We start from the raw sequence: 52,308 nt of genomic DNA on the forward strand, positions 1-52,308 counted from the left end.
TGCTACCGGAGTTGTAAGGTAGGGTAAAAAATTAAATAATCTGAAGGTGTTTTTTCCTATCATATTTTTGTTGCTTAACATTGCCGCTATAACCATTCCGAGAAAAATCTGCACCGGAATTATCATAACCATGAATAGAAGAGTATTTCCTAAAGCGCTGTAAAATCGTTCATCCTTTATTAAGTGTACATAATTTTGTAATCCTACAAAAATCTTTTTATCAAAACCATTCCAATCTGTAAGACTTATATAAAAAGTAAACAGTATTGGGAATATGGTAAAAGCAATCCAAATTAAAAAATATGGAGATATAAAAATGTAGGGTGCTATCTTTGTACCTAAATTTATTTTATTTGATGAAATGCCTTTACTTGATTGTCCGGTTTTATAAGTTAAATTCTTAACCAATCATCTCACCTTCACTTTTAAAAGTATTGTTAATATATTGAATGTACGAATGGTAGGACATTGACGGAAGTACCAACTTCAATAAATGGAACTTTCCATTTATTGAAGTTGTACTTTCACACTTATCAGTAATTCACGTATTGCGATCATCTCATTTTGAGACAGCTTTACATGCTATTACTGCTGCAATTCAGGGAATTTTTTAATTATGTCGGCTTTCAGCTTGGGTAATGCCTGGTCTGCTGAAAGTCCTGTGTCCATTGCTCTGAGCACTACAACTATTGAATCATATATTCCTGCATCATACTCTGTCATCGGTCTGGTCTGTGTATTTGGATTCTTTGCGATTTCCATGTATTTCTGCATTATGTTCTGTCCGCCGAAGTATGGGTCTTTGTTTGCATCATTTGTATAAAGGCCGGTATCATAAACTTTCGAATAAAGCGTCGGGGTTCCCTGTGTTCTGAAGAAACCTTCCGATCCCTCCCTGGACATTGTGAACCATTTGATATATGTCCAGGCCAGTTCCTTGTTCTTGCTTTCCTTTGGAATACCGTAAGCCGTACCACCCCAGCTGTAGCCGCCGTTTGGAGGTGTTATGAGACCGTATTTGCCGTTTGCATCCTTATCGTTGGCTTTCATTACAAATGGAACAAACCAGGTAGGTGCAGCATAGAATACAACTGTGTTGGAAGCAAAGGAGGAATTCCATGCAGGAGTCCACATTACATATTTGCCTAATGCTTTATCCTTGATCATCTGTTCAATATATTTCATTGTGGGGAGTACCGTTGTATCAAGATTCAGCTTTTTGTCCTGCACCCATGGCTCTTTGGTGTATAAGCCTATCAATGCATAGTAGGCATCATCTGAACCGGCAAAGAGGAAGTTCTTTCCACCGCTCTTTTCAGAGATCTCCTTACCCTTCTGTACGAAAACATCCCAATTTGTAAGTACTTTTTCCAATTCGGCAGGATCATCGGTGCCAAAATACTTTTTGGCCAGTTCGCGGTTATAGGCATATCCCCCTACACAGTTGTCGATCTGTACACAAACTATGTCACCTTTTTTATTTTGTGAAATTGGAATTGCAAATGGAACTAAATCATCCTTATTCAAATTATATGGAGCCGCGTCCAGCTTTTCCCAGATGTCCAGGTTGGCAAGACTTCCTCTGGCAGTCATTTCAAGATTTGCTACATCAGGCATATCACCGTTTGATGCTGCTGTGGTCTGTAATTTTTTAACATAGTCATTCTGCGGAACCATTACATAGTTAACTTTTATATCCGGATATGTCTTAGTAAAGTCTACAGCACCTTTCTTTTCATAGTCACCCCAAACCCATTGGGTGATTTCGCCTTTAAGGGCACCTGTCTGTGATGTACTTTCTGCGGCTGTACTTTCGGCAGCTGTGCTTGTTGTAGTCTGAGCCTGCCCCGAACTTTGCGCAGCCTGTTCATTATTGCTTCCGCAGCCTGCCAGCATCGTCACCGTCATTGCTATTGCAGCGGTCAAGCTGACTACTTTTCTGAAATTCAAATTTTTGTTCATGATTTTTCCTCCCAATTTTCTAAATATAGAAATTATAATGCTACCAAATGACTAAATTATTGAACCTCCCTTCAATTAAATATAACGCTGCACCAAAATAAATCCGGTATTAACGTTGTGCAAAAAATAATAGTACTATATTTAATAAGCAAATTAATGCTTATCCAGGCTATTTTTATATTGCCCAAAATTTCATTTCTATTTTTTGTAATATAGTAAATATTTAATTAACTCTTATTGTTCTATTGTCATTACATTCAGCAGTATAAAAATACAATACTGAAATAACTTTAATGAATTTAAATAGTTGTTTTATCTGTACAGCTCGACGGTAAATTGGTTTCTGTCTCCCCTATACCTTGCTATGGAATACTCCGAGGGAATATCATCTTCGGTATAAGCTGTTGTTTTAACCAGACACAGAGCCTGATTTTTCTTGATATGCAGAAGCCTTGCAACCTGATCGTCGGCATTAACAGCTTCTATTTTTCTGACAACCTTGAATATTTTTATATTATATTTTTCTTCGAGAATGGAATATAGTGAATTATTGACAAAGTCTTCTTCAATGATTCCCCTGCAATATTTGTACGGCAGGTAGGTCTCCAGATATACAACCGGCTCCTCATCTGCGTATCTGACCCTTCGCAGATACACCAGTTCATCCTCAACTTCAATATTCAGTTTCTCACATATGCCGGCTATACCCTTTATAACCTTGAGATCCAGTATCTGTGTTGTAGGTGTCAGACCCTTTTGCAGCATTTCATTGTTAAAGCTCTGAAGGTGCTGAAAAAATCTCTCATCTATCTTTGGTCTGGAAACGAAGGTGCCTTTGCCTTTCAGCCTTTGCAGGTAACCCTCCGACACCAATTCGCTTAAAGCCTGCCTGATGGTCGGCCTGCTGATATTCAAATGCTCACAGAACTCAGCCTCGGTAGGTATACTGTCTCCCACTTTCAGTCTCTTATTGTTTATTTCGTCAATAAGCAGCTTCTTTAATTGATAGTACAGAGGTACCGGTATATTTTTATCTAATTTGTATGACCCGCTTTTCAAATCCATTACTGAATCCCTTGCTTTCTGTTTATTTTATTACCTCAATGCGTTTCAACGAGGCCAATGTGTCCATGGCCACCAAAGGTGACCTTTGACCATGTCCCAGATATCCGCTGCCTCGTTATATAACTTTGTTACATGTTCAATATATAATAATGTAATAACATTATATACTAAAATATTTACTATTTCTATAACTACCTTATATAATTTTGCAAAAAAGGGGTTTTCAAGCATTTATAAGCCTTTGTCCCATACCGGTAACTTTTCAAATATCGGCTCAAGGGCTTTATAAGTGTCATTGAATATTTCAAACAGACGGGAATATATACCGGAGTACTCGGTTCTTGGCAGTATGGTATTCTTTGCCTTATTCAGTTTGTTTATAATCTTGAAATCGCTGAAGGCACCTATTCCTATGCCTCCGCATACGGCAGCTCCCATTGAGGTGGCTTCCTCCATATATTCTGGTATCACCACGGGCTTCTGCCATATGTCTGCCAATATCTGGAGCCAGACTTTGCCTTTAGCTCCTCCTCCGATAACTGTAACTTCATTTACCTCAGCATAGTTATTTAATATATCAAGAATAACCTTTAAATTATAACCCACACCCTCCAGTACCGAGCGCAGGATATCTTCCTTTGAGCTTGTCATGGTCAGCCCCACAAAAGCACCTTTTGCATCAGGGTTCCAGCGGGGGCTGCGCTCTCCCAGCAAATAGGGCAAAAACAGCAGAGAGTTGGCGCCGGGCGGTGAATTGAGAACTTTGTTGTCGATTATACTATACGGGTTTACACCTTTTTGCCCTGCATCCATTACTTCCATGTCACAAAGTGTATTCTTGAGCCAATTGTACGAATAGCCTGCGCTCTGCATGGTTCCGCAGGGAGAATACATCTTGGGGTCAAGATGCACCCAGTTGAAGGTTCTCATTTTGTCATCATAGATCGGTTTGTCCGTAGCAAGAGCGATCCAGGAGGATGAACCTACCACATTGTATGCTTTTCCTTCTTCAACAACACCTGCTCCAACAGCGGCACAGCTTCCGTCCCCACCTCCGATAACCACCGGGATTCCGGCTGTGAGTTCTATCTCGGAAGCCGCCTTTGGTGAAACCACGCCGGCAATATCGGTAGAAGGATGTGCATCGGGAAGAATTCCCCTCTCAATTCCAAGGGCATTTATTATCTCCTCCGACCAGTCCTTTGTGTTTATATCAAACAGGTTCATGCCCGATGCATCACTATAGTCGGTGACCATATTGCCTGTGAGCTTGAATATGATATAATCCTTGGCATGCAATACCTTATAGGCTCTGCCGTACAATCCCGGCAGATTGTCCTTGATCCACAGCATTTTCGCAGCCGAGTAGGAGGCACTGATCCTGTGGCCGGTTATTTTATATGTCTCATGCATGTCCAGAACCGAATGCATGAATTTCTCCTGTTTTACAGCACGTGTATCGGCCCATATGATGGAATTTCTCAATGGCTTCCCTTCCCTGTCCACCAGCAGGCAGCCCATCATTTGCGCGCTGAAGGTGATGCAGGCGATGTCATTTTTGTTTATTCCGGCCTTTTCAATCAGCTGCCTGGTTGAAATGCAAACCGCCTTCCACCAGTCCTCCGGGTCCTGTTCAACACAGCCGGGTCCGGGATAAAAGGTGTCGTATGCATACACTATGCTTGACTGCAGTTTACCTTCAAAGTCATACAACGTAGCTTTATTTCCGCTTGTTCCAAGATCATGAGCCAATATATAGTTTCCCATTAATCACTGCACCTCTTATACGCAAATATTGTGCCGACTTACCATGCATAAGCCGTTGGTGTCACTCCGCCTGGTCCCGGGAATATTTCATCCAGCCTCTTTAAAACCGTCTCATCCAGTACAATATCAACTGATCTCAGGGATTGTTCAAATTGTTCAAGCGTTCTGGGCCCTGTGACCGGACCTGTTACGGCAGGATTAGCCATGAGCCAGGCCAGAGCTACATTGTCCTCACGTTCTCCCAATTCCCTGCAAAGTGCACTGTATTCCTCCAATTGCTTTCTTTGTTGCTCAATTCTGTCCTGGTGCTGTCTGCTGCGCTTCCCTGATGCATTCAGAGCATTGCTGCCAAGCAAACCGCTGTCAAGCGGGCTCCAGGGGATTATACCAATGCCGTGAGCTTTTGCAGACGGCAACACTTCCAGTTCGGGGAGCCTGCAGTTCAGATTGTACTTGTGCTGTTCACACACCAGCCCCATGAAATGCCTGGCTTTCGCCTCTGCCTGTGCCACTGCAATGTCCCAGCCGGCAAAGTTGCTGGAACCCACATAACAGATCCTGCCCTGCTCCACCAGCACTTCAAATGCCTGCCACAGCTCATCCCAGGTAACATTTCTGTCTATGTGGTGCATATAGTACAGTTCTACATAATCTGTCTGCAGTCTTTTTAAAGATCCCTCAAGATGTCTTTTTATCTTATATGCCGACAGTCCTGCCGCCGAGTTCGGTCCGTCATTGGGATCGCAGATATCCTCATGCACCTTTGTGGCCAGGACTACGCGTTCTCTTCTGCTGCCTCCCTGTGCAAACCAGCGTCCGATTATGCTTTCGGTAGTTCCCGCATTTTTGCCCCAGCCGTAAATATTTGCCGTGTCAAAGAAGTTTATGCCTGCATCAAGGGCAGCATCCATTATTTTAAAGGCTTCCTTTTCATCGGTATCAACACCAAAATTCATGGTTCCCAGGCAAAGTCTGCTTACCTTTAAGCCTGTACGTCCTAGAGCTGTATATTTCAAGAAAATCACTCCTTAAGAAATTATATATCCAATTCGGCCAGGGTGGCTGGAAGTTCATGTTTTGTATTTACTTTATCAGGACCGGTAACCAGATCAAAGCAGGAAAGAATCAGTTTTCCATTCCATATGATTGGTTCTCCCGGCTGATCAAGTTCACCATTAAAACCGTCCGAGTCGGGGCTTTGTGCTATTCTTTCCACCCTTCCGTCAGGATAGATCTTGCCTACAGCATTAGCCGAAAAATCTGCTATATAAAGGTTTCCATCGTCATCCATGATCATTCCGTCGGTGGTCTGCAATTGTGACGGATCCTGAGCCCAGATTTTGTTTTCCCTTACCGAACCGTCTCCGTTGAATTTGATCCTGTAAACCGCTCCGTCTCCGAAATTTCCTATCAGCAGATCGCCGTTCCTGTCAAACTCAATGCCGTCAACGCCGTACTGGCAGTCTTTATTATAGGTCAGGAATGTGGTTAATATATTTTTATCTTCAAGAGTATTGGTGATCTGAATATTTTCATCCTCCAGATGGAATCTGTATACGCAGCTTACCAGCAGGCCCGAGGGATCTTTAACCTTTGACAGCATACTTTGTGTAACGTATATATGATTTCCTCTTATCCTTATTCCGTTGGGATGTTCCATCCCATCAGCCACAACGGTGGTTTTCACAACTTTGCCGTTTTCAATTTTCAGCCTCAGTATTCTGCCTTTGGACTGCAGTTCTTCTGCTCCCGACCAGCCCTGATTATCACAGATATAGAGGTCCCCGTCAGGTCCGAATTCAATCCCCATCGGACAGGCAAGTCCTGTATCCTCACGGGTTGGAACATCAACCCACTTTGTAATGTTTTTATTTTTATCTATTTTTAAAATACAGCCGGGCATTCTTGGATCGGCATAATTGGGGCAGGCAAGTATGAGGCTGCCGTCCTTATCAATTGACATTCCGTCCGGAGTACATACATATTCGGGCAGTAAAGCAAATAGTTTTGAAGTCTTCATTTAAAAATCCGCCTTTCGCTAATTGTTAATTAAATTAAAATTTAATAACTATCTTTTTCTTTGCTTTCCTGTTCTCCACCATTTCGAAGGCATCCAGAATTCTATCGAATTCTATGACATCTGAAATAAAGTCATCAGGATTTAACACACCCATCTGTATCCAATTGACTATCTGTCTGTGAGCTTCGGCTTCCTCAAACTTCGAGGGCCATTGTACAAATTGAAGAGTCCAGTTGTATGGCGCCTTGCTCCAGTCCAATTCCATTCCCAGCTTGGGTGATATGCCATAACAGCAGATTTTACCGTTATATTTTATAAGTTCCATTGCCTGGTTGATGAGCTGGTTAATACCAACTGCATCAACGACAAAATCCGCACCCTCGGGAAGTATCCTGTGGACCTCCTCTGAAACATTGACCTTTGTGCTGTTAAATACATAGTCTGCACCCATCTTTTTTGCTTCGGTCAATTTTTCATCTATAACATCAAACAAAACGATAGGACCTATACCCAAAAGTTTTGCAATTCTGGTAAAGCACAAACCCACCGGTCCCGCTCCGAATATTACAAGTGTCTTGTTGGCTTCCATCCCAAAACGTTTGATTGCGCTTAATACTTCACGGAAGGTTACTATCATGGAGGCACTGACAGGATTTATTTCCTTCGGAACTATCTGTTGTGCATAATAGCCTTCTGAGAATTCCGGCGTACCGGGACCTTTTCCGTCCTCTGTCATGGCCTTCCAGTCACTTGTAACCGCATATTCGGAGAAAGCACCCCAGCCGGAATAGTATTGATCGGTTTTTCCTTCAAGAAATGGCAGCAGGACGATATCACCTTTTTTAAAGTATTTTACTTTACTCCCCAGCTCAATTACCTCACCCACACCCTCATGTCCCAGTACGGCAGGATATGTATCAAATCCCTTGAAGGTGCCATGGATCAATTTTGTATCTGTACCGTTGCAAACGCCGCAGCTCAGCACCCTGACCAGCATTTGATATTCGTTGTAACCAGGTTTCGAAACCTCTACTACAGATAATTGTCCCTTATCATCTACAACCAAACTTTTCATTTTTGTCCTCCCGATTAAAAAAATTGACTCTATAGCGATTAAATTACAGTTATTTAGTATGCCTCTATTTAGAAATTGACATTCTGTCGAATTAAGAAATAATCAAGCTAAGTAATTTTGACATAAAGTATTTTTGTTATAATGTAATTACATTATAACCTGAATTTTACCTTAGCGCAAGACTTTTTTTATAACAGGAAAAAGTGATGTGGGCATAAAATTAACTAGTTCCGCCAGAAATACTCTTCCAGGAATCTGATATCCTGATGAAAACCAAAAACCCGCTGAATCAAAGGGTTAACCTTCATAGGGATATGATGTGAACCCCTATGGCAAACAGGTACGGAAAGAGCGAGGGTGAAAACCATGCATTGGTTTCCACCCTCGCTCTATGCGGAATCCATCAGGCAGACAGGTATAGGGAGCATCGCCGTGCTAAAAAACTTCTGAATTCACGAAACTTCCAATAGCTTTCAGCGGGCTCTTGTGGTATCCTGTGTCACTGATAGGAGGTGACCAAGATGCAAAACCCATTGGACGAGCTGTACGACCGGTACAATCGCTTTGTCCCTGACGCAGAGATTCAGAAGAAAATTGAAGCATGCCACCAGCAGCTCATCCGCAGTTTGGAAAAGCCGGAACGCAAGCTGATCCTGCAAATCATTGACGGCAAAGATATGATTTCAGGGTTCTATGCTAAAGAAAGCTTTGCCTGTGGCTTCTGGCTGGCATGGAGACTGCTCTCACAGCTTCATCATTACCAAAGCGACCGTCCGCCTGAGGAATCCCTCAAGGAGAACGGTCGTTTTATTATGCGGGAGGGAGATGCGGCAGATGAAGCGTAGAACAAGAATCGCAATTGGTGCGGCAGGGATGGCGACGGTTTTTCTTCTGCTGGGTACCGGTACCGTTCAGCACCTGCCAGAGGAGGCCCCCGCCGCGCCCCACGTCCGCGCCGTGTGCGAAGTAACGCAAGAGGTAGGAGAAATACCCCTGCCCGAGCCGCAAATCGACTGTACGGCGAATTTACCCACAATTGTTGAAGAAATATCCAGCGTGTCTGATACAGCTGCCGATACTCCATGCGCCCAAAGTGCACCGGAACCGAAACCCGAATCCGCCGAGGACACAGCCCCCCAAGCGGTAAATCCGACTGCCCCGGCACGGCAGAAACCACAGCCAAAGGAGTCCGCACCTGCCCCCAAAGAGGCCTCTCCTCAAATGGGAGATACCCGCGTGGTAGACGGAAGGAAGCAGGTATACTTCCTTGGCTTCGGATGGATAGACGATAACGGCGGTGGCGGCGAGGGCACTGTCGTGGATGGCGACGGCGACATCAACAAGATGGTGGGCGATATGTAATAGAAAGGACTGAATATGTCAATGGATGAACTTTTATTACCGAATAACCTGCCCAATCCCAGTGAAGCGGAGGAGCGACCGATGGAGAAAGATGATCTGGAAGCAGACCTTCCGTCCAGTATTCAGAAGGCAATTGCCGAATTGCTTCAGGGAGAGAAAGAACAGGTACTTCATTTGGACTGCCTCAGTGACGAACTGTACGGAGCAATCAACGCAAACCTTTGGGGCGGCTGCATCACAGAGGAACAGGCGGATTATCTGCGGAAAAAATATTTATAAGGCAAGCCGAACACAGAAAAAACAAGGGTGGAGGCCGAACCATACCGGCCTCCACCCTTGCTCTATCTGCTTGGGTTTTATTACTTCGTCTTTCTTACGCCGTTTTTGTCCACCTCATAGCCATCCACTTTCGTGTCTTTGGCAAGGGAGCCATCGGAGTTGAAGTAATACCACTTGCCATCAATCTGGAGCCACTTGCCGGACACCATGAGGCCGTTCTTGGTGAAATAATAGCGTTTGTCGCTGATGTCCAGCCAGCCCACAGCGGCCTTGTTCCCGGAATAGTACCGCCAGTTGCCGCCGTCCTTCACCCAGCCGGTTTTTAGTACACCGGTGGTTTCAAAGAAATACTTCACGCCGTCGATGGTCTGTGTGCCGGTGAGGGCTTTGCCGTCCTTGTAGTACATATACTGTCCATCGTCATCCAGCGCCCAGCCCTGTGCGGTTGCCGGGTCAATGGTCAGTTTGATGTAGCGGTGGAGCATGGCGCTGACTTCGGCGCGGGTGGCATTGGATTTGGGATTAAACTTGTTGTTTGTTTCTCCCATCATAATCCCTGCCTGCTGCATAGCTGTTACCGCTGTTTTATAGGTGCTGCCGATGCTGGAATCGTCCGCATAGGTGCTTGCTTCACGGATTACAGGCAGCTTATAGCCGGTAGCCTTGGCGAAGTTTGCGAAGATGACCGCAATTTCCTCACGGGTGATTGCCCGGTCGGGTGCAAACTGCTGGTTGCCGATGCCCTGCACAATGCCTTTTTTATACGCCCATTCGATGTAGGGGCCGAACGCGCTGTCTGCCTTTACATCAGTGAAGCTGCTCTGGGTGTATGCCTTCACCTCCACGCCTGCCAGTCTGCCGAGGGCTGTCACCAGCATTCCCCGTGTCATGGCAGTGTTCGGCGCGAAGGTTGTTTTTGATGTGCCGGAGAGTAAACCTCTGCCAACCACATAATCAATGGATTCCTTGCTCCAATGGGTGCTGATGTCGGTAAACTTGGCGCTTGGAGCCGTATATCCCACGCCGTATACCGAGAAGTGGGTTGTGGTGAAGATGATACTTCTGCTGTTTGCGTCGTAGGCGGAGCCTGCAATGCGGGTTGCGTTGCCCTTGGCATCCACATACACGGCATATAAACCGCCGATGGCTTCCCCTTTTGCGGGGGTGTAGGGGACGGATATGGTGGCAGTGCCGCCTCCGAAGTTGGAAACGGTTTTGCCGGAGCCGTAGCCCACCGTGAGGTCATACACCGGTCTTGTTCCGATTATGGCTTTGGCCGCTGTGGAAAGCTTCGCCTGCGGCGCAATGGAGACGTTGATGACTCCATTGCTCTGTTTCTGGATTTCCTGCAAAGCTTTCAGATCAAAGGTCACCTTCACAGGAGAGCCGTTGATGGTCAGGCTGGTCACGCCTGCGCTCACAAGGCTGTTCAGGGCGCTTTGGGACAGCGTGGTGGTCAAGGAGGTCGCACCCTGTGGCATTGTGACATTCAACTCCACAGAAATGCCGTTTGAGGCATTGCCCTGTGCTTTTGCATCGGCTTGTGCCTTGGAAATGGCGTCGGTGATGGCTTTGTCAGGGATGGACGCGCTGGCGGTACCGTTTGTACCCGCCACAGCGGTCACGGGAGCCGTTCCTGCCGTCGGCTGATTGGGCTTTGTTTGGGGTGTGGCAGGGGGTGTGAATCCACCGCCGGAGGGTGAACCGCCTCCGGAACTGTTTTGACGATAGTTTGCGGTAACGGTTACTGCTTTTGCGGGCATCGTGAAGGTTGTTGTCTTTGCGGCTGTATCCGCAAAGGTTACATCCGCACCGCTCCAGCCTGTGAACGTATAGCCGCTTCTGTCATTTGCCGTAATCGTAACGGTTGCCCCCTCGGCATAGCTTCCGCCGCCTGTACCGTTTGTTACCGTGGCAGTGAATAGCCGATCCGCCACAGTTAAGGTGCCCTTTATGTAGGTAATGTCATAGCTTGCGGCGTTTGTTACCACTCCGCCTGAGATGGTAATCTCAAAGGTACCGACAGCCATGCCATCGGTGGCAGTAGACATGGTTGGCGCGGTTGTCACAGTATCGCCGTTTATCAAGCCTGCGGTTGTATAAGTGAAGATTGGTAACCCGGCACCTTTGGTCATACTCTTGTCATCCGCTTTCAGGGTAAGTGCTTTTTTTGTAACCGATACGGTGTAGCTTGCCTCAGCCTTTGTGTGGGTGCTTGTTTCGGCAGCAGTGGCAGTAATGACGGCACTTCCCGCGCCGACAATGCTTACCTCGCCGGTGGCGGGGTTGACTGTCGCCACGGTGAGGTCATCACTTGCATAGGTGACCAAACCGTTGACGGTTGTTTGTGTTAAGGGGTTTACGAACCTGGCATCCCCGTAGGTCTTGGCGATGGCGGTGCTTGCGTAGGAGATCGCCTGCGGCGTCTTTTCCGTGGAGGTAACCGTTACAGTGATGTCATAATCGTTGTAGTTGGTCGCGCCCCTCACAGGAATTTTAATGTGGCTAACATTCCCTGACACGCTCGGATGCGCAACATACGTTAATGTGACGCCATCAATGCTCGGCGGGTCTGTCACCAAAGAGCCGAATGGAACGGGGACTCCGTAGCTTGCGCCTGCCGGCAGTGCGGGAAGCGTCACGGTCGCGCCTGTCTGCCCGCTTGTCGGTACGCTTACCGACAAGGTTTTTGTACCCGTATAGGCAATTTTATTGACAGTATAGTTGCCGAGGGATAGCCCGATAACTGTGTTGTATTCCGCGTTTCCGGCAATATCCACGGTAACGGCATAGGCGCCCGCATTGGTGGGTGCGGTGGTGCTGCCGTCATATTTGACGGTAATTGCACCCAAATTCTTGCCGGATGCTGCCGTCACGGACAGGGGTTTGGCATTGCCGTCGTAGTTCACGGCGGTCAGGGAATAGGTCAAATCCGATGCGGCGGGTGTGCTCTTTACAAACGCCGCAATGGTCAGCTCCTGATTGTCGCTGGCCAGCACCGTGCCGGTGGCCTTGATCCGAACATGATAGGTTCCGGCTGCAAGACCGGTGACAGTGCTGCCGGAAATGGCGGTATAGCCAGTCGCCGTGCTCAGCTTGTATTCCATCAGGCTTGACACACCTGTGAGGGTGCCGTCATTTCCCACAAAGGTTTCATTCGTTTTGCCAATGCCTGTTGGTGCTGCCGCCTTGGTGATGGCGATGGTCTGAACCGCACCCTCCAAATGTGTGGCGGTTCCCTTAACCCGCACCTTGATGCCGCTTGTCGTGATGCTTGCGGCGGTCAGCTCCATATCCGCAGCGCAGTCCGCCCAGCTTGTGCCGCCGTTTAGACTGTACTCCATCAAAGCGGTTGCGCCCATGAGTCTGTTGGCATTTGCACCGTCGAAGGAGAAGGTGACGGACGGCGCCAAGGGTCCGGATTCTTTTTCAACGGCCGCGGTTGGCGCGGAGGTGACAGAGCCGTCGCAGTTTGCCGCGCTGACGGTTACGGAGATGGTTTTCCCGATGTCCTCCGCTGTCAGCGTGTAGCTGTTGCCGCTCACGCCGCTGATGGTAATGTCATTTCGCAGCCATTCGTAGGTGAGGCTGCCCATATCAGCCCCCGCAGGGGTTGTGGAAAGTGCGCTCACATTTGCAAAGATCGTGCTGCCGTATTTGGCGATCCCTGCGGTGGTCAAGGTGCCCGAAAGCGCCGCCTTGTTGGTTGTCACGGTCAGCGGCGGGCTTGAAAGAGATGCCTCATGGGTCGCCGTTGCCGCCAGCCGCATTGTGAAGGTGTATGCCGTATTGGGGGTAAGCCCGGTAAAGCTATTGCTGCTCTGCCATGTGGTTCCGTTCTTGGAATATTCCATGGCTGCCCAGGAAACCAGCGTGACAGAAACCGGGGTTTTATTGGAGAGTACCGGTGCACTGGGTGCGTCCTGGGGCAGCTTGGCCACCGGAGCGGTGGCGTCTGAGGTAACGGAGCCATCGCAATTGGCCGCCGTCACGGTGACGGTGATGGACTTGCCGATATCATCCACTGTGAGGGTGTAGACTTTGTTGGTGCTTCCGCTGATATTCACATCGTCCCGTTTCCACTGGTAGGAAAGAGCCCCCAGCGCCACATTCGGCGTGGCGGTAAGGCTTGCATCCGCCGTCAGTGTTTCTCCGAATTTCGCTGTGCCGGAAATCGTCACCGTGCCGGACAGCGCCGCCATATCGGTGGTGACCGCCAGCCCGTCGCTGACCAGTGAGGCGGCGTGAGTACCTGTTTCGGGATAGTAAGCATAGAAATTGTAAACCGTGTTGGGCAGCAGTCCTGCGAATACGGGGCTATCCTGCCATGCGCCGCTATCCATGCGGTACTGTGCGCCCGTGATGGTTTTGAGCGTAACACCCGTTGCGCTTTTCTCCTGAAGCTCCGGCTTGCCCGGAGCCGCCTGAAGGTATTTCACCGTGATCGGCTGGCTGGCCGTTTTGCCGTTGGAGGTGGTGATGGTAACGGCGGTGATTCCCCCGGCGAGCACAGCGCCGTTTGCCGGAGTCGCGGTGATGCCCTTTGCGCTGAAATTCGCAAGGGCCACGTCCTCCGGGTCACCGACGCTTTTGGTCAGCGTCACCACAAGACCGGTGAGGTCGAGGACTTCACCTGCTTTATAGCTCGTTTTGGTTGGTGGTGTCTTGATCGTCACTGAGGTCACCGGCGAGGGATTGACCGTCAGGGTAAAGCTGAGCGTGCCTTTTTTCCCGGAGGGATGGGCGGCTTCCAGCGTGACGGGATAGCTGCCCGGTGCAAGGCCCGCGGCAATGTCCAGCCGCTTTTCTGCATCGTTCCATGTGATCTTGGCATCGCCCGATTTTTGGGTTACAGTGGTCGGATGGGTGCCCGTTATAGCATATGTTCCGGTTGAAGTAGCGGAGTACCCTTCCTCCACCGCCATAGTGGTCGGCCCGGTAATCGTCGGTGTTGCCGCTTCCGCAAGAACCGTTACCTTTACCTTGTCAGAATAGGCCCAAATCCTTCCCCCGTCGATGCTGGCTTTGCAGTAATAGTAATAGTCCCCTGTGGTCAGCGTTGTCGGTAATGCATATCCGGGGTTTGTCGCACCGCTAATCTGATCGACGCTTGGCACCGCATAGACGTCAATAGTTCTGACATACCATTGATAGCTGACGGACGCACTCGGTTCTGCGGTGGCCGCTGCAGAAAGGGCGGCGCTGACAAATCCCTGCACCACGGTTATTCCCGATGGCTGAGTAGAAAAGACGATGCCATTTTTGAGAACAGGCTGGTACGCAGCCCTATTTCCGGATTCATCCTGAACCACGATATTGAAATAGTAAGTTGTATCCACTTCTGGGTTTGAGAGATTATGAGTGGCAATGTCCGCAGTGCCGCCCGAATTCAGCAAGATTCCGTTGTTCTCGCATTCCGATGCCGTCCCGATATTGTTGGACGTGGAGCGATAAACAAAATATTTCAGCTTGTTTTGTGCCGAAAGATTATCTGTGGCTTTCGTCCATGTGAGCTTGACGATTGGAGTGGCGGAAGCTGCTGATTCAAGCTGAATTGCCCCTGCGCCCCCCGGCGTTGGCGCTGTCTTATCAGCTACAGCGGACACATTCACCCTTGCCGCGTTGGAGCGGACGGAGGTTGATCCCGCGCTTACCTCGCAGAAATAGTAGTAAGTTCCCGCCGTTAATGCGGTGGGAATCGCAAAGCTCTCACCGTTTGCGCCCGATACCGCTGTGCCGCCAGTATTGGAGTCTGTGGTGTTTTGATACCATTGATAGCTGAGCGGCCCAGCTGGGGTTACACTTGCAGCTACCGACAATGAGCCGGAAATGCTGCCCACAAGGACATTGGTAATCGACTCCGGTTGCTGCGTGATTTCGATGATGGATGCGGGCGGTGCCGCACCGAAAATTTTCAGCGAGGGCAGGCTTCCGTTCGCGATATCCCATACATCGGTATCCCAATTTAAGCCGGAGCTTCCCCATGTGGCGGCCGCGAGCCAATCGGCAGCATTTTTAGGTACGCCGTTTACATCATCAGCCGCACCGCCTGAAACAACAGAGCCATTTACCAATATATTGGAAGAAGCATAGTTGTTGCTTATGACTGGAGCGGGTGTAACTGTGGTGATGTTACGTCCAATCACTCTGCCCGCTTGGTTAGCAGTAACCGAGCTGTTCATGGCGGCACAGCCAGTGGTTCGAGAATTTTTACTTGCCACTCCCACAATGCCACCTGCACCTTTTGCAATCGCGTCTGTGCCTGCGGTCATCGTTCCTGTAGTATAACAATTTTCGATTACGCCGAATGAAGTTCCGGCAATTCCACCGGCTTTTTGGTCACAGGATACAGTCGCCGTGCTAATGCAATTGCGAACGGTACTTGTGGCACCACTGCTGTTAAAGCTCCCTACAATTCCGCCGGCACCCCCTGAACCATTAGGTAACGCAATGATGCCGCTGACAATACAGCTTTCGATTGTGGCATTATTTGAAATCGATCCGGCAATCCCGCCTGTAGCAGATGCATTTGATGAGATATTGATATTCACGTTATCAAGCTTGAGGTTTTGTACAGATCCGCCATCCACTGTGCCAAATAAGCCGATGTAATCTGAGCAGTATGAGATGCTCAACCCAGTAATGGTACTTCCATCGCCATTAAAAGTTCCCTTAAAGGGATAAGAGGATGTTCCTATAGGTATCCAGCCGTCACCACTTTGATAAGCAGACAGATCAACATCATTAGTCAAAGTAATTGTTTTCCCTGCAAAACCCTCCGCTACAGTTGCATTTGATAAAAGCAGCGACACTCCTGCAAGCTGGTCAGCAGTGTTGATCGTGTATGATGCAGCTCCCGGAGTATACCAGCTTGTGTTCGGCGTTCCCGCCGACAAAGTCCCCCGCGCCAGCATAAGCGTTTCTACCGGCAGCGTCTGTACCTCGGAAAGCAAGCCTTCCGCATTCTCCGCCACCAGATAGGCGGTATACTGCTTCTCCGTGCTCAACTCGGCAATGAGGGAAACAGCGATTGCCGAACCGGAGGTAACTGTGCCGCTTGCCTTTGCCACCCCTGCGCTCTGCGCTTTCAAGGCTGCCGCATCGGGGGCGGCTGTCTCCGTCTCATCAACCATGCAGTAGTAAGACCCATCCTGATCGGCCTCAAAGGTCAGGTCCGCGCCCTCCGCCGTAAGCTGTGCCGTAAGAAAAGAAACGGTTGGCGCGACTTGGACGCTCCTGGTCGTAAAGCCTGCTGATGCAATGGAGGAAACCGATTCACCCCCGGCTGTGCGGTCAGGGCTTTCCGCATCTGAGTCCGTGGCAACAGAATCCCCCGGCAGAGCGTTTTCCGTTACCACAATTCCGTATGCCATATAGGCTGTGCCGCTCAAAAGATCTTTCGCATCCACTGTGACCGGCGTAGCTGCGGATATTGCTGCCGATTCGGCATTTTTTATGGCTTCCGCATCCGGCTCGTTCTTTGATGCTTCCTGTATCAGATAGTAGACCGTGCCGTCCTGATCTGCGGTAAGTTCCAGAGCGGCGCCGTTGTCCGTGACGCCGCTTATCTCAATGGTCAGAGCAGGCTTTGATGTACCACTGTCCTGTATTTTGGATTCCCCTTCCGCCGCAAAAGCAGCGGAGGGGAGCAGCCCAAACGATAATGCAAATGTCAGGACAAGGGATATGGTTTTATTAAATACTTGTTTCATCGCTTTGATCCCTCCTGTCATCTTCCTGCTCTGCAAGAAGAAGTGTTTGTACCTATGGGCGAGGCGGATAAAGCCCATTAAGGCAAATGATGTAGTTCAGCGCCAGATACGGCTGGACATTTGGGTGCGCAGCATTTTGTCCTGCTATACCTGTTGGTGCTATAGAAGAATTTGCTGCAGCGGTCGTGTAAAGCTTGCAGACTTCCCCCGTATCCTCAGTCACTGCTTGCGATAAAACGGCGGTTGCACTGGGGGTACTTATCCCTGCCGGATTCGTGTTGGCAGGAATAGAGTGGTTGTGAGCCGGCAACTGGTTTGCGGAAAGTGCTACCGTTTCTACACCTCCGGCTTGACCCAACTGATAGTTGGAGGTTCCGGCACCCTGACCAACTCCAATAATGACTCTTCCTGCAAGGTTGGGGAGCGCAAATGTCGTTGTGCCGTTACCGCCGTAGGTGGTTCCGAGAAGTGAGAAAAGCGCCTGATGCTGTGAGATGTTTAGCGTTTGTCCCTGGCAAAGTGCCCATCCTTCCGGTGCCCATGCTATTGGCCATGCCATGATTGTTCCGATAAATGCTTCCATTGTTCATCTCTCCTTATAAAATAAAATTTTGATCCTCTTGCCAACCACCATTCTCCCGAATGATCCGATGATGTTTAGTTGGTTGTGTTACGCGTCAGTTCGTGTTAGAATAGTTATAATGACCGAGGTTAGTATCTGCTTATATTATACTGCGAACGGTTTGAAAATGCAATAAAAAGGAGCTCATGATTAGCTGCAACTTTTCCATGAACTTCCTTGATAATGCGTGAAAATATAATGAGGAGAAACCCATGATAGAGAAAAAGCCCAACCTCAAAAAACTGCAGGGTCTGCAAACTAAGAAAAACCTGTACGAAAGCGCCCGAAAGCTACTTACAACGAGAGAAATTTCCGATGTCAGCGTGGAGGATATCACTCGTAGTGCCGGGGTGAGCAAGGGGACATTTTTTGTGCATTATCCGTCCAAGGATGCGCTGATCGTCGCACTTCTCGCTGATGAGACAGCTAGAGTAGATTTGGACTATAAAGGCTTTCTGGAGTCCTTATCTGCGGATATGTCCGCTTCCGGCATTATGTTAGCTTTTACCGAAAAAATCGCTACTGTGATTACAGATACCATCGGTTATGATACGATGAAAGTGGTCTATCAGATACAACTTACAAAAACCGTCCCGATGGAAACGGTTATGGGCTATAGCCGCAAACTGTACGCGATGTTCAGTGAATTGTTGGAACAGGGTATCCGGCAAGGCGAGTTCCAAACTGCACTGCCGCTGGATACCCTGTCCAGACATTTTGTAATGGCGATTCGGGGAATCTGCTACGAGTGGTGCATCCGCTATCCTGACTTTGATTTAAAGGAGCAGGCGGTGGCGCATATGAAGCTATTGCTGAAGGGGATTATGTCGTAGAGAGAGAAAACGCGGTAGGGATATTCCTACCGCGCCTCTGTGTTGCTATTCATCATCCTCCGGCTTTTTCGGTTCCAACACCCGAATATCTGGCTCCGGCGAAGCCATATACATCTCCTCGGTGTCCTGCTGTGCCTTTTGCAAAATGGCGATGGCATCAGTCGCTGAGTTAAACAATCGCCTATACATTGCAGCATAGTCAGCCAAAATAATTCCCTCCCCTCACAAGTTTGCTTGATGTTAGCGTCCTTCGGAAAGGATTGCAAGAGGGTGAAATCACATTGTTTCAAATTGTTTTCAGCCGAGCTTTATGCAGTTATGCTAATCTATCTTTATCCGCTCCAGCAACTCCTCGCCGCTGATTTCACCGGCCTTGTATTCCCTGCGGGCTTTGGCGGCAATCTCAGCCCACGCCTTGAATTGTTCCTCGGTCAGTTTGTTGGTCTGGCGGCCGCTGTCCAAGGCATCCATGCGGTAATACCGGGAGTACATACGGTTGTAAATCGTCTGGAATTCCTGCAGGCAGGGTTGATCCTCGATATCTTTATTGAACTTCTGTTTTGCTCCAATCTGCTTGCAGGTGCGCTTACCCTTGTAAATTCTATCGCAGTAATCCCGCTTACGCTTGTCCGCAAGAACGAAGTACCGGTCGCACAAGGCGCAGCGCTTGATGCGGATACCCCGTTTGATCATCTCCATAAACTCAAGGTAAAGCATTTCCTCCAGGCTCTGAATGGCGAAATACTGCCACATGCTGACGGCATGCCCGCTGTCCCGATGAATATTTTGAAGGACTTTTTTTGTGTCGGCCGCCGCGGGATCATCAAACCGGATCAGCTTGCTTGTGTCGAACTTCCCGTTTGCAATCGGCGCAATCCCATACATGGAACGCAAAATGTGCTGGGCAAAATTCGGCTGCAGATTGCAGTACATCACATACCGTTCGGAAAGCGTCTGCTTTGTCAGCACCTGTGTGCTCAGGCAGAACTCCAGTGCCTCATTGTATCCCTTCTGCAAGTCAAAATAGTAATGAAAAACGAAAAGCAAGTAATCAATCTGTTCTTCCTTGGATTTTTCGGACGCCCGGAGTGTCCGTACCACTTCACTGTTTATGAAAAAGTGCGCATAGCTGTGCTTCTCTTTCAGCAAGTCAACCGCTTCATAAAATCCCGCCTGAATATCTTTAAAGTGGGCATTGGAAATCACCATGGTTTCCAGTGCCTGTATTTTATTCTGCACCTCGGAAAAATCAAGCTCGCAGAAATCCACAATGCCGGTTCCGATATCGCCAATCTGTTGAAAGGTGGAATGCTCGGCGTCGTGCAGGAAAAACACGTTGAGCTTATTTGTGCTGTCGGTAAAAACCCTGGCAAAAGGATAGGTAATCTCCATGTCACACCTCTAAGCAAAGAATGGATTTATAAAAAATAAAATTCTTTCCATTCACGATATAAGGATACCACAATCTTTTCTACAATGAAAGCAGCAAAAAGAAAAGAGGTGATATGGCATGAAAAATAAGTTAGAAACCATGGATGCGGAAACCCTGATGACCACACCCATGGATCCGCTCAGGTTTATTGTAGGCGGACTCATCCCGCAGGGTCTGCATATCCTTGCAGGCGCTCCGAAAATCGGAAAGAGCTGGCTGGCTCTCTGGATTTGTCTCCAAGCGGCAAAGGGAGAACCGGTGTGGGGCTTTGAAACCCGAAAATGCGAGGTACTCTATCTCTGCTTGGAGGACAGCTTTGCCAGAATCCAAAGCAGGCTGTTTGAAATTACCGATGAGGCCCCGGCCAATTTACACTTTGCAATTATGAGCGATGCCATCGGAAATGGTCTTGAGGTTCAGATTGAAAATTTTCTGAAGGAGCATACCGGCACGGGACTCATCGTCATCGACACTCTGCAAAAGGTTCGCAAAACAGTTTCCTCAAATGCCAATCCCTATGCTACTGACTACGACGACATCAATGCCCTCAAGCAGATTGCGGATAAGCATAAGCTTGCCATGGTTCTGGTTCATCACCTGAGAAAAAGTGCTGACAGCGATCCGCTGAATATGATCTCCGGCACCACAGGAATCGCGGGAGGCGCAGACAGCAGCTTTATCTTGCAGAAGGACAAGCGGACCGAAAACACCGCAGCCCTTCTCTGCACCGGCAGGGATATCGAAAGCCGGGAATTGTTTTTGGGGTTCAACAAAGATACTTTCCTCTGGGAACTGCTTCAACCGATTGAAACGGCAGAGCAAAAAGTGGACGAGGTGATTTTTCTTCTCTCTGACTTTATGAAATCGGTGGTTGTGTTCACCGGTACCGCTACCGAGCTTGCGGAGCGGCTCAAGCTGTTTGGCGCAGCGGAATATCTCCCGGCGGTGCTGAAGAAGAAAATTATGAAGCATATGGATTTTCTGCAAAAGAACAAAATTGCCTATTCCGATCAGCGCAGCTTTGAACGGCGGGAGTTTACCCTCCGTTATGACGGCAATGACGGCATGACGGCAGAACACGCCCCCACAGATTTGCCGTCTTTGCCGTCACAGCCGTCAGCGGAGGAAATATTGCCCCACGTTGCCCCCTGTCCGCCCCTGTGCGAGCCTTTGCGGAGCGGGGCGGGATAACTGCACCAATGCGGAGAAATCCGGCGATTTGGGCGGGTGTGGGGAGCGGTTTCAAATTTATCTGACGGGCTGGATGAAATGAAGGGACTGCGGTACGAAAACCCTCCCGTTGGGAGGGGCAAGCATAGCGTTCGGCTGTACGCCGACCGCATAAGAAGCGGGGCGCTGCCCCACACCCCGTGAGACGAAGGGAGCGAATAAGCATATGAAAAGTGAACGATTCAACATCCGGATGACGGCGCAGGAAAAGGCTGCGATCATGAATAGGGCAAAACGGGCAGGACGGACAACCTCGGAATTTATGATCGATACGGCGCTGAACCGGAGGATCATTGTAATCGACAGCCTGCCGGAAATGGTGCGGGAGCTGAAAGCCCTCGGCAGAAACCTCAACCGGCTGACTATTCTCTGCAACATGGGAAAGGTGCAGGCTGTCAAGCTGGACGAGTTTGAGGAAACTCTTGCGAACGTCCACAGCCAGCTTCGCAAGCTGACGGAGGTGCTGTGATGGCTACCTTTACCCCAATCAAGAATCAGAAACAGACCAAAGGGGCGCTGCTGGGGACCATGCTCTATGCCGTCAATGCGAAGAAAACCACCTATGAAGGGCAAAGCTTGGTATCCGGTTTTAACTGCAGCGCCTACACCGCTTATCTCGAAATGATGACCACCAAGCAGCAATACCGGAAAACGGATAAGCAGCAATTCTTCCAGTTCGTCCAGTCCTTCCCCGAGGACACCGGCCTGACGCCCCAGGAGGTTCACCAAATCGGCATGGAGCTTGCCGCCCGTCAGTTCCCCGACTACGAGGTTTTGGTGGCCACCCACTGCGACACAGACAATCTCCACAACCACCTTCTGGTCAACTCGGTCAGCTTTAAAACCGGCAAAAAGCTGCACCAGAATCACGATGACCTGGTACAGCACCGCCGGGTCAACGATGAAATCTGCATGGCCCACGGCCAGCCCGTGCTGGAGAGTTATCATAAAGGTCAGAAGAAAAAGCGGGCGCTGGCCGGAGAATACCGTGCCGCTGAGCGGGGCGAGAGCTGGAAGTTTACCCTCATCAGAGCCATCGAGGACGCCCTGCTGTACAGCCCCGACCGGGAGAGCTTCATTCAGAACATGGAGTATGAGGGCTACAAGGTGCAGTGGAGCGACACCCGGAAATACATTACCTACATCTGCCCGAACGGCATGAAATGCCGGGACAACAAGCTCCACGATGACACCTACCTCAAGGGAAATCTGGAGAAACTGTTTGCCTATCGCGCCGAGCATGGCTTTACTCCGCTGACCCCGGAGCCGCCCGAAGGCTGGCTGGGGCAAGTGGAAAAGGCTGATCCCCTTGCTGAAGATTTGATTTCCCTCGGCAAAAATGTAGAGAAGATGGGTGATGTACCGTCTCCGCTTACGCCGCATTCATGGACGGACAGCAAGCAGAAGCAGCGGGAGGCCCGCAAAAAGCTGGCCCAGGGACACAAGCTCCAAAGCGAGCAGGAACAGGAAATGGATCTGACGATGTAGTCCCCTGCGGGGAGAAAGGAAAACCATGGACAGAGAACAAAAAATTGGACAGCATTATCTGCAGACCGGCATACTCGGCGCCTATGAAACCGCCGAGGTTGTACACGAAGAAACAGAAAACGGAAAGACCGCACCCTGCTTTGAGGACGCACTGGTATGCTTCGATACCGACCAAACCACCGCTCAGAGAAGCATGGTTATTGAGGGCCGCCGCTTTCGGATTTGCTCCGTATTCCCGCCGCAGGCTGACAGTACCCCTACCGACAGGCTGTTGAAAGTCATCGATGCTGAGCTGAAAAAGGAAGCACACACCGCTTGAATTCAGTAGACTTGCGGAAACGGTTGCGGTATGATGTGTAATACCGTACCGGTTTGCCGCAAGAAAGGAGATTTTGATGATGGCAAACCAAGAAAAATATACGATTTTATACGGCAGACTCAGTCAGGAGGATGACTTAAAGGGAGACTCCAACAGCATTCAGAACCAGCGGCTGCTCCTTGAAAAATACGCAAAGGAAAACGGCTTCGCCAATGTGAAATTCCTGTATGACGATGGGTACTCGGGAACCAACTTCAACCGGCCCTCATGGAACGAACTGCTGGGGCTGATTGAACAGGATCAGGTGGAAACCCTGATCGTAAAGGACTTATCAAGGCTTGGCAGAGAATATTTACAGGTGGGGTATTACACGGAAATCTTCTTTCCCCAGAAGGGCATCCGCTTTATCGCGGTCAATGATGGCGTGGATTCCCTGTACGAGAGCAGCAATGACTTCACTCCTATGAGGAATTGGTTCAACGAGCTCCATGCGAAGGACTCCAGCAAGAAGGTTCGTGCGGTCAAGCGGATGCAGGCGGAGCGGGGGGAAATCCTCGGCGGCAGACCGCCCTACGGTTACCGCAGGGATGAAAGCGTCCGCAAGGGCATCGTTCCTGATGAAGAAACCGCACCCATTGTACAGCGCATATTCAGCCTGTGCGTGGGAGGGAAAGGCCCCAACCAGATCGCCCGGATTCTCACGCAGGAGCAGGTGCTCAATCCCACTAATTACTACTACCGCATGACAGGAAAGGAACACAAGAGTCTGGATACTTCAAGCCCCTACCGCTGGACTTCCAGTTCGGTAACAGGCATCTTGGATAATAGAACCTATCTCGGACACATGCCGGGATTGAGGACAACCACCCTGTCCTACAAGAACAAGAAAGCCGTTTACCACGATGAGTCCGAGCAGATTCTGGTAAAGGACACCCATGAAGCGCTGATCACGCAGGAGCAGTGGGATATGGTACAGGAGCTTCGCCAGCGGAAAAAGCGTGTTCCCAAGCAGATGGAGGAACCGAATTTATTCTCCGGATTGGTGTTCTGCACCGACTGCGGAAAGCCCCTCGTCCTGCATCGGGCACACACGATGGATGCGGTCAAAAACAACTTCATGTGCTACACCTACAAGAAAAGAGGCAAGGAGGTCTGCTCCTCCCACTACATCAGAGAGTGCGATCTGGTTCAGATTATCCTTGACGATCTGCGCAGGGTGACCCATTTCGCAAGGCAAAAAGAAGCCCTCTTCGCGGAGTACATCAACCGCAAAAACTCGGTGGAGCTTCGCAAGGAGATGAACAGTCTGCAACGGGAGCTGGATGCGGCAAAGCGCAGAGATTCAGAACTCACATCGCTGTTTAAACGCCTTTATGAAGATAATGTGCTGGGCCGGGTAACCAATGAGCAGTTTCGTATGCTGTCCGCTGATTACAATGACGAGCAGAAGGTACTCCGGGATGCAATCCCTGCCAAGGAAACACGGCTGCAGAAGCTGATGGACTCCGCCTCCAATGTGGATGCTTTTATTGAAAAAGCGAAGCGGTACACGGAAATCCGCGAACTAACTCCCGAAATTCTGAGGCTCTTCATCGCAAGGATTGAGGTGGGCGAAAAGAGTACCAGATACTCCCGCACCGCTGAACAGGCAATCCGCATCGTCTACCGGGACGTGGGCATCATGGACAGCGTGGAGCAGGTTGCCGAAGAAAAGGCAGAGGATACACAGACACAGCAGGAAAATATCGCTTAAACAGCACAAGGCGGACAGCTTGCGCCGTTCGCCTTGTACATAACAACCCCGGTTCACAATCTGTCCCTTTGAACGAGAACAGAAATGATCCGGCGGGTTTTCTATTGATAATTATATTTTCTCTGTTAAGCCGTTGTTCCGGCCTTTATAATTCTTACTCCGCAGTGTACGGAAGCAAAGCAATATGTCTTGCTCTCTTCACGGCAACTGTCAGCTGACGCTGGTGCTTGGCACAGTTTCCTGATATTCTTCTGGGAAGAATCTTACCTCTTTCAGAAACATACTTTCTGATCTTGGCAACATCTTTGTAATCTATATCAGTAGCCTTATCAACACAGAATGAGCAAACTTTTTTCTTTGCTCTTCTCATTCTCATGCCGCCCTTACCTTCGCCCTTATCATAAGAATCTCTATCGTTTCTTCTGTTATCTCTCTTTGGTCCTGGCATTTGAAAATCCTCCTTTCATGTACCGCCGTACGGTACTGATTATCATTTATAATTCGTTCAATTGATTCACTGTTTATGGATCCTGCCTTCCATTTAGAACGGAAGTTCATCATCCTCATCCATTGGATAGAAGCCATCCCCCGATGACGCAGGATTTTCGGAATAGGTTCTGGGTGCCGGAGCACCCGCTCCGCCTTCTCCGCTCCTCTTGCTGTCGGCAAAGTAGGTTTCGTCGGCTACTACTTCAGTAACATAATGACGTTTACCTTCGTTGTCATCCCAGGTTCTGGTCTGAAGCCTTCCAACGATGGCTACCTGCATTCCCTTTGTAAAATACTTCCCACAAAATTCAGCAGTTTTGTTCCATGCTACAATATTTATGAAATCAGCCTGGGGCTGACCTTCCTTTGCAGTAACACGTCTGTTTACAGCAATGGAAAAACTTGCGACAGCAGTATTGTTTCCACTGGTGTATCTCAGATCAGGATCTTTAGTAAGTCTACCCATCAATACAACTTTGTTCATACTAACCTTCCCTTTACTCGCGGCGTGCTAAAGCACGGATCACGCAGTCAATAGTAATAAAAACACTTGTTAACGAAACGTGAAAGATACTTTTAATAAAGCAAGCCTCACCTTACAATCAACAATTAATCCTTAGCTATTACGATATATTTAAGGATTCCTTCAGTGATTTTATACATTCTCTCTAATTCAGCAGGAAAACTTGGCTCTGATGAAAAATTAGCAAGCACGTAATAACCCTCGTTCTTGTCATCAATCTCATATGCCAACTTTCTCTTACCCCACTCATCAATGCTTTCGAGCTGGGCTGAAGTTTCGAGCATAGTCTTAAATTTTTCAACCAGGGCTTTTGTGGATTCCTCTCCAACCTCTGAATTGATAATAAAGATAGTTTCATACTTCTTTAACATTACCGGTCACCTCCCCTCGGACTTTACGGCTCTGTAACAGGAGTACAGAGCAAGGATGTTCATATTTTATTTATGTGAAAAAGTTTTCTCACATACGATTTTATATTTTAACACAAATCACAAAAACAGGCAAGCTAATTTTATTTTGCACCCCCACAATCACCCTTTAAGCCAGGGGCTCACAGCAAATAATATTTTCCATCGCTTCATTCAGAAGACGTTCGGCATCTTTCAGTTTCTCAATACATTGCTTCAACAAACTCTGATCCCTTTCAAGAGCTTCCCCTCTGTTTGTCAGCATCCTTTCGGTCTCTTCGGGTGCCGGTCCCCCTGTAACCGATCTGACATTGATAAAATTAACCGGATCCAATGCCTTTTCAATCTCGGCAGGTTCAAGATCTATTGATCTCCCCAGTATCTCCCTTGATATGTCTGAAATTATCTGAGGCGTTATATCCTGCGCTTTCTGTCCATTCTTTACCATATGTTTTACTATTGTACTGGTTATCTTATGGCTGTGACGGAAGGACAGGCCCTTATCCCTTACCAGCACGTCGGCTAATTCGGTGGCAGTAATAAATCCTTCATGAGCCCTCTGCAAAAGTATGTCCTTATTGACCTTCAAGGTAGCAAAAACAGAGCTCAGCATTTTTAACGCTCTGATTGTATATTTTATTGAATCATACAGATGCGGCTGCAATTGTTCTTCGGTATCGACTATATCTCCAAAAGGTGTGTTGTGCAGAATGTCAAATATACTTTTTGCTTCGGCTATAGCTTTGCTGATAGCCGGTCTGGTCTGCTCCAGGGAAGAAGGATTCCTTTTCTGAGGCATGATGCTGCTGGTTTGTACATATGGATCAGACAAATAAAAAACATTAAATTCCTTTGTACAAAAATCCAATGTATCTTTCATAAACCTTGACAAGCTGGTATTCATAATTGCAAGAACCGCTGCGCATTCGGTCAGATAATCGCAGCCTGCAATACTATCGTATGAATTTTCAACAAGACCGTCAAATCCCAATAATTCACCGGTTCTCTGCCGGTTTATGGGGAATCCTGTGGTTGTGATGGCTGCGGCACCCAGAGGGCTGTGGTTTATGGTTTTCACCACCTGGACAAATCTGGTGAAATCCCGTTCCAAGGAGTCCTGAAATGCTAATATATAGTGGGCCAGGGTACTTGGCTGGGCCGGTTGTGTATGCGTATATGCAGGCATGACTGTATTTATGTTTTCTCCGGCCAGGGAAAGTAATACCTGCCGGAATATGTTCAATGCTTCCATTACTTCAAGAACCTTCTGCCTCAGCACCATACGAAATTCGCATATGTCTATATCATTCCGGCTTCTTGCAATGTGCAGTCTTCCTGCGGTATCCCTGCCCACCAGGCTTTCCAGCTCATGCTCTATCATAAAGAACATATCCTCATAGGAAGGATCATATGTCCTGTCATTCATATCAATTGCTTCGATCTGCCTGAGTCCCGCCAGAATATCCCTTGCTTCCTGCAATGTAATTATTTTCTGTTCATACAGCATAACTGCGTGAGCCTTGCTTATTTCAATAAATGGCCCGGCATAATAATTCTTTTGGGTGTCAAAAATCGGAGCCAGGACACAATCCTGAAAAGTTTTGCCTGGAAAGTGCGTGCCATCCATCTGCTCAACATATTCTTTTGTATACATATAGAATTCCCCCTCAATAAAAACTGATTCCATATTTTTCTGCCAGCACGGTGGCTACACACCCCATAACGCCGGCATCATCTTCCAGCTCTGACAAAACTATTTCCGCTTCAACCGGAGTAAGTCTTGCCACTTCTTTCCTTATTGTCAGCAGCAAACCAAGTCCTGCCTTTGATACTCCGCCGCCCAGAATAACTGCCTGGGGACTTAGTATACTCACTATATTTGAAATTCCCATACTCAGATATTCAGTCATCTCATTAACTGCTTCAATGGAAGCCTTATCATTGTGAAGAGCCTTTTCAAAGACCTCTTTGCAGCTGATGTTCATTTTCCTCTCGATAGCACTTCCTGAAGCTACACTTTCAAAATAGCCATAGGCATCCGGTGTATAGATTTCTGTTTTTAAAGCATCTTTTGAAAGTACAAGATATCCTATTTCTCCTCCGGTATAATTGTTGCCTCTGTATATTTTATTATCTATAATAATTCCGCTCCCAATACCATCTCCAATGGATATAAACACGAAATTGCTGTATTCTTTTCCAACTCCAAGCCACTTTTCTCCGAAGACTGCCATATTTACGTCATTATCAATAAATACGTCCAGATTTAATTCTTTTGCAAGTACATCCCTGATGGGGAAATCCACCCAATTAAGCTTTGGTACAAACCTTGCAATCCCGTTTTCAATATCGGCAGTTCCGGGAATGCCTACCCCGACACCGATTAACCTGTCATTAATCCCCAGTCTGGTAACCATTTCCTTAATAATCTGCACAATGCTGTTTAAATATTTGTCCTCTTTGGAGTTTATTCTCTGTATTACTTCTTTTAATAATATTTTTCCAGACAGGTCGGATATTACACAGATGCTTTTGGACGCACCTATGTCAATACCTATTATATACCCTGCAGATGGGTTAAACACCAGTTCTATAGGCTTTCTGCCGCCTAGTTTCGTAGAAATTCCTTCTCCCTTTTCCCTTATAATATTTTCGCCCAGTAATTCTTCGACGATGGAGGAAACAGTAGACTTGCTCAAATTGGTAAGGGTAGAAATCATTGCTCTAGATATAGACTTTTCCTTTACAATTAATGAAAGAACTGTTTTTTTGTTCATTAATTTAATGTATTCTGGCGTACCCTTTATCATTCTCAAATACTCCTTATGTTTTTACTATAACACCAATCATTTTATAACAAATATTGTATATCTTCTACTTTTTTTGCGAGTGAAGGATATTTAACATGATATTATCAACTTCCTTCATTCCATAATTATTTATATAGCCGAGATTCCGTATATTTTCATCTATGTCATGGGTAATTATGCCGCTGCCCGGCTGTATTCCGGCTTTATCAACCGCCATAATCCCGCTCATTACCGCACACTCTGCAGCAAAGCTTACTTTAAATGCACAGCTTTCCTTTGCACCATCACAGAGCATACCGGCTATACTTCCGATTACAGTGTTCACTGCGTCTTCCGCTTCCTTACAGCCGCCTCCCATCAAATAAGCCGTCGCGGCCGCAGCTCCGGCGGCTCCGGCAACCGCTGTTCCGCACATTACTGTGAGGCGGTTCATCTGGCTTTTAATGTATGCCGCAATTAAAACAGATAAATATATGGCCCGCTCTCTTTCTGCCCGGGGTTTCCTGATTGCATCACAGACGGCAGATACCGCAAGCATGCTTGTTATCCCAAGGTTCCCGCTGCCGGCCAGACTGACTATGGGAGCCCTTTCCCCCGACATCCTCATCCTTCCGGCATTCAATACATAAATCCGGGCCATGTTTGCCATATCATTTGCCGGAACATCAGCCAGGCTGAGAATCCTTTGCAGATATTTCCCGGCATCCTCAGGCAAATCAGACATTGCAGCCCTTTTGTTGATTTCCTCATATTTCAGAATGGAGCCCTCTTGCATATCCTCCTCCAGAGCCGCCGAATACAGGCTTCTGAAATCCCATCCATCAAAACTGTTTTCTTTACATACTTTTTGGGGCTCATTATGATATATTATCCGGTCATCTTTTTCTATATGGCATATCTGGTCATAATCTTCCCTGATTACAACCGTAACACCGGAAACATCACTGATGCACGTGACGCTGATATAAAGCGTTTCATCGGTATCAGAACAGGCTACCGTTACAGGTATCTCATTTATATAGTTGTCCACGTTGTTCTGCATCTCAGCGCTGATTTCCCCTAAAACCGACAACTTCAGCTCGGGCCTTTTAATCATGGCCCCCAAAAGCGCGGCATATTCAATACCATATTTCTTTATTACAGGAATCCCCACATACGCAGCATTTTTATATATATTTTTACTGAGAACAATATTGATTTTCCTTAAGCTTCCTTCAAGGATTGAAGCAGCTTTTGATGCAGCATATGCTATTGCACCGGGGTCGGTACACCCCATAGTCATTTTTATTTCTCTGTCCAAAATACTGCGTATTCCTTCATTCATTATGTTTCCTCCTGCTTGAGCAATCTGGCGATATTATTTCTAAATATCATTTTTACTTCATCCTGTTTCATCCCCAGCTCAATGCAGTCCTTGCGCTGTTCATCATAATACTGCCTGACAAACCCGCGGGGGAACCACTCTGAATCAGTTCCGAATATTATTCTTTCCGGCCCTATTGTTTCATAGTATTTTTTGAATAAATCCTTTATTGTGAGTGTATACGGCATCCATCTTGTCCATTGATTGCTGCCGGATGTGTCCACATGGATATTGGGGCAGACCCATGCAAGCTGCAGGAGCTCCTGGGGGTATCCGCAGCCGAAGTGGGGGATGATAAAAGGTATGTCAGGATATGCCCTTGCAACCTCATGCAATATCATGGGATTGATGTTTTCATGTGTTGCCAGGCCTCCGGCAGCCCCCAGGATACCGAAATGAATCAGCACAGGGATCTGGTGTTTTTCGGCTGCGGCCCATACAGGGTTAAGCACCGGATCGTCAATCCTTCCGGGCAGGTCGGGTGCAATAATTTTATACCCCTTTAACCCCTGGCTTGCTATGGCGTACTCAAGCTTTTGGGAAGCATCGGCCTCAAAAGGACTGTGATGCGCATATCCTATAAAATGTTCCGGATGTTCCTGCACAATCCTGCTTAAGACATCGTTTCCTCCTCCGGTTACAAATACAAGTTTGTCTATATTGTACCTTTCCATTTCAGAAAGCCATCTGTCGGAGGTCTGCTTCACATCGGCATCCGTGGGCTGACGCTGAGGAAAGCCCCATGCCTGCGCCCATTTTTTACTCTGATAACGGTTTTTATTCTGAAGCTTGTTCCACTTCTCTTCACCATACATTTCAATATATCTTTTTTGAATTCCTACAATTTCATACCCCTTAACGTCAAAATGAACATGCGAGTCAATCAATCCAAAATCCAAATCCTCCACCCCCTATGCTTTCAATCCTGTCATATGAATTCCTTCTATAATCTGTTTCTGGAAGAAGAAGAAAACAATCAGCACCGGTATGGTTGCCAGACTTGCTGCCGCCATAACGAGATCCCACTGATTATAGGATTCTCCCGAAAACAATGCCAGTCCGACGGGCAGTGTGTATATATCCGGCTTGTCAACCGCAATTACCGGCCACAAAAATGCGTTCCAGTTTCCCAGGAAGGTAAATATGCCCAGAGCCGACATGGCAGGCTTCACCATGGGCATTGCTGTTCTTAAAAATATTCCGAATTCGGAAAGTCCATCTATTCTCCCGGCTTCAAGTATGTCGTCAGGTACACCCATAAAGAACTGTCTCATCATAAATATACCGAAGGCTGAAGTGAGTCCCGGAAAGAGCAGTGACCAGTAGGTATTTATCCAGCCCAGGGTGTTGCTCATCATATACCAGGGTATAATCAGCATTTCCGTGGGTATCATCAGCGTGGATAGAACTATGATAAACAGAAAATTTTTACCCCTGAAGGGAAGTTTTGCAAATGTATAGCCCACTAACGTATCAAAGCAAAGTACCGATACGGTTGTAATGCCCGCAACCACAAAACTGTTTTTAAACCACACCAGGAAATTTGAGTCTTCTATGACTCTGGCATAGTTATTGAGGGTCACACTTTTGGGAATTATGGATGGACTATAGATATCCACTCCTGTTTTCAGGGATGTTGATATCATCCACAAAAACGGGAATACCATTATGATACCAATGATAGTAAGGGCCACATATGCAAACACCTTATTATATTTACTCATTTTCCTCCTCCTTTGGCTTCTTTTTGTATGCAATATCAATTATCATATTTTTTATCCAGCACTTTCATCTGGAACAGTGATATTGTGAGTATTATAATGAACAAAATAACTGTTGCCGCACTTGCATAACCCATTTTGTAATTAACAAATGCCAATTGGTAAATATATAGAACAACACTGACAGTCGAATTTAATGGCCCGCCGGCAATTCCCTGCCCGCCGGAAGTAATGTTGAACACCTGTGTAAACACCTGCAGAGTCTGTATTGTAGCCATTACGGAAAGATATACGATTGTAGGATTCAATAAAGGTATTGTTATATTTTTAAACTTTTGCCAGGGTGAAGCGCCATCAATCATTGCAGCTTCATAGTAGGTTTTGGGTACCTGTTTCAAGCCGGCCAAAAATATTATTGTATAAAATCCCAAGGCCTGCCATATTATATTTGAAATAACAACATATATGGCTTGAGATGTACTGTCAAGGAAGGGTTGTCTTGAAATTCCGAAAAGTCCTATTACATTGTTGATCAAACCGCCCTGTTTCATAAACATCCATCTCCATACCCACGATACGGCGACTATTGATGTTACATATGGTATAAAAACCACCATTCTATAGACCGATGCGCCTTTGGTGATGCTGTTGAGCAGCATGGCTATACCAAGGCTGAGCGCCAAGCCTATAGGTACTGCAAATAATATATATTTTCCGGTATTTATCAAGGAAGCCTTGAATACCTGGTCATGGAACAGATCCATAAAATTATCAAGGAATACAAAGGGTTTGTTTTTTGAGAGCAGATCCCACTTGTGCAAACTGACATTGAATGCATACAAGGCCGGGTAAATTCTGATACACAGGAAAAACAGCATAGGTGCCGATATGAATATATATGCCCACATGGATTGTCTTCCTTTAATTGATAGTTTCATCTGAGACCTCCTTTTGAGAGTCAAGTCTTTATTAAGACATATTTTTATTAAGACATATCTTTAATAAGACATATTACTTTTTACAGACTGCCTCCATAAGTGCCCGGTATGTCCGTTAAGACATACCGGGTATTGAAAAGTACATTTTCAACTCTTTTATGGAGGTCAATTTATTACCTATATTACCTCGTCATAATCCAACCACCGGGCAAGCCTACTTGCCCCAATATTCATCCAGCAGCTTCTGAACCTGTGCCGTTGCTTCATCAAGAGCTTGCTTGGGATCTACATTGTTCAACAGAACTTTGTCTATGGCATCCATCAAAGCTTTTCTGTCTGCATCTTCATCAACGTAGAAGTATGAATCTGCTATAGGCAATTGCTGGATAAACGGTGCAAGTTTGTCATCCTTAAGCAGTTCCGGATCGTTTGCAATCTCTGTACGGGCACCGATTTCACCAATTTTCTGTGTCCAGGTCTTCATAACTTCGGTTGAAGTGAGATACTCCAGGAATTTAACCGATGCATCCAATTTGTCTCCGGTTGCATTTGTAGTAATACCGTTGGTCCAGAAGGAACCAAAGGATGTATCGACACCATTGTAGGACGGCAGAACGGTTACACCATAATTCAGATCTTTGGCCTGTGATTTCAATGAGCCCAAACGATATGAGCCGTCAATATGCAAAGCTGCCTTACCGCTTATAAAAGCTGTGGAATCATCAGTAAAGAAGTCTTTTTCACCTACTTTATCAACCTTTGCCAGATTGACAAGAAACTCAAATGCTTTGTATCCGTTCTCCGATGCATTCCACTGAACTGTCTTCTGATCGGCGCTTATGGGCTCCTGTCCAAACTGTTTGAGAAGAACAGGGCGGAACCATGAGTGCAATTGTCCGGAGGGCTGGAATGTAAGTCCTTCAATCTCAAGCTTTCCATTTTCTATCTTTGTACATTTCTTAGCCATTTCAACCAATTCTTCAAGAGTTTTGGGCGGCTTTTCAGGATCCAGTCCATTGGCCTTAAAAATATCCTTATTCCAGAAAAGACCCAGAGTACGGACTGCTGTAGGTACAGTATAATACTTTCCGTCAATTTTATTTACTTTAACCATTGGAGCAAAAGTGCTCTCTATCTTTTCAGCCGAAAAGGATGCTTCGGGGAGCTGCTGCAAGGTTCCCGACTTAACGTACTTTGGCACCCACCCATAATAGAGGTTTATTATATCAGGACCGGAACCTGCCGAAACTGCTGCAGCTACCTTTTGCTGATAGGAGTCATAAGGAAAATGCTTTTGAACTACTGTTATATTACTATTGGCACCTTGAAATTCCTTTATCAGTTCATCCATCAGATTTACTTTTGTCTCATAGAAGTATTGCCAATATTCAATACTTACAGGTTTGGCTGCTGCAGTTGTGGATGTTTCAGTACTTGTCTGCGGGGTCGAATCGGGTGCCTCATTTTTATTACCGCACCCGGCTAAAAGAACAGAAAACGTCATGCAACCCGCCAAAATAAGAGATATAACTTTTCTACCCATAAAATCCTCCTTTTAATTACAAACAAAATGTTTTTTAGCCATACTTATTCCCCTCAGCTAATTTCCGAAAAAGACAGTAAATACAAAAGCAAACTTACCCATCCTCCCTTCCTTAACATATTGAATTATGTGCAATTTTCTTCATGTCTATCAGCTTCCCGGGGAGTCGCTCAAACTGTTTAGCACTTTATATTAATTGTTATTTGAACAAAGTCTTATAACAATTATAGTCTGATATTTGATAAAATCAGGTTGGTTTGTTCGGTTTCCTTACTATTGGTGGCATAAAAAACACTTAAAGCACTCCCAACAGCTCCTCCATATGCACCGGTTTTTGAAAGGCCAAGCTTCACTTTCAACGGTATCAACCGGGTTACATTCCTCGTCACTTCGTCAAGGAACTCCTGTCCTTCTTCCGCCATTCCTCCGCCTATCACAACAATCTCGGGATTAAGAATGCAAAAGAGTGAGCTTATTCCCAGCCCCAGGTATTTATATACATCCGTTACAACCTTTTGGGCCTCACTATTTCCCTGTTTTGCCTGTAAAAATATCTCCTTGCAGTCCAGAGGCTTATCGGTAATGGCCTGGTAAATACGTCCGGCGGCCGATGCGGAAGCTTTATTTTCAAAATAGCCGAATTCATTTTTACGGTAGGACTCCTGATATGCCTCAATGCTTAAAGGCAAGTATCCTATTTCTCCAGCTTCATAGCTATGACCTCTGTATATTTTCCCATCGAGATATAATCCGCATCCAATGCCGGTACCAATGGTAACCATTGCAAAATCATTGGACTGTTTGGCAGCTCCCAGATATTTTTCGGCTATGGTCCAGGCATTGACATCATTATCAACAAACGCTCTTATTCCAAACTTTCTTTCTATATGCTCCTTCAGAAATACATCTTTCCAGTCAAAGGCCGGGCATACCACAACTTTGCCGGTATCATAATCAACGGTGCCCGGAACTCCCACTCCAATCCCGCGAATATCAGTCTTGCTCTGCTTTATCAAGGTTCCAATCATATCATCAATATTTTTTATATATTGGTCTCCCAGGTAATCACTTTTTCTTTTGCAAGAGTAAATGATATTACCGCGTTCATCACATATTGCTGCTGAAATATTTGTTCCCCCGATATCTAAACCAATACTTGTCGGCATATGTCATCTCCTCTATTTGTTAGTTTTATGTACGAACTAACTTTATCAAAAAAAATGACGTTTTGTTCACATTCGACAAATTTCATCATTAATTTAATTTTATTTTAGTGTATAATTTTTGTTTTGTCAATATATTATATGTGTAAAAAAAAAGAATAGTCCACAACCCGGGACTATTCTTTTTTTTGTAGTTTAACTTGGTTATTTAGTCATTGCAGGTCTTTTTTAATAGTGCTATTGTTTCTTTCATTTTAGGAACATCATTATGGAGCTTAAGTACCGTGCTTCCTACAAAAACCCCGTCGGCTCGGGCATCTTTTGCCATTTGTATATCTTCAGGAGCATATATTCCCACTCCGCAGTATATCTCTCTTTTTATTCCCAGCTTCTTCAAATGCTCGATGCAGTGCTTAAGTGTGGGAAATTCAGGATTGATATTGTTTGTAGTAGGTTTGGCCTGCATATAAACAAAACCGTTGGACAAAAGCGCCGATTGAATTTCCTTCTCATCCATGTGGAATTGTACATAGCAGGATATCTTGATGCCGTTTTCGATAAGCCTGCTCTTTACTTCTTCGTTGTGGCTTCCCACATAGATAAGGTCCATTAAATCATTATCCACACAGAATTTTATAAACCTATCAACTCCTATTTCCAAAATAGTATTCTCATATGAAAGAAGTATGAACTTTGTGTCAGGATGATTGCTTTTAATTTTTATGATCCCATCCATATATTTACTGTAATCGTTACATGCTTCAAGAGCTTCCTTCATACGGTTGGCTATATATTCACCCTCAAGATAGGGGTCCGGGGATGGAAAATCCACCTCTATAATATCGCAGCCTGCCTGAATATAGTTTTCAGCCATTGCAATGCTTGATTCAATTGTGGGATATCCATTGGATAAATAACATATCAGTTTCACAGTAACCTCCAAAAGCTGTAATTATTTTGACTGAGCTTTATATATTTTTATGAATAATGCTTCTATCTGTTCTCTGGTGGGAATAACCGGATTTGTTTTGGTGCATCCGTCATTCAGCGCCATTTCAGACATGGCCCCAAGCTTTTCCATATATGCGTTTTCATCGGGTATCAGTTCTGAAATAAACGGCGGAATACCTATGGTTTTATTCAAATTTTCAACAACACTTATCAGATCGTCGGCTCCCAGTTCCTTTGCCAGCTTTGAATAAGCAGCTTTTGCAGTTTCATCCTCCAGATTGAATTTCATAACAAAGGGAAGTATTATTGCATCGGCCAACCCGTGGGAGACGCCGAAATAGCTTCCCAGTGTATGGGCCATGGAATGGACTATACCTAAAGAGACATTGGTAAAGGCCAGTCCGGCAACCATGGACGCATTTATCATTGTTTCACGGTACTCAATTGTATTTCCGTCGGCACAGGCCCTGGGGAGATTTACGATTATGTCCTTTGCCGCATTTCCGGCCAATATATTGCTCAAATAATTAGCTCTCCTGGATACCAGTGCCTCCAGGGCATGTGTCAATGCATCCATGCCGGTTTCGGCAGTAATTTTTGCAGGCATGGTGACAGTTACCTCAGGGTCGCAGATGGCAATGTCAGGCATCATTTCCATGTTGCCTATGCCGTATTTCACATGGGTCTCATCATCGGTGATGACCACAGAACGGCTGACCTCACTGGCAGTACCGCTGGTTGAGGGTATGCAGACCAGAATGGCCTTGTTTCTCAGCCCGGGTATGGGATTGGGGGGTACAATGTCCTTTAATGCGGTCAATTCAGGATGCTCATAATAAACCCACATGGCTTTCGCCGCATCCATTGCCGAACCCCCTCCCAGTCCTATTATTATATCGGGCCGTTCCTGCTTCATTGCTTCAGCGCCTCTATATACGGTGCTGAACAGCGGATCGGGTTCCACCCCCTCAAAGACAGAGCTGTCTATTCCCGCTTCTTTCAAATAATCTATGGTTTTCTGTAAAATTCCGCTTTTTTTCATGCTTGAGCCGCCGGTTACAATAAATGCTTTTTTCCCCTGCAGTGTCTTAAGGTGCTCAAGCGATCCCTGTCCGAACATCAACTGGCTTCCGGCAAGTTTCATCGGTCTCATCATAAATATCAGTCCTTTATTCTGTAATATTTTAACTCTACCCATTAAAAGCTTTAACAAGCTCTGTGCAAAGCTCCGGAGAAACAGGATTTTCTATAATGCCGCCTTCCTTCAGGCTGGAGCCCACTATGGCACCGTTGGCAATTTTCAGCTGTTCCTTTATATTAGAGGCTTTAACACCGCTTCCGGCAATGACCGGCAGCTTGGTAACCTGTTTGACTCTTTTTATAATGTCTATGGGAGTTTCAACACCTATATGCGTACCCGTCACAATAACAGCATCGGCTCCGCAGGCCTCTGCCGCTTTTGCAGAATCCTCTATTGTTACGTGGGGGAGCAGCATATGAGTGTGTTTTACCTGAATGTCGGCAAGTATCTTCACATTTTCAGCTCCGAGATTTTTTCTGAATTTCATTGCTTCACGGGCGCAGGGTGTGATGATCCCGCCAAAGAACTCCACCGTGTCCACAAATACCGGTATTCTCACAAAATCTGCGTCAATGGCTTTTGCAATGGAAAGCGCCGTCGCATAATCATTCATAGCCGCATCTATGCCGATGGGTATGCTCACATTTTGTGCTACAATGGCGCTGATAGCCGCCAGTGCACAGGACTGTTCAATATCAAGATTTATGCCGAAGGCTCCGTCGCCCATATTTTCTATTATTATGGCATCCATTCCTGACTTTTCAAGCGTAATGGCATCCTTCACGGCCTGGTCGGTCACTTTCTTCATATCCCCGCAGAAACCCGGTGTCCCCGGCAGCGCAAGACAATGCACCATTCCTATTACAAGACTTTTATCATTAAAGTTTAAACCCTTCATCTTCCAGCCACCTCTCTGTCATATATTACAAGCCCGTCAAGAGCTATTTTGCACAGATCTTCCTCGGACTTTGTGCGCGCATCCCCCTTAAGGAAGTCCTTCAGGTTTTCAAGAACTGTCGTCATTGTTACGATACAGCCCTTTATGCCCATGAGGTTCGCCAATACCAGCATACAGCTGGATTCCATATCCACTGCCGAAATATTGTATTTTTTCAGAGCGGTAAAAGTCTCGCTCATGTCTTTATTCATTTTGGCCGACAGGCGTGAATCCCTCATCTGGCTGTAGAAACCATCCATGGTACAGGTAATTCCGTTAACATATTCTCTTCCGTTTTCCAATGTGCTTTTATTCATGCAGTTTATGAGTTCAATATCTGCCACCGCCGGGAAAGACGTGGGCACGTATGTTTTACTTGTAGCTTCCTCTCTCATTGCCCCGGTCGGAATAATAAGTTTTCCCAGCAGGTCATCCTTGAGCCCCATGGTGGTGCCCATACGGACGGCAACCTCCATACCGCACTGGTACATCTCCTCCATGGCAATGGCGGCGGATGGAGCTCCTATACCTGTTGAAGTGACCGTTATCCTGACACCCTTATATAAGCCTGTATAGGTGTTGAATTCTCTGGCAAAAGCTATATGCCGTACATCTTCCAGCTGCTTCGCAACTGTCTCCACCCTCCAGGGATCTCCTGAAAAGAGCACGTATTTTGCTATATCTTTTTCCTCTGTTTTTGAATATAAAGTTTGCATTTATCCTCACTCTTCTCCCTTGATAAATTCGTTGAAACGCTTAAGAAATGCTTCTTCGTCAGGTGCATTGGTGGTGCAGCCAACCTTTTCGATTATAAACGAAGAAAGAACACTGCCAAGGCTGCAGCAATCCTTTACGCTTTTGCCTTTCAGATAGCCGTACAGGAAACCCGACATGAACGCATCTCCCGAGCCGGTGGTATCCACCACTTTGCCAAACTCAGCTGCGGTTATATGACCGGATAGGATACCGTCTTTTGTCTTGTGATAGTATACGCTCCCCTTCTTTCCAAGGGTAGTAACAATTATTTCGGCATTTCCCTTTTCAAAAAGCTCTGTGATATCCTCAAGCCCGAAGATCCTCTGTATTTCTCCCCGCTCGCATTCATTGCAGAATATAATTTTGCTGTACAGCAGTACTTCCTTGAAAAACTCCTCCGGGAAGGCGTCATAATCACATTTCATTCCAAAAACCAAAGGTACGCTCCAGGCCTTGCACTGCCTGTAGAATTCCAGGTTGTCTTCATAGGAACCCACAGTCATAATGCCTGTGCGGGCCTCTTTAAAGAACCTGGGGTCCATCCCTTTGGCATACTTTTTGTCCATCGCTCCGGGATAAAATATGGTAACATGGTTATTCTCGGAATCGGCAATGAGATAACAATTTGAAGTTGTCTCATCAGGAACGATCTCAACCGCATCCATGCACACTCCCGCATTTTTCAGATGATCATAAAAACCCGTCTCAATATAGTCGTCTCCCCCTACTCTGATAAGAGGAAGTGCTTTCATATTCAATTTTGCCATCAGATATGCAATATTGGTCGAACAGCCTCCGTATTGGATACGTGCATTGTCGCTGTTTTCAACAAGGGATGTATATCCGTATCTCAGCGGTGTGGAGGTCCTGATTATTCTGTCCAGACTGACATATCCATTTACCAGAACATCATATTTCATCAGATTATCCCTCCTTTATCCAGATTGTCGAAAAGCTCCTGTGAAGTCACAACTTTACCTAAATATTTTTTAATATCGGATAAATGAACCTGATTTACAGTTTCATCGTTGGTGGCTACACAGTCGGACACCACTATGGGAATATAGTCCAGATTATAGGCGTCGGTGACGGTAGCACGTATGCAGCAGTTTGTCTTAGTGCCTGTTATAATCAGATTCTTTATGCCGTTCTCCCTTAAAACCATGTCCAGATCAGTTCCTACAAAGCCGCTGTAACGTCTTTTTTTGATCACATAATCCCTGACAGGGTCCACCTCAAGCATTGGATCGATAGCATCTCCGCCCGTACCTTCAATGCAGTTGGGACGCATATTTGCAAGATTTTTGTCATACTTGCCGCTTCTATAACTGTGCTGCAGGAAAATCACAAGAATACCGTGCTTCCTGCATTCCTCAAGCACACGTTTTATCCTTGGCAGGATCTCACGGTTCTGAGGGTAAAATACCAGCCCTTCCGGGTCTGTAAAATCCTTTACCATGTCAATAATAACCAGTGCTGTATTATTCAAGTTTAAACCCCCTTATCTTTGTACGGCGGGACTCAACTGCCGAAACTGCAAACAGTACGATTACAATCATAAGGTAAGGTACTATTTCAAACAGTCCTGAGACAGGTCCGGCAAACAGAGCCAAATTGATAGCCAGGGATTTTGCCAATCCGAATATGATAGCGTAAATACTGGACTTTACAGGTTTGGCGCCGCCGCAGTATATGGCTGCTATGGCAATGAATCCTCTGCCAGCCGTCATATTATTTGTAAACAGAGCCATTCTTTCCACTGCCAGGTTTGCACCGGCCAGGGCGCATAGAGCCGCACCTATGAGCACTGCCGCATATTTAATGGCAGTACTGTTGATACCAACTGATTTTGCCGCTTCTTCGTTTTCTCCTACAACCCTCACATATACTCCAAACTTTGTTTTATACATTACAATTGATACAACAAGTATGAGTATGAAGCTGATATAGGTAATTAATGTATGCCCGCTTAAAAGACTGCCCACAATGGGTATATCCTTTATAAACGGAATATTGATCTTGAGATTTGTTACATTGACGATGGAGCTTACATTGATGTTGGCCATCTGCAAATACTTAAGCATAAAGGAGCTTAAAGCCAGAACGAATATATTTATTCCAAAACCTGTAATGATGAAGTTGCTCTTCATGGTTATCCCGAAAAATGAGAATATCAGTCCAAGTATCAAGGTGCAGAGGACGCTTAATAAAACCCCGATCCACAAATTTCCCGTCAACATGACAAATAGTGTGCTGCTGAAGGCTCCCATGAGCATCATTCCCTCCAGCCCGATGTTCAGCACATTTGCCTTGTGTGCGAACAGTCCGCCCAGCACAGCCAGGATAAGCGGGGCGCTGTGATAAATCATGTCGTATAAAATGTTACTCAATAAGTTCATAATTGTTTACCTCGGTTTATTAAAGTTATGAAGCCTTCTGCTCTCCGCTTTTGGACCTTTTCCACATGTTTTTTAATTTACCGGTCAAGTCAAATTGGCCGTTAATAAATTTCACAGAGAGTAAAAGTATCAGAATACCCTGGATAACACCTACAATATCTTTTGGAACATTTGTAAAAACGCTTATATAGTCGCTTCCGGTTTTCAATGCCGCATAGAATATGGCTGCAATAAGAATACCAACCGGATTGTGGCTTCCCAGAAGTGCAATCAGCATACCGTCCCAGCCCAATCCCGGACTTCCTGAGAAATCAAGGGTAAATCTGAATTTTTCGCTCATAAGGAAGCCAGCACCGGCAAGACCGCTTATTGCTCCGCTTATAAGCATGATGACCATAATTTTTTTGCTTACCTTCATACCCGTTGCTTCTGAGAACTCGGGATTTTTCCCTATTGCGTTAACTTCATATCCTAGCTTTGAATGTTTGAAGACAATATACATGATTCCGAATACAACAAGTGCTATGAAGAAGAATATCGTCAGATCGGAATTGAATATCTTTTTAAACATGGCACTTTCCATAATAGGATAGGTCGATACATATCCTGAACTGGGATCTTTAAATACTCCCTGTGACAGAAACTTGACAATTTCCACCACCACATAGTTGAGCATAAGCGTTACAACCATTTCATTTACATTGAAGTAAGCCTTGAGAATGGCCGGAATCAGGGCAAAAAGCATCCCCACCACCATACCTGTCAAAACGCACAGGGTAATATGGAGTACGGGCGGCAGCCCTTTTACACTAAAACCAACCACTCCTGCGAAAAAGGCACCCAGCACTGCCTGTCCTTCAACGCCCATATTGAAAATATTTGCTTTGAAGGTAATGGCGATGGCAAGCCCCGTCAATATCAGGGGGGCCGCAAAGTGTAAGGTTTTGAGCAGGCCGTTTACACTGAAAAGGGACTTCTGGATCATTATGGAATAGGTTAGAAAAGGGTTCTCGCCTATTGCGGCAATTACTATTCCCCCCAGAAAAAGGGCGCTGAGCACCGGAAATAAAACATTATATATACTTTTTAAAATTGTGTTGTTTTTTTTCACATTAACCTCCTAAGCCGTAGTATGGCTTTGAGCCGCTTTCACGCCGGCCTCTTATTCTGCCGATACTCCGGCCATCATCAGCCCTATTTTCTCACTGTCGGCGTTCCTGCCCTGAACCTCCCCTACAATCTTTCCTTTATACATAACTATAATTCTGTCACTGAGATTCATTATTTCACTGAGTTCACTGGAGACAAGCAAAATTGCCTTGTTCTCATCTCTTAATTCCAGAATCTTGTTATGGATAAATTCTATGGAACCTATATCCACACCACGGGTGGGCTGACTTACAATAAGCATCCTGGGATTTGAGTCAAATTCTCTTGCCACAATTATCTTCTGGGCATTTCCTCCCGACAGCTGCGAAACGTTGCCGTTTCTTTCAGCTATTCTGATATCATACTTTTCAATGAGACTGTCGCTTACATCTTCAATCTCCTTTTTTAATAAAAGGCCGTGTCTGCAAAGTTTTTCATTATTGTGATAACCTGCTATCAAATTATCCGAAATGGTCATATCCTTGCAAAGGCCCTGGGCGTATCTGTCTTCGGGTACTATTCCTATACCTGACGAGCGGAGCTCGGCAGGCCACTTGTTGGTTATGTCCCTGTTGTAAAGGTGAACCGAACCGCCGGTAGCTTCCATAAGACCTGAAAGCACTCTGACCAGCTCACTTTGTCCGTTGCCTTCAACACCCGCAACTCCAAGGATTTCCCCTTCTTTTATTTCAAAAGATATATTATCAAGAACTTTCTTGCCAAAATTATTCTCGGTACATAGATTTTTAACACAATATACAACCTTGTTTTGGCAGGCATCCTTTTCTTTCTTATTCACATTGAGGATAACTTCACGCCCAACCATCATTTTAGCTATTTCGGCGGCGCTGGTTTCCTTTGTCGCCCTGCTCCCCACAACTCTGCCGCGCTTTATAACCACTACCTTGTCGCTGACTTCCAATACTTCCCTGAGCTTGTGAGTAATTAAAATAATTGTCTTGCCCTGTTTTTTCAGTTCCTTGAAACTTACCAGCAGTTCGTCCACTTCCTGTGGAGTCAGGACTGCCGTGGGTTCGTCAAATATGAGAATATCAACATTACGGTACAGCATCTTCAGTATTTCCACTCTTTGCTTGGCTCCAATTGAGATATTCTCCACAATGTCGTCAGCATTGAGTTCAAACTTATAATCATCAATCAGCTTTTGTACAGTCTTTTTCTCCTGCTTGCGGTCGATTATCGGGCTTTTGAAGCTTAGTTTGCCTGATATTTTTATATCCTTTTTTATTTCGGTACCCAGAAGGATATTTTCAAAAACGGTGAGGCTGGGCACCAGCTTAAAATGCTGGTGCACCATTCCCAATCCGCAGTTTATTGCATCCAGGGAAGAGTTGAAAGAAACCGCTTTGCCCTGTACTCTAAGTTCCCCTCCGGATGGCTTCTGAAGCCCGAAAAACATATTCATGAGAGTTGTCTTTCCGGCTCCGTTCTCTCCGACAATTGCAGTAATCTCACCTTTTACGATGGAAATATTTATATCTTCATTAGCAACAAAATCACCATATTTTTTTGTTAAATTAACAGCTTCTATTGCGTACATATTTACCGCCTTCATTCTGTTTGATTTTTAATTATCAGTCATTTGGCATGTTAAGGTTTGTGAGTGCCGATTTATCAAAGCTCTCGCCTGCCTGGGCATTTGTAACCTTGATTTCACCGCTTGCTATTTTGTCGGCCACAGTTTTGAGCTGGGTCTTGATCTCATCCCACTTTGCTTTTCCCTCAGGTTTGATTTTGCCTTCAATTACACTTAAGTCGGTAATTCCGGTTGCTCCTGATGCAAGGTTGTAGCTTAAGACCTGTCCGTTAACCTTATCCATGGTTTGTTCCTTAAAGTGCTTTGAAATTTCAAAAACAGGAACTTCGGTATTCTTCAGAACACTTGTCAATATATAACCCGGCTGATTGCTGTCCTTGTTTGCATCGACCTCTATTGCAAGTTTCTTAACTTCCTTTGCCTTGGCGGTAACTCCGTCGCCAACAGCTCCGGCTACTGCGTAAACAATATTCGCACCGTCGGAATAATATGTGTTGGCTTTTGTGGCACCAGCTGCAGAATCGCTGAAACCGGCATTGTAATCACTGTAGAAGGTGTATTTCACGCCCAGCTCTTTTGCAATATAGTTGATTCCCTCTGCATAACCATAGCCAAACACTGTGATACCGTTTGACTTTGTTCCTCCAAGGAAGCCAACCTTTCTTCCCGCATCACCTGCGGTGAAGGCATAGTCTGAAGTATTGAACAGCTCGGAAGCATTTTCATTTACAAGTGCACTCAAAGCACCTGCGATAAATGATGCTTCATGAACATCAAACAGCACTGAAACAACATTTTTATGCTTTACACTGCCATCCTCATTTACATTTGGATTGTCATTGAATATAACGAAGGTTGTATCGGGGTACTGTTCAGCAATCGGCTTGTTTCCGCCCACCCCATTAATGAGAGCATCGAAATTGTACTCAAGACTGAAAATCAGCTTATATCCGGCGCCGGCCAACTGCGAAAGGCTTCCGGGAATATCTGAAGTTTCAACTACCTTATAATTTATACCTAATTCAGTTTTAACCTTTTCCAGCCCTGCAACTGCAGATTGGTTATAACCCTTGTCATTTGGACCCGCCGCAGAAGTGATAAGAGCAATTCCTAAATCATTCGTTTTGGTAGAACATCCTGTGAAAAGCATAGAAGCCAACATAACAATTACAAGTATAAACGACATTTTTCTTGCAAATTTCATTTTTTCCATGTCAACCACTCCTCTGATACTGTTTTGATGATTTGATGAATTTAATATTTGTTTAATGGAGAAGTCTTAGCCGCGACATTAAGACTTCTTATAAAAAACCACTTCTCAAGCTTTTTTAGGGTGCAAAAAACCAAGCCGTGGCAAATTATACTTTTTTACCTGGCATATGTGACGGTTCAATATCCGGATGTGACTAAATCTCCGGTATTGTCAAAATACTATTGATGGATCTGATTAATATAAAATTTGAACTTATCGGATCTATAGAAGCTTTTAAAAGTTTCTATAGGTACTTCCCTTCCATTAACCATTCCAAAAGTTACAGCCCTGAAAAGCAGTATGGGATCTCCTTCTTTTATCTCCAGTTCCTTGGCAACTTCATCGACAGCCAGAACGGCTTCAATGGTTCTTGTCGCCTTTGTAATCCTGGTATTGTATTTGCTTTCAAGAACGTCATAAATAGAGTGCACACCGAAATCATATGTCTCTATTAAAGGAAATGTCTTGCAGGGCAAATATGTTGTTGTAAGGTTTATGGGTTCATTGTTTGCATAATATACCCTTTTAACCTTAAGTACCTTTTCCCCATTGCTGAGCTGCAATTTTTTTATTCTCGCCTTGTCTGCCTCAAGGACCTCTGCCGTGAGAAGACGCTTTGACGGTGTCATACCCAGCTTTACTATATCCTGGGTACAGCTGGTGATTGATATCAAGTCCTGATCAAGCGTATCTTTTTTAACAAATGTTCCTTTTCCCTGAATCCTATAGAGATATCCTTCATTAACAAGGTCATCGATAGCCTTTTTGGCAGTGATCCTGCTTATTCCAAAGCTGCCCATAAGCTCTCTCTCACTTGGAATCATGCCGTCGGGTCCTATCTCTTCGTTGTTGATCATCTCTACAATTTTCTGTTTAACCAGATAGTATTTTGGTATCATTCCTATCATCACTATCCCCCTAAATAGAACATCATAGCATATCTACATGTTATTATATTGTTATGTTGATATGTCCAGTTACATAATATAATATTTATACATAAAAGTCAACGTGATTTACATAATTTTTTTGTGGGTTTTATATAGTTTCAGGGTATTTGGAAAACTTTTCAAACTCTGTTCATACAAATTATATTGACTTGCTTTGTAATACTTGGTAGACTATTATTAATTGATAATGATTATCATTATCATAAACTACAAATTAAACCATATGGTCCCGATACACAAGGAATAATCCGCAGCTTGCCCGGCTCACGGCAGGTGTGTGGATTTACTGAAAATCATGTGAGCCGGAAAGGTTAATGGTATTTAAATGAGTATTGTTTTAGTCGGCGGTCACGACAGAATGCAGGATGAATACAGGGAGATCTGTTCAAGCCGGGGACACCGGGTGAAGGTATACACCCAGATGCCCGCAAGATTTGATAAGGCCATCGGAAACCCTGACAGGATAGTTCTTTTTACTTCCACGGTTTCTCACAAGATGATGCTGACAGCCATAAAGGAAGCCAAAAAGAAGAACATAAGCGTGGTAAGAAGCCAGAGCAGCAGCGCCTCCTCTCTTCTAGAACTGCTAAAAAAACTGGAAAGCGAAAAAGATACCGCCTGTCCCTCATAATGGGAACAATAAAATTTTTGGAGGTATTCTATGAAAAATATAGCGGTAATTTATTGGAGCGGCACCGGAAATACTCAGCAAATGGCGCTGGCAGTTGCTGAAGGCGCCAGGAGTTCAGAGATTGAAGTTGCAGTCAAAGATGTTGGAAGTGCAACTTTACAGGACATCCAGAACTCCGATGCAGTGGCTCTGGGCTGTCCGTCAATGGGCAGCGAGGTGCTGGAGGAATCCGAAATGGAACCTTTTGTACAGTCCCTGGAGGATCTGGATTTAAAGGGTAAGCCCATGGTACTCTTTGGTTCCTATGACTGGGGAGACGGACAATGGATGTTCGATTGGGAGGAAAGAATGACCGGTCTGGGAGTCAAACTTGCCGGCGAGGGATTAAAAGTACATACCACCCCTGATGAGGAAGGGCTGAAGCTTTGCAGAGAGCTTGGCCAAAAGCTTGCATCATCAATATAAATTAAACGCATTGAGCCGGTTAATTCACTATGTTTTTCATTTAATGAATTTATTGAACAGCTTCAGACCAATATGCAAAATCAATAATGTTTCCGGCGCAATGAGTTAAATTTATATCGATATATATATCAATTACACGGGAAGTGATATTAATGGCAATAAATCAAATTCAAGCACTGAACTTCATAACTCTATTGAGCAAGCTTCCTGATGAGGATTATCTGTTGTCATTGATTGCTTACGGAACGGCACCTACAATAAGGGAGGAGAAACCCTCCTCCCTTATGACTTTTACCCGGGCAGGTAGAAACCTGTATGACCTTTGGGAGAATTTTGGCCCCCAGGTCTGCAAAAAGCTCAATCTGGAATTTACCCGGTTAAGAGACACAAAGGACAGTGTAAGAGTTCTCTTCTATAAAACCGGGCTGTTGGAGCAATGCCTGAATAAAAGCAGCAACAGGGAATTTTTAAATGAAATGGGCTATGCCTCGACAATAACTCTGGAGGACTGCATAGAAAAATTAAGAGAAAGATTTGAATGTGTATGCCCTCATGAAATCGGTATATTCCTTGGAATACCTCTGGAGGATGTGGTGGGCTTTATCAGTCATAAAGGTGAAAACAGCCTGCTTTGCAGATACTGGAAGGTATATCATGCTCCTGAAAGAGCATTAAAGCTGTTTCGAAGCTTCGACAAGGCCAGACAGGATATCAGAGACTCCATCGCAAATAACAACTTTGATTTCACCATATCTGCATAAACAGCAGCTCCAGGAATAACAAAGCCTTTGATTTTATGGAAGATAAATTAGAGGATAAGTACATTATGTATATAATAAAACGCTTTTTTGAAAAAAGCAGACTCCACGATGTCATAGAATGTCTGACAACAGCGATGGATGCTAAGGATTCATATACAAGCGGGCATTCCAACCGGGTTGCGGATATGTCCTTCCAGATCGCAAAGGCTATGGGTATAAAAGGCTCCAGGCTTGAAACCATTCATCTTGCCGCCCACCTTCATGATATAGGTAAAATTGGAATACCGGAAGAAATACTGAACAAAAGAGAAAAACTGCTGCCTGAAGAATGGGCCGAAATAAAAAGGCATCCGGAGATAGGCTATAATATTTTAAAAAAATCAAGGTATATGAGGGAAATATCGGAAATAGTTCTGCACCACCATGAACGTTGGGACGGAAATGGTTATCCCAGCGGCCTGAAGGTAACCCAAATCCCCCTTGGCTCACGTATTATTGCCGTTGCCGACTCGATAGATGCCATGACCTATGACAGGCCGTACAGACCGGCTCTAAGCTGGGAAGAATGTAGAAAGGAAATAATTAATAATTGCGGTATCCAGTTTGATCCCCATATTGTTACAACAGTGAACGACCTATATGGCAAAGTCCCCCCAAACCTGAAAGTATGATTTGATGAACTAAAGGGAGTATCGCATAATTACTAAAAAAGTAGTTAGTAATGCTCCTGCTGCGGTGATTCCCTTTTTCAGCATGTTTGCCGCCGGTTACTCCTGTATCGAATTATGCCTTGTGCTGCCGGTACTCGTTTTCTTTTCCTGACATAAATAAAAGGCAGCTACCCTTTTAGGATAACCGCCCACAATAAGTTTTACTTTACAATAATTTATCTATTCCAATATCATTCACCAATAAATCATGTAGTGAAAATATGTTTTTATAATTTAAACAGACATGATTCTTGCAACCTACAGCACCTTTACGAAATTTACACTTGGAAGTTCTATTTCTACCCTGGGCTATGAGCAAAAAAACCGGCCTTAACAGAGTCTATCCCCATTAAGACCCAATATATAATCTTATGATCTACTATATACGTTTAAATTTTTACTTTATTTGTGATAACTCCATTAAGAAATTCAAAAAATGAGGTTGAAACATTTTTTGCCTCTTCAAATTCAGGCTCATATCCATATACTACAGTTCCAAAATCACTCCCAACATTTAAAGCATAATAAGAATACCCATCTCTAACAGATAAAATAATTGGTATATGTTCATCCCAAAACCCAGTAATTTCCTCTTGCCAATCATTGTCACCTTTCGCTGCACATAATGACATCTTTTCAATCTCATCCCAGCTATAAACTGAGTTTGAACGTCCCTCATAATCATTTAAACATATGAACCATAGTTTATCATCCGGAGCTACACATGAGTCTATTTGTTTCAAAAATTCTATGTACTCAGGGGGAATATTGGGGTATCTATCATTTAAATCGTCTGGTAAACTGAAACTCGAATTGCTGCTAAGCTGAATATCCCACCCACGTTCTTTAGCCCATTTTACAAATTTTTCAGTCATCTCATCTGTCCCCTTTCTTTGGTTTTTATTTTTTGAGAATACCCATTTTCTTTTTTATTTCTCTAATTACCCTTCTTTGCAAACCTGTAACTTCATTGTGAGTTGGATTCTTTTCTGTTCTAGTTTCACCAGTCTTAGTCAAATCTTGTCCCATTGGTCCACCTAGCGCTAATCCATGTGGATGATGACCTCCGCTTTCACCTTTAAGTGCTCTTATTTCCTCTACCTGGCTAGTTGTCCTATAAAACACCAACGTATTATCGGGATCTATCCCCCACCATTCTGGTTTTCCTTTATACCATCTTCTTGTCTCTTCAATCAAGTCTGGTACATCTACTAACCATTCTTTAAGTACCTTAGCAGTAACAGCTTCACTTACTCCCGTATCTGCGGATTCCAAACCATCTGCTACTTTTTTTACTTCTGCTTCGGTTACTTGAGTATCTTGTTCAAGTCCTGATATTCCTGATTCTACCTGTTTTAGGGTTTCTTTGTCAATATGTTTATTATCACGTATATCACTTTCATTGCTGGCCATCATAACAACATTTCTGTTCTGGCCTTTTTCCACCCACAGCTCATGGGTTTCGTTGCCCAGCTTGAATTTGACCTTCGGAGTGAGCATTTTTCTTATTGCTCCTGATATTTTTGCTGCTCCGGCTGCCAGTATCTGCATTCCAAGCTTCTTCAGGTTTATAAGGCCTAGTGTCATGAGGTTATTATGTATGCCGCTCTTGACGGTTCCGAAGAAGTCTCCTCCGCCTTCTGCTTTACTGCCGCCTTTGCTGTCGCCCTGGGCCTGTCCGGCTTCCTTTCCGCCTGTATTGCTTCCGGTTTTGCCCTGGCCGCCTATTCCCATGGCTGTCATCAGTTTGGCTCCATTACCCATGCTGGATAGGGTTGTTTTCTCGGCACTGTCCACCATTCCTGTTGTCTGGTCTGTGACCTGGTCTATCATTCCTCCCACTGTTTTTACAGGGCCCTCCAGGGGTTTCATTATGCCCTGTACCGGACCTGAGCCGGCGATTTTGTCCAGTATCTTGTCGGCATAGGGTATGTATTGTCTGATCAGCTCTACTATGGACTTGCCGGCTATTGCCTCTATTCCTTTGAATACGGCTTTTATCAGGGCTGAGGGCGGATGTGTGATTATAAAGTTCAGCACCATGTCCACTGCCTTGCTGGCTATGGTTTTTATGAGCTGGGCAGGCTGTCCCAGCAGTGTTACTTTTTCTTTGATGCTTCCTGAGATTTCTTTTACTTTGGTTTTTATGCTGCCAAAGAAGTTTCCTACTGCCTCTTTTAGTTTTTCTGCTCCTTCACTGAGGGCTTGTGCGGGATTTCCCACTTTTTCGATGACTGTCACTATTCCTGCATACATTGCACTGAAGTTTTCAAACCAGGGCTTTGCCGCTATGTTTATGACCCCCAGTATTTTGTTCAGTCCTCCCGCTATTTTGTCATATACTCCTTTTAAGACGTTCAAGACTTTTGTAAGGGCATGGAGTACTTTTATGAGCCCTTTTTCTTCACGGCCCGCTGCAGGTTCTTTTTCCTCTTCTTCCTTTGGCTCCTGGGGCAAGCCCCTCAGCTGTCCGAACAGGCCTTTTACAAGGAAGCCTCCTATTCCCGCTATGCCAAGTATTTGCTTTACATCCGACAGCTTTATGCTTCTGATTGTGCTGACAAAGTTTAATACCGAGCCAACCTGTTTTAATAACTGGGGCAGTGTTGTTGTGAGCCAGGTTACTATCTGTACTACTACACTTCCTCCGCCTGTTGCAACTGCTGCCGCTATTTCTGCTGCTATCTGTGCCCCTTCCAGTACTGCATTGAATACTTTTTTAAAATCCATGCTGAGGAATTTTTTTATTCCTGACATTACTGTCTTATACAGCTTCTGTATTCCTGTAAACATGCCGTCCACTGTTTTTGCCATTTTGTCAAGTGCAGCTGT

General features: G+C 45.5%; 48 protein-coding genes and 1 pseudogene (1 of these 49 cut by a window edge). 14 read left to right on the plus strand and 35 right to left on the minus strand.

Annotation, left to right across the window (positions count from 1 at the left end; genetic code table 11):
• From T344_RS0112060 to T344_RS0112095, 7 genes are all read right to left on the minus strand, one after another.
• Window positions 1-132, minus strand: partial view of a carbohydrate ABC transporter permease gene (locus T344_RS0112060; protein WP_200859459.1) — the beginning only. 549 nt of this gene lie to the left of the window's left edge; only the first 132 of its 681 coding nucleotides appear in the window; it begins with the start codon at window positions 130-132; its stop codon lies beyond the left edge, outside the window.
• A 453-nt stretch (window positions 133-585) separates the two neighbouring features.
• Window positions 586-1,962: an ABC transporter substrate-binding protein gene (locus tag T344_RS0112065; protein WP_027628934.1), complete on the minus strand. Its 1,377-nt coding sequence runs from the start codon at window positions 1,960-1,962 to the stop codon at window positions 586-588.
• A gap of 312 nt (window positions 1,963-2,274) precedes the next feature.
• Window positions 2,275-3,027, minus strand: coding sequence for a GntR family transcriptional regulator (locus tag T344_RS0112070; RefSeq protein WP_027628935.1), 753 nt, complete (start codon window positions 3,025-3,027; stop codon window positions 2,275-2,277).
• Window positions 3,028-3,258: 231 nt separating this feature from the next.
• Window positions 3,259-4,794, minus strand: coding sequence for a xylulokinase (gene xylB, locus T344_RS0112080; RefSeq protein ID WP_027628937.1), 1,536 nt, complete (start codon window positions 4,792-4,794; stop codon window positions 3,259-3,261).
• A 38-nt stretch (window positions 4,795-4,832) separates the two neighbouring features.
• Window positions 4,833-5,810, minus strand: a complete 978-nt coding sequence (locus T344_RS0112085; protein WP_027628938.1) for an aldo/keto reductase — start codon at window positions 5,808-5,810, stop codon at window positions 4,833-4,835.
• Between the two features lie 20 nt (window positions 5,811-5,830).
• The gene (locus tag T344_RS0112090) at window positions 5,831-6,814 is read right to left on the minus strand and encodes an SMP-30/gluconolactonase/LRE family protein (protein ID WP_027628939.1); all 984 of its coding nucleotides are present in this window, start codon (window positions 6,812-6,814) and stop codon (window positions 5,831-5,833) included.
• Window positions 6,815-6,848: 34 nt separating this feature from the next.
• The gene (locus T344_RS0112095) at window positions 6,849-7,889 is read right to left on the minus strand and encodes a zinc-dependent alcohol dehydrogenase (RefSeq protein WP_027628940.1); all 1,041 of its coding nucleotides are present in this window, start codon (window positions 7,887-7,889) and stop codon (window positions 6,849-6,851) included.
• A 329-nt stretch (window positions 7,890-8,218) separates the two neighbouring features.
• Between T344_RS0112095 and T344_RS31135 the strand changes: the two genes are divergently transcribed.
• From T344_RS31135 to T344_RS30745, 4 genes are all read left to right on the plus strand, one after another.
• Complete coding sequence (locus tag T344_RS31135) at window positions 8,219-8,359, plus strand: hypothetical protein (RefSeq protein ID WP_162178035.1); 141 nt, start codon at window positions 8,219-8,221, stop codon at window positions 8,357-8,359.
• Between the two features lie 51 nt (window positions 8,360-8,410).
• A complete protein-coding gene (locus tag T344_RS0112100) occupies window positions 8,411-8,734 on the plus strand; it encodes a DUF6809 family protein (RefSeq protein ID WP_027628941.1) in 324 nt (107 codons plus the stop codon).
• 28 nt (window positions 8,735-8,762) lie between these two features.
• Window positions 8,763-9,251, plus strand: a complete 489-nt coding sequence (locus T344_RS31815; protein WP_340140759.1) for a DUF6550 family protein — start codon at window positions 8,763-8,765, stop codon at window positions 9,249-9,251.
• An 81-nt stretch (window positions 9,252-9,332) separates the two neighbouring features.
• Complete coding sequence (locus T344_RS30745) at window positions 9,333-9,530, plus strand: hypothetical protein (protein WP_340140758.1); 198 nt, start codon at window positions 9,333-9,335, stop codon at window positions 9,528-9,530.
• 80 nt (window positions 9,531-9,610) lie between these two features.
• On the opposite strand, the gene T344_RS28110 is transcribed toward T344_RS30745, so the two are convergent.
• Both T344_RS28110 and T344_RS0112120 read right to left on the minus strand, forming a co-directional pair.
• The gene (locus T344_RS28110) at window positions 9,611-17,242 is read right to left on the minus strand and encodes an S-layer homology domain-containing protein (protein WP_034861266.1); all 7,632 of its coding nucleotides are present in this window, start codon (window positions 17,240-17,242) and stop codon (window positions 9,611-9,613) included.
• A 52-nt stretch (window positions 17,243-17,294) separates the two neighbouring features.
• Window positions 17,295-17,801, minus strand: coding sequence for a phage tail protein (locus tag T344_RS0112120; protein WP_242842070.1), 507 nt, complete (start codon window positions 17,799-17,801; stop codon window positions 17,295-17,297).
• Window positions 17,802-18,076: 275 nt separating this feature from the next.
• Here T344_RS0112120 and T344_RS31735 point away from each other — a divergent pair, with 275 nt between their 5' ends.
• Window positions 18,077-18,697 carry a TetR/AcrR family transcriptional regulator gene (locus T344_RS31735; protein ID WP_027628944.1) on the plus strand — a complete coding sequence of 207 codons (621 nt, stop codon included), beginning with the start codon at window positions 18,077-18,079 and terminating at the stop codon, window positions 18,695-18,697.
• 45 nt (window positions 18,698-18,742) lie between these two features.
• Here T344_RS31735 and T344_RS31245 read toward each other — a convergent pair whose 3' ends face one another.
• Both T344_RS31245 and T344_RS31540 read right to left on the minus strand, forming a co-directional pair.
• A complete protein-coding gene (locus T344_RS31245; RefSeq protein WP_169738702.1) occupies window positions 18,743-18,904 on the minus strand; it encodes a hypothetical protein in 162 nt (53 codons plus the stop codon).
• A gap of 114 nt (window positions 18,905-19,018) precedes the next feature.
• Entirely contained in the window at window positions 19,019-20,089 is a 1,071-nt protein-coding gene (locus T344_RS31540) for a DUF6076 domain-containing protein (protein WP_242842071.1), read from the minus strand.
• A gap of 139 nt (window positions 20,090-20,228) precedes the next feature.
• Between T344_RS31540 and T344_RS0112140 the strand changes: the two genes are divergently transcribed.
• From T344_RS0112140 to T344_RS28120, 5 genes are all read left to right on the plus strand, one after another.
• Entirely contained in the window at window positions 20,229-21,320 is a 1,092-nt protein-coding gene (locus tag T344_RS0112140) for an AAA family ATPase (protein ID WP_278246155.1), read from the plus strand.
• Between the two features lie 205 nt (window positions 21,321-21,525).
• Window positions 21,526-21,828, plus strand: a complete 303-nt coding sequence (locus tag T344_RS0112145; RefSeq protein WP_027628947.1) for a plasmid mobilization protein — start codon at window positions 21,526-21,528, stop codon at window positions 21,826-21,828.
• Window positions 21,828-22,847, plus strand: a complete 1,020-nt coding sequence (locus tag T344_RS28115) for a relaxase/mobilization nuclease domain-containing protein (protein WP_051571798.1) — start codon at window positions 21,828-21,830, stop codon at window positions 22,845-22,847. The genes T344_RS0112145 and T344_RS28115 overlap by 1 nt, the downstream gene beginning before the upstream one ends.
• A gap of 25 nt (window positions 22,848-22,872) precedes the next feature.
• Window positions 22,873-23,166: a hypothetical protein gene (locus T344_RS0112155; protein ID WP_027628948.1), complete on the plus strand. Its 294-nt coding sequence runs from the start codon at window positions 22,873-22,875 to the stop codon at window positions 23,164-23,166.
• Window positions 23,167-23,242: 76 nt separating this feature from the next.
• The gene (locus tag T344_RS28120; protein WP_051571800.1) at window positions 23,243-24,919 is read left to right on the plus strand and encodes a recombinase family protein; all 1,677 of its coding nucleotides are present in this window, start codon (window positions 23,243-23,245) and stop codon (window positions 24,917-24,919) included.
• Window positions 24,920-25,073: 154 nt separating this feature from the next.
• Here T344_RS28120 and rpsR read toward each other — a convergent pair whose 3' ends face one another.
• The 22 genes from rpsR to T344_RS0112270 form a co-directional block, all read right to left on the minus strand.
• Entirely contained in the window at window positions 25,074-25,367 is a 294-nt protein-coding gene (rpsR, locus tag T344_RS0112165) for a 30S ribosomal protein S18 (RefSeq protein WP_004625148.1), read from the minus strand.
• A 93-nt stretch (window positions 25,368-25,460) separates the two neighbouring features.
• Window positions 25,461-25,892: a single-stranded DNA-binding protein gene (locus tag T344_RS0112170; protein WP_004625203.1), complete on the minus strand. Its 432-nt coding sequence runs from the start codon at window positions 25,890-25,892 to the stop codon at window positions 25,461-25,463.
• 125 nt (window positions 25,893-26,017) lie between these two features.
• Entirely contained in the window at window positions 26,018-26,302 is a 285-nt protein-coding gene (rpsF, locus tag T344_RS0112175; protein ID WP_004625120.1) for a 30S ribosomal protein S6, read from the minus strand.
• A 166-nt stretch (window positions 26,303-26,468) separates the two neighbouring features.
• Complete coding sequence (gene argH / locus T344_RS0112180) at window positions 26,469-27,992, minus strand: argininosuccinate lyase (protein WP_027628949.1); 1,524 nt, start codon at window positions 27,990-27,992, stop codon at window positions 26,469-26,471.
• A gap of 13 nt (window positions 27,993-28,005) precedes the next feature.
• A complete protein-coding gene (locus tag T344_RS0112185; RefSeq protein ID WP_034861271.1) occupies window positions 28,006-29,148 on the minus strand; it encodes an ROK family protein in 1,143 nt (380 codons plus the stop codon).
• Between the two features lie 64 nt (window positions 29,149-29,212).
• Complete coding sequence (locus T344_RS0112190) at window positions 29,213-30,472, minus strand: L-serine ammonia-lyase, iron-sulfur-dependent, subunit alpha (RefSeq protein ID WP_027628951.1); 1,260 nt, start codon at window positions 30,470-30,472, stop codon at window positions 29,213-29,215.
• Window positions 30,472-31,410, minus strand: coding sequence for an amidohydrolase family protein (locus T344_RS0112195; protein ID WP_027628952.1), 939 nt, complete (start codon window positions 31,408-31,410; stop codon window positions 30,472-30,474). Before T344_RS0112195 ends, T344_RS0112190 begins: the two co-directional genes overlap by 1 nt.
• Before the next feature lie 12 nt (window positions 31,411-31,422).
• Entirely contained in the window at window positions 31,423-32,235 is an 813-nt protein-coding gene (locus T344_RS0112200; protein ID WP_004625184.1) for a carbohydrate ABC transporter permease, read from the minus strand.
• Between the two features lie 35 nt (window positions 32,236-32,270).
• Window positions 32,271-33,170: a carbohydrate ABC transporter permease gene (locus T344_RS0112205; protein WP_051571805.1), complete on the minus strand. Its 900-nt coding sequence runs from the start codon at window positions 33,168-33,170 to the stop codon at window positions 32,271-32,273.
• 214 nt (window positions 33,171-33,384) lie between these two features.
• Window positions 33,385-34,713: an extracellular solute-binding protein gene (locus tag T344_RS0112210; RefSeq protein WP_084331212.1), complete on the minus strand. Its 1,329-nt coding sequence runs from the start codon at window positions 34,711-34,713 to the stop codon at window positions 33,385-33,387.
• Between the two features lie 224 nt (window positions 34,714-34,937).
• Window positions 34,938-35,879 carry an ROK family protein gene (locus tag T344_RS0112215; protein WP_027628955.1) on the minus strand — a complete coding sequence of 314 codons (942 nt, stop codon included), beginning with the start codon at window positions 35,877-35,879 and terminating at the stop codon, window positions 34,938-34,940.
• A 205-nt stretch (window positions 35,880-36,084) separates the two neighbouring features.
• The gene (locus tag T344_RS0112220; protein ID WP_027628956.1) at window positions 36,085-36,807 is read right to left on the minus strand and encodes a tryptophan synthase subunit alpha; all 723 of its coding nucleotides are present in this window, start codon (window positions 36,805-36,807) and stop codon (window positions 36,085-36,087) included.
• Between the two features lie 21 nt (window positions 36,808-36,828).
• Window positions 36,829-37,983, minus strand: coding sequence for an iron-containing alcohol dehydrogenase (locus T344_RS0112225; RefSeq protein WP_027628957.1), 1,155 nt, complete (start codon window positions 37,981-37,983; stop codon window positions 36,829-36,831).
• 34 nt (window positions 37,984-38,017) lie between these two features.
• A complete protein-coding gene (locus tag T344_RS0112230) occupies window positions 38,018-38,806 on the minus strand; it encodes a BtpA/SgcQ family protein (protein WP_004625124.1) in 789 nt (262 codons plus the stop codon).
• Window positions 38,803-39,561, minus strand: a complete 759-nt coding sequence (locus T344_RS0112235) for a nucleoside phosphorylase (protein ID WP_027628958.1) — start codon at window positions 39,559-39,561, stop codon at window positions 38,803-38,805. Before T344_RS0112235 ends, T344_RS0112230 begins: the two co-directional genes overlap by 4 nt.
• 6 nt (window positions 39,562-39,567) lie before the next feature.
• Complete coding sequence (locus tag T344_RS0112240) at window positions 39,568-40,521, minus strand: carbohydrate kinase family protein (RefSeq protein WP_027628959.1); 954 nt, start codon at window positions 40,519-40,521, stop codon at window positions 39,568-39,570.
• A complete protein-coding gene (locus T344_RS0112245) occupies window positions 40,521-41,090 on the minus strand; it encodes a cysteine hydrolase family protein (RefSeq protein WP_027628960.1) in 570 nt (189 codons plus the stop codon). The genes T344_RS0112240 and T344_RS0112245 overlap by 1 nt, the downstream gene beginning before the upstream one ends.
• The gene (locus tag T344_RS0112250) at window positions 41,083-42,000 is read right to left on the minus strand and encodes an ABC transporter permease (protein WP_027628961.1); all 918 of its coding nucleotides are present in this window, start codon (window positions 41,998-42,000) and stop codon (window positions 41,083-41,085) included. Before T344_RS0112250 ends, T344_RS0112245 begins: the two co-directional genes overlap by 8 nt.
• A 25-nt stretch (window positions 42,001-42,025) precedes the next feature.
• Window positions 42,026-43,111, minus strand: a complete 1,086-nt coding sequence (locus tag T344_RS0112255; RefSeq protein ID WP_027628962.1) for an ABC transporter permease — start codon at window positions 43,109-43,111, stop codon at window positions 42,026-42,028.
• A gap of 51 nt (window positions 43,112-43,162) precedes the next feature.
• Window positions 43,163-44,710, minus strand: a complete 1,548-nt coding sequence (locus T344_RS0112260) for an ABC transporter ATP-binding protein (protein WP_027628963.1) — start codon at window positions 44,708-44,710, stop codon at window positions 43,163-43,165.
• Window positions 44,711-44,744: 34 nt separating this feature from the next.
• On the minus strand, window positions 44,745-45,920 hold the full coding sequence (locus tag T344_RS0112265) for a BMP family lipoprotein (RefSeq protein ID WP_027628964.1): 1,176 nt from the start codon (window positions 45,918-45,920) through the stop codon (window positions 44,745-44,747).
• A 218-nt stretch (window positions 45,921-46,138) separates the two neighbouring features.
• Window positions 46,139-46,867, minus strand: a complete 729-nt coding sequence (locus T344_RS0112270) for a GntR family transcriptional regulator (protein ID WP_027628965.1) — start codon at window positions 46,865-46,867, stop codon at window positions 46,139-46,141.
• Between the two features lie 367 nt (window positions 46,868-47,234).
• On the opposite strand from T344_RS0112270, the gene T344_RS0112275 reads away from it, so the two are divergent.
• From T344_RS0112275 to T344_RS0112290, 4 genes are all read left to right on the plus strand, one after another.
• Complete coding sequence (locus tag T344_RS0112275; protein ID WP_027628966.1) at window positions 47,235-47,540, plus strand: DUF2325 domain-containing protein; 306 nt, start codon at window positions 47,235-47,237, stop codon at window positions 47,538-47,540.
• Between the two features lie 30 nt (window positions 47,541-47,570).
• A complete protein-coding gene (locus T344_RS0112280; RefSeq protein WP_027628967.1) occupies window positions 47,571-48,005 on the plus strand; it encodes a flavodoxin in 435 nt (144 codons plus the stop codon).
• A gap of 152 nt (window positions 48,006-48,157) precedes the next feature.
• Window positions 48,158-48,766 carry a DUF3793 family protein gene (locus T344_RS0112285; protein ID WP_051571807.1) on the plus strand — a complete coding sequence of 203 codons (609 nt, stop codon included), beginning with the start codon at window positions 48,158-48,160 and terminating at the stop codon, window positions 48,764-48,766.
• A gap of 65 nt (window positions 48,767-48,831) precedes the next feature.
• Entirely contained in the window at window positions 48,832-49,437 is a 606-nt protein-coding gene (locus T344_RS0112290; RefSeq protein WP_051571809.1) for an HD-GYP domain-containing protein, read from the plus strand.
• A 428-nt stretch (window positions 49,438-49,865) separates the two neighbouring features.
• Here T344_RS0112290 and T344_RS0112295 read toward each other — a convergent pair whose 3' ends face one another.
• Complete coding sequence (locus T344_RS0112295; protein WP_027628970.1) at window positions 49,866-50,351, minus strand: SMI1/KNR4 family protein; 486 nt, start codon at window positions 50,349-50,351, stop codon at window positions 49,866-49,868.
• Window positions 50,352-50,376: 25 nt separating this feature from the next.
• A pseudogene (locus T344_RS31545) lies at window positions 50,377-52,308 on the minus strand (hypothetical protein); the annotation flags it as partial.

Origin of the sequence: Ruminiclostridium cellobioparum DSM 1351 = ATCC 15832 (assembly GCF_000621505.1) — a bacterium.
GTDB lineage: Bacteria > Bacillota > Clostridia > Acetivibrionales > DSM-1351 > Ruminiclostridium > Ruminiclostridium cellobioparum.

What these genes read in the sequence shown, in the direction of transcription:
- T344_RS28110 (WP_034861266.1), bottom strand. Translation starts at nt 17,242, where the DNA reads ATGAAACAAGTATTTAATAAAACCATATCCCTTGTCCTGACATTTGCA.
- T344_RS0112225 (WP_027628957.1), bottom strand. Translation starts at nt 37,983, where the DNA reads ATGATGAGACCGATGAAACTTGCCGGAAGCCAGTTGATGTTCGGACAG.
- T344_RS0112240 (WP_027628959.1), bottom strand. Translation starts at nt 40,521, where the DNA reads ATGAAATATGATGTTCTGGTAAATGGATATGTCAGTCTGGACAGAATA.
- T344_RS0112280 (WP_027628967.1), top strand. Translation starts at nt 47,571, where the DNA reads ATGAAAAATATAGCGGTAATTTATTGGAGCGGCACCGGAAATACTCAG.
- T344_RS0112260 (WP_027628963.1), bottom strand. Translation starts at nt 44,710, where the DNA reads ATGTACGCAATAGAAGCTGTTAATTTAACAAAAAAATATGGTGATTTT.
- rpsF (WP_004625120.1), bottom strand. Translation starts at nt 26,302, where the DNA reads ATGTTAAAGAAGTATGAAACTATCTTTATTATCAATTCAGAGGTTGGA.
- T344_RS0112250 (WP_027628961.1), bottom strand. Translation starts at nt 42,000, where the DNA reads ATGAACTTATTGAGTAACATTTTATACGACATGATTTATCACAGCGCC.
- T344_RS0112265 (WP_027628964.1), bottom strand. Translation starts at nt 45,920, where the DNA reads ATGGAAAAAATGAAATTTGCAAGAAAAATGTCGTTTATACTTGTAATT.
- T344_RS0112215 (WP_027628955.1), bottom strand. Translation starts at nt 35,879, where the DNA reads ATGCCGACAAGTATTGGTTTAGATATCGGGGGAACAAATATTTCAGCA.
- T344_RS0112155 (WP_027628948.1), top strand. Translation starts at nt 22,873, where the DNA reads ATGGACAGAGAACAAAAAATTGGACAGCATTATCTGCAGACCGGCATA.
- T344_RS31735 (WP_027628944.1), top strand. Translation starts at nt 18,077, where the DNA reads ATGATAGAGAAAAAGCCCAACCTCAAAAAACTGCAGGGTCTGCAAACT.
- T344_RS30745 (WP_340140758.1), top strand. Translation starts at nt 9,333, where the DNA reads ATGGAGAAAGATGATCTGGAAGCAGACCTTCCGTCCAGTATTCAGAAG.
- T344_RS0112140 (WP_278246155.1), top strand. Translation starts at nt 20,229, where the DNA reads ATGGATGCGGAAACCCTGATGACCACACCCATGGATCCGCTCAGGTTT.
- T344_RS0112185 (WP_034861271.1), bottom strand. Translation starts at nt 29,148, where the DNA reads ATGATAAAGGGTACGCCAGAATACATTAAATTAATGAACAAAAAAACA.
- T344_RS0112230 (WP_004625124.1), bottom strand. Translation starts at nt 38,806, where the DNA reads ATGAAGGGTTTAAACTTTAATGATAAAAGTCTTGTAATAGGAATGGTG.
- T344_RS28120 (WP_051571800.1), top strand. Translation starts at nt 23,243, where the DNA reads ATGATGGCAAACCAAGAAAAATATACGATTTTATACGGCAGACTCAGT.
- T344_RS0112200 (WP_004625184.1), bottom strand. Translation starts at nt 32,235, where the DNA reads ATGAGTAAATATAATAAGGTGTTTGCATATGTGGCCCTTACTATCATT.
- T344_RS0112190 (WP_027628951.1), bottom strand. Translation starts at nt 30,472, where the DNA reads ATGAATGAAGGAATACGCAGTATTTTGGACAGAGAAATAAAAATGACT.
- T344_RS0112065 (WP_027628934.1), bottom strand. Translation starts at nt 1,962, where the DNA reads ATGAACAAAAATTTGAATTTCAGAAAAGTAGTCAGCTTGACCGCTGCA.
- T344_RS0112290 (WP_051571809.1), top strand. Translation starts at nt 48,832, where the DNA reads ATGTATATAATAAAACGCTTTTTTGAAAAAAGCAGACTCCACGATGTC.
- T344_RS31540 (WP_242842071.1), bottom strand. Translation starts at nt 20,089, where the DNA reads ATGGAGATTACCTATCCTTTTGCCAGGGTTTTTACCGACAGCACAAAT.
- T344_RS0112270 (WP_027628965.1), bottom strand. Translation starts at nt 46,867, where the DNA reads ATGATAGGAATGATACCAAAATACTATCTGGTTAAACAGAAAATTGTA.
- T344_RS0112170 (WP_004625203.1), bottom strand. Translation starts at nt 25,892, where the DNA reads ATGAACAAAGTTGTATTGATGGGTAGACTTACTAAAGATCCTGATCTG.
- T344_RS0112205 (WP_051571805.1), bottom strand. Translation starts at nt 33,170, where the DNA reads ATGAAACTATCAATTAAAGGAAGACAATCCATGTGGGCATATATATTC.
- T344_RS0112275 (WP_027628966.1), top strand. Translation starts at nt 47,235, where the DNA reads ATGAGTATTGTTTTAGTCGGCGGTCACGACAGAATGCAGGATGAATAC.
- argH (WP_027628949.1), bottom strand. Translation starts at nt 27,992, where the DNA reads ATGTATACAAAAGAATATGTTGAGCAGATGGATGGCACGCACTTTCCA.
- T344_RS31815 (WP_340140759.1), top strand. Translation starts at nt 8,763, where the DNA reads ATGGCGACGGTTTTTCTTCTGCTGGGTACCGGTACCGTTCAGCACCTG.
- T344_RS0112095 (WP_027628940.1), bottom strand. Translation starts at nt 7,889, where the DNA reads ATGAAAAGTTTGGTTGTAGATGATAAGGGACAATTATCTGTAGTAGAG.
- T344_RS0112070 (WP_027628935.1), bottom strand. Translation starts at nt 3,027, where the DNA reads ATGGATTTGAAAAGCGGGTCATACAAATTAGATAAAAATATACCGGTA.
- T344_RS0112285 (WP_051571807.1), top strand. Translation starts at nt 48,158, where the DNA reads ATGGCAATAAATCAAATTCAAGCACTGAACTTCATAACTCTATTGAGC.
- T344_RS0112235 (WP_027628958.1), bottom strand. Translation starts at nt 39,561, where the DNA reads ATGCAAACTTTATATTCAAAAACAGAGGAAAAAGATATAGCAAAATAC.
- rpsR (WP_004625148.1), bottom strand. Translation starts at nt 25,367, where the DNA reads ATGCCAGGACCAAAGAGAGATAACAGAAGAAACGATAGAGATTCTTAT.
- T344_RS0112210 (WP_084331212.1), bottom strand. Translation starts at nt 34,713, where the DNA reads ATGGGTAGAAAAGTTATATCTCTTATTTTGGCGGGTTGCATGACGTTT.
- T344_RS0112120 (WP_242842070.1), bottom strand. Translation starts at nt 17,801, where the DNA reads ATGGCATGGCCAATAGCATGGGCACCGGAAGGATGGGCACTTTGCCAG.
- xylB (WP_027628937.1), bottom strand. Translation starts at nt 4,794, where the DNA reads ATGGGAAACTATATATTGGCTCATGATCTTGGAACAAGCGGAAATAAA.
- T344_RS0112100 (WP_027628941.1), top strand. Translation starts at nt 8,411, where the DNA reads ATGCAAAACCCATTGGACGAGCTGTACGACCGGTACAATCGCTTTGTC.
- T344_RS0112090 (WP_027628939.1), bottom strand. Translation starts at nt 6,814, where the DNA reads ATGAAGACTTCAAAACTATTTGCTTTACTGCCCGAATATGTATGTACT.
- T344_RS0112295 (WP_027628970.1), bottom strand. Translation starts at nt 50,351, where the DNA reads ATGACTGAAAAATTTGTAAAATGGGCTAAAGAACGTGGGTGGGATATT.
- T344_RS0112145 (WP_027628947.1), top strand. Translation starts at nt 21,526, where the DNA reads ATGAAAAGTGAACGATTCAACATCCGGATGACGGCGCAGGAAAAGGCT.
- T344_RS31135 (WP_162178035.1), top strand. Translation starts at nt 8,219, where the DNA reads ATGGCAAACAGGTACGGAAAGAGCGAGGGTGAAAACCATGCATTGGTT.
- T344_RS28115 (WP_051571798.1), top strand. Translation starts at nt 21,828, where the DNA reads ATGGCTACCTTTACCCCAATCAAGAATCAGAAACAGACCAAAGGGGCG.